Origin of the sequence: Nonomuraea sp. NPDC050394 (assembly GCF_044459065.1) — a bacterium.
Taxonomy (GTDB): domain Bacteria; phylum Actinomycetota; class Actinomycetes; order Streptosporangiales; family Streptosporangiaceae; genus Nonomuraea.
Genome location: NZ_JBITIO010000005.1, coordinates 56,246 through 113,916 on the forward strand (window position 1 = coordinate 56,246; position 57,671 = coordinate 113,916).

Consider the following 57,671-nt stretch of genomic DNA (forward strand, 5'->3'; position numbering starts at 1 on the left):
CGAGCGAGTTGGAGAACAGGTACGGCCGCGACCGCTGCCGCAGAAGCTCGCAGATCTCCTTGCGGGCCGCGACGTAGCCGCCGCTGGCGCCGCCGAGCGCCTTGCCCAGCGTGCCGGTGATGATGTCGACCCGGTCGGTGACGCCGTGCAGCTCCGGCGTGCCGCGGCCGGTGGGGCCGACGAAGCCGACGGCGTGCGAGTCGTCGACCATGACCATCGCGTCATACCGGTCCGCCAGATCACAGATCTCCTGCAACGGCGCGAGATATCCGTCCATGGAGAACACGCCGTCGGTGACGATCAGCCGCCGCCGCGCGTCCGAGGCCTCCTTGAGCCGCGACTCCAGCTCGCCCATGTCCCGGTTGGCGTAGCGGAAGCGCCTGGCCTTCGACAGCCGGATGCCGTCGATGATGCTCGCGTGGTTCAGCGCGTCGGAGATCACCGCGTCCTGTGCGTCGAGCAGCGTCTCGAACACACCGCCGTTGGCGTCGAAACACGAGCTGTAGAGGACCGTGTCCTCCATGCCCAGGAAGTCCGACAGGCGGGCTTCCAGCTCCTTGTGCACCTCCTGCGTCCCGCAGATGAACCGCACCGACGCCATCCCGAACCCCCACCGCTCCAGCGCCTGCCGCGCGGCCGCGACGACCTCGGGGTTGTCGGCCAGGCCGAGGTAGTTGTTGGCACAGAAGTTCAGGACCTCGGCCTCGCCCACGCGTACGTGGGAGTTCTGCGGGGTGCTGATCACCCGCTCGGGCTTGTGCAGCCCGGCCTCGGTGATCTCGTCGAGCGTCTCACGCAACTGGTCGCGGACGGTGGAAAACATCAATCCTCCAAGATCTGGTACGGCGGGCGGCGTTCACTCCCAGTCGAGAATGACCTTGCCGGTACGGCCACTGGCCGCGGTGTCGAAGGCGGCGTCGAAGTCGCGGTAGCCGAAGCGGTCGGTGATCACGGGGGAGAGGTCGAGGCCCTTCTCCAGCAGGACCGACATGTTGTACCAGGTCTCGAACATCTCGCGGCCGTAGATGCCCTTGATGGTGATCATCGACGTCACCACCGTGGACCAGTCGATCGCGAACTCCTCCGCCGGAAGCCCCAGCATCGCGATCTTCCCGCCGTGGGTCATCGTGGCGATCATCTCCCGCATGGCCCGGGGGTTGCCGGACATCTCCAGCCCGACGTCGAACCCCTCCCGCATCCCCAGCTGCTTCATCCCGTCGGCGATGGGCGTTCGCGCGACGTTGAGCGCGAGCGTGACGCCGAGCTTCCCCGCCAGATCGAGCCGTTCCGGGCTCACGTCGGTGATCACGACGTTGCGCGCGCCGACGTGGGTGGCGACCGCGGCGGCCATGAGCCCGATGGGCCCGGCGCCGGTGATCAGCACGTCCTCGCCGACGAGCGGAAAGGACAGCGCCGTGTGTACGGCGTTGCCGAACGGATCGAAGATGGCCGCGATGTCGGGGTCGACCGGGACCCGGTGCACCCAGACGTTGGAGGCGGGGATCGACACGAACTCGGCGAAGGCGCCGTCGCGGTTGACCCCCAGCCCGATCGTGTTGCGGCACAGGTGGCGGCGCCCGGCCATGCAGTTGCGGCACTTCCCGCACACGAGGTGTCCCTCGCCGCTGACCAGGTCCCCGACCTTGATGTCCTCGACCCCGGCCGCGACCTCGACCACGGTCCCGCTGAACTCATGCCCCACGATCAGTGGCAGATCAAGGGTGTGCCTGGCCCAGTCATCATATTTCCGGATATGCAGGTCGGTGCCGCAGATGCCGGTACGCAGCACCTTGATCAGCACCTCACCCGGCCCCACCGTCGGCTCCGGCACGTCCCTCAGCCACAGCCCCTCTTCGGGCCGCTCCTTGACCAGCGCCTTCATGGCAACCAACCCCCTCGTCTGAACCTTACGCACTGTGCCCGGCGGGCTTCGGGCATGTCCATCGAGGTTTCCTTAACTCCCCCAACAGAGAACCTTCACGCCCCTGCCAGACCCCCATTCCCACAGCCCAGACCCTCAGCGATCCCTGGCGTGTCGTCCCTCCGGCGGGAAAGCCGTCACCCCCTGCCCACCCACCGTCCCGAGGACCTCCGAGCCGTCGGCCCCGTGTCACCCGCCTGGCGACGCCGGTTCCGGGCAAGGCGGCGTCTCTTCCGGTGCCGGACGCTCCGCGGTCCTCCCGCGCGGGCGGGTCGCGAGGGGAGCGGGGGATCGTGCGGGTGGTGTCCCAGCGCGTCGGGGACCGTGTGCGGGTCTTCCCGTGAGGTGGGGGAGCTCGGGCGGGGTGGTTGACGGCAAACGGTTGGGGTCGTGGGGCCTGGTAGTGATTACGTAACAAGGTTGGCTAAGTAGACTGTTCGTTCAACCAGAAGGGTGGAGGTCAGGTGGTACAGCAGAGCGGCGACGCCTCCCTTCTGCGCAGGCTCAACTCGGCGGCGATCCTGCGGATCCTGCGGGCCGGCGACGATGTCACGCTCACCGAGCTGGCCAAGGCGGCGAAGGTGTCCAGGCCGACGGCCGAGGCGATCGTGGAGGAACTCCTGGCCGAAGGCTGGGCGGAGGAGTGCGAGGAAGAGCTGGGCGACCGGCAGCGGGGGCGCCCGGCGCGGCGCTACCGGTTCCGGGCGGCGGCCAGGCATGTCGTGGGGATCGGGATCGGCGGCTCCACGATCCGGGCCATGACCGCCGACCTCAAGGGGAACGTGGTCGGTTCGCGCTCGGCCGGGGTGCCGCGCGAGGTGGACGCGGGCGAGCGCATGGCCGCCGTGGTCAAGCTCGTGGAGGAGAGCGCGGCCGATCTCGGGCTGACGGCCGGGGACCTGGCGGCGGTCGGGGTCGGGACCACGGGTGTGGTCGACGGCGAGGGCCGCGTGGTCAAGAGCGTCAGGCTGCGCGACTGGACGGGTCTGGAGCTGCAGGCGGAGCTGCGCAAGGCCCTGTCCGCGCCGCTGCTGGTGGAGAACGACATGCGCCTGGCCGTCCTGGCCGAGCACTGGCGGGGCGTGGCGCAGGAGTGCCGGGACGTGGTCTACCTGTTCACCGGCAACAGGCTGGCGCTCGGGCTGCTCATCGACGGTGTGCCGTACCGGGGCGCCCACGCGGCGTCGGGCGAGCTGGGCGAGCAGCCCAACGGCAACTGGTCGGCGTTCGGGAGCGTGATCGCCTACGCGATGGCCGCCGAGCCGGGCGAGCTGCGGGCGCCGAGTGACATGGCAGAGTTCGCCTTCGAGCGCGCCAGGTCGGGGGAGCCCGCCGCGGTGGAGGCGGTGGAGCAGTTCGCGCTGAAGCTGGGCGAGGGACTGGTCACGATCGTCAACCCGCTCGACCCCGAGATGGTGGTGATCGGCGGCGCGCTCGCGCGGGGCCGTGAGCTGCTGGTCGGCCCGATCCAGGCCTATCTCGACCGGGTCTGCCTCTACCCGCCCAAGGTGGTCGCCTCCGAGCTGGGCCGCGAGTCGATCGTGGTGGGCGCGGTACGGCTGGCGCTCAACCACGCCGACAGAACCCTCTTCTCCGTAGGGCTTTAACGCTGCCGAGTTGCTTATCTCCAGGGTCGTTCACGGCCCTGGTGTCGCTTACGCCGGAATTTCTGCCTGATTTTCTATAGATTCTTTCATAAATCCTCGCTAACCTTCAGGACTGGTCAAGGAGCCTGAAGGGACGGCAAGTGGAAGATCTACGCATCGGGGTCATCGGCCTCGGGCTGCGGCTCAGCCTCGCGGTGGCCGCGCACCGGCCGGGCCGTGGTTCGGTGGTCGCCGCCCTCTGCGACTCCGACCCCGCCGCGCTGAAGAGGGCGGAGGAGCGGTTCGGCTCGCCGTACCTCACCGAGGACCATCGCGACCTGCTGGAACGCGACGACATCGACGCCGTCCTCGTCGTGACCCCGGACGACACGCACGAGCGGCTGGCCGTCGACTGCCTGGAGGCGGGCAAGGCCGTCTATCTCGAGAAGCCGATGCACATCACGGTCGAGGGCTGCGACAACATCCTGGAGACCGCGCGCAGGACCGGTACGCGCCTCTACATGGGCCACAACATGCGGCACATGGGCGTCGTGCGGCTGATGCGGGAGATCATCCAGAGGGGCGACATCGGCGCCCCCAAGACCGTCTGGGTGCGGCACTTCGTCTCCTACGGCGGCGACTACTTCTTCAAGGACTGGCACGCCGAGCGGGCCAGGACGACCGGCCTGCTGCTGCAGAAGGCCGCGCACGACCTGGACGTGATCCACTGGCTGGCCGGCGGCTACACGACCAGGGTCAACGCCTTCGGCGACCTCGTGGTCTACGGCGACCTGCCCCGCCGCGCCCCGGACCTGCCCAGGCCGGAGGGGTGGCTGAAGGAGTTCGACTGGCCGCCGGCCGCGCGCAGGGACCTCAACCCGGTCGTGGACGTCGAGGACCTCTCGGTCATGAACATGCGCCTGGACAACGGCGTCATCGCCGCCTACCAGCAATGTCACTTCACGCCCGACTACAACCGCAGCTACACGGTGATCGGCACCGAAGGCCGCCTGGAGAACGACGGCGGCCACGTCAAGGTGTGGAACCACGGTCCCACCGGGTATCGCGCCGAAGGTGACATCACGTACAAGGTGCCCGAGACCAAGGGCTCACATGGTGGTTCCGACGAGCGGATCGTTAGCGAGTTCTGCGGGTTCGTGCGGGAGGGCGGCGTGACCGACACCTCGCCGGTGGCCGCGCGGATGAGCGTGGCCGCGGGTTACATGGCCACGATGTCGCTGCGCGACGGCGGCGTGCCGTACGACATCCCGGCCCTGGACCCCGAGCTGGTGGCCTACTTCGACCGCGGCCAGGTGGAGCGGTGAACGTCCGGCGCTGGCTGGCGGGCGAGGGCGTCTGCCGGCCCGCGGAGATCCGCACGGAGCTCGTCCCTGGCCTGACCGACGACGAGGGCGGCCCGCGCTTCGCCGAGGAGGGCTACCGCCTCACGATCACGCGCGACGCCGCCGTCGTGGAGGCGCCCTCACCGACCGGTCTCCTGTACGGCTCCCGCACCGCCGAACAGGCCCTGGCCCGGGACGGCGCGCTGCCGGTGGGCGTGGCCGTGGACTGGCCCGGCTACGAGGTACGCGGCTTCATGCTCGACGTCGGCCGCCGCTTCTTCACCCCCGGCTACATCCGCGACCTGATCGCGCACATGGGCGAGCTCAGGCTCAACGAGCTGCAGCTCCACCTCAACGACAACGGCTTCAAGAGGGAAGGCGGCGGCTGGGACGGCGTCCAGGCCGCCTTCCGCCTGGCCAGCTCGCGCTTCCCCGGCCTGTCGGCGACCGACGGCGTGTACACGCGGGCCGACTGGGACTCCTTCGAGGACGTCGCCGCGGCCAACGGAGTCCGGCTGATCCCGGAGATCGACGGCCCCGCGCACTCGCTGGCCTTCACCCGCTTCCGCCCCGAACTGGGCGAAGGCGACCACCTGGACCTGTCCAGGCCGCAGACGACCGCCTTCATGATGGAGCTGTTCGACGAGTTCGTCCCGTGGTTCCGCGGTCCCGCGGTGCACTTCGGCGCCGACGAGTACTTCGCCGACCCCGGGCTGTTCCGCGACTACTTCAACGCCATGGCCGCACACATCAGGTCGCACGGCAAGCGGGCCCGCGCCTGGGGCAGCTTCACCCGGATGACCGGCGACGCCGAGGGCTACGACCGGGACGTGACGATCAACACCTGGGCCAACTCCTGGTACGACCCGGTCGAGGCGATCAGGGACGGCTACCCGTTCATCAACACCAACGACGAGACGCTCTACGTCGTCCCGAAGGCCGGTTACTACCACCCGGACGGGCTGGACGCGGAGTTCCTGGCCCGCGAGTGGCAGCCGCACGTCTTCCCGGGCGGCAAGTCCGTCGAACCCCGGCATCCGCTGCTGCGCGGCGCCATGTCGGCGGTATGGAATGACATGACCGAGCTCGACTACACCGAGCAGGACGTGGACCGGCTGATCCGGCCCACGTTCGCCATCCTCGCCAGCAAGATGTGGAACGGCTCGCCGTACCCGCGAGAAGGGATCTAAGTGGAAGACCTGCGCATCGGAGCCGTTGGTCTCGGTCTCCGGACGAGTCTGCACCTGGCCGCGCACCGGCCGGGCAAGGGGTCGGTGGTGAGCGCGCTGTGCGACATCGACCCGGCCGTCCTCAAGCGCCAGTCGAAGCGGTTCGAGGCCGACTTCATGGCCGAGGACTACCGCGACCTGCTGGAACGCGACGACATCGACGCGATCATCCTGGCGACCCCGGACGACACGCACGAGCGGCTGGCCGTCGACTGCCTGGAGGCGGGCAAGGCCGTCTATCTCGAGAAGCCGATGCACATCACGGTCGAGGGCTGCGACAACATCCTGGAGACCGCGCGCAGGACCGGTACGCGGCTGTACGTCGGGCACAACATGCGGCACATGGGCGTGGTCCGGCTGATGCGGGAGATCATCCAGAAGGGCGTGATCGGCGAGCCGAAGGCCGTCTGGGTGCGGCACTTCGTCTCCTACGGCGGCGACTACTACTTCAAGGACTGGCACGCCGACCGCCGCAACACCACCGGCCTGCTGCTGCAGAAGGCCGCGCACGACCTGGACGTGATCCACTGGCTGGCCGGCGGCTACACCAGCCGCGTCAACGCCTTCGGCGACCTCATGGTCTACGGCGACCTGCCCCGCCGCGCCGCGGACACGCCCAGGCCGGAGGGGTGGCTGAAGGAGTTCGACTGGCCGCCCGCGACCCGCCGCGATCTCAACCACGTCGTCGACGTGGAAGATGTGTCCGTGATGAACATGCGCCTGGACAACGGCGTCATCGCCGCCTACCAGCAGTGCCACTTCTCGCCCGACTACGTCCGCAACTACACGGTGATCGGCACCGAGGGCCGCCTGGAGAACTTCGGCGACGGCCCCGGCGACGTGGTCAAGGTGTGGAACACCGGCCCGAGCGAGTACCGGGCCGACGCCGACATCACCTACAAGATCCCCGAGGCCAAGGGCTCGCACGGCGGCGCCGACCCGGGCATCATCGGCGAGTTCTGCAGGTTCGTGCGGGAGGGCGGCGTGACCGACACCTCGCCGGTGGCCGCGCGGATGAGCGTGGCCGCGGGTTACATGGCCACGATGTCGCTGCGCGACGGCGGCGTGCCGTACGACATCCCGGCGCTCGACCCCGGGCTGGTGGACTACTTCGACCGCGGGCAGTCATGACCTACCACCTCCGCTACCAGGTGCTGCCCGGCCGGGATCCGGCCAGGCTGGCGGCGTACTGCGCCGGGCACGGGATCGAGGAGGTCGTGCTCATCTACGGTTCGGAGGAACTGCACGCCGGCCACCCGGTCGGCGTCGGCGAGGACCTGTGGTTCGAGCACGTGTCCGAGGTGAAGGACGTGCTGGACGCGCACGGGATCGGCGCCAGCCTGAACCCGTGGGTCACCGTCGGCCACGCCGACCGCGGCCGCACGCAGGACCTCGGCTTCGCGCCCATGGTCTCCCCGCTGGGCGAGGCGGCCACGGCGACCGCCTCGTTCGCCTGCCCGGTCTGGCGGGACTGGCTGGCCGGGCACTACGGGCGGTTCTCCCGGCTGGGCTTCCGCGTGCTCTGGCTGGAGGACGACTTCCGCTTCCACAACCACGCCCCGCTCACCTGGGGCGGCGGCTTCGAGCCCGAGATGCTGGAGCGCTTCGCACTCCTCGCGGGCGACAAGCCCACCCGCGAGGAGCTGGTCGCCGCGATCACCGCCACCGGCCCGCCGCACCCCTGGCGGGCACTGCTGCAGCGCACCTGGCGCGAGGTGCAGCTGGAGGTCCTCGATCTGGTACGGCAGGCCGTGGCCGGCCGGGCCAAGCTCGGGCTGATGAGCTCAGGGCTGGGCGTGGCCTCGGTCGAGGGCCGGGACTGGGCGGCGTTCTTCGACCGGGTCGAGGTGCACCGGCCGCACTTCGCGCCCTACGGGGACGCGCCGGGGCGGCGGCTGTCGTACTCGATCGCGATGCTGGAACTGCAGCGGGGGCTGCGTCCCGCCGGGGTGGAGGTGGCGCCGGAGATCGAGAACTGGCCGCACACCGAGTGGACCAAGTCCGACACCCAGACGTGGTCGGAGATGGTGACGGCCCGGCTGTCCGGCGCGGGCGGGTTGCTGCTGGACGTGCATCCGTTCGTGACCGGTGACCCGCAGCGCTATCCGAGAGTGGGCCGGATGCTGGCGCGGTCGCGCCCGGCCGTGGACCGGGCGTTCAGTCCGGATATCTCGGTTCATGGGGTGGGGGTGCCGTGGTGGCCCGACACCGCCGCCCACGTGTGGGGCGACGGCGGCCTCGACGGCCTGCGGGCCGACCCGCTGCGGGCGGCCGAGTACCTGCTGCCCTACGGGGTGCCCGTCCAGGCCGGGGTGGGCGCGGTCAACGCCGTGTTCGGCAAGGTCGCCTGGGGTGTGCCCGACGGCGAGGTGGAGAGGTTGCTGTCCGGCGGGCTGCTGCTCGACGGGCACGCGGCGCTCGTGCTGGCCGAGCGCGGGTTCGGGGAACTGCTCGGGGTGCGCGTGGAGGAGGTGGCCGAGCGCGACGCGCCGGCGCGGCAGCCGTACAGCATGGAGCGGGTTCTGGACGGCGGGCAGTTGCTCAGCGTGAACGTACAGCCGGCCGTCGCGCGGCTCGCGGCCCTGCCCGGAGCCGAGACCTGGACCGAGATCCTCACCCCGCGCGGCGAACACTGGGGCGACGGCCGCGTCGCCTTCACCAACCGCCTGGGCGGCCGCGTCGTCACCCTGGCCGCCTGTACGCCCGAGTCGCTCGGCCGCTGCGACGACGGACAGTCCCTCGCCCACCGCTCCCTCCACTACCTGAACGCGGAGCTTCCCCTGGTCACCGGCGGCCCGCACCTGCTGCCGCACCTGGCCAGAACCGCCGCGGGCTGGCGCCTGGCGATCGCCAACGGCTCGGCCGACCCCGCCCGCCCCGTCGCCGACCTCGACCGGGACGTCACCGCGACGCTCCTGGCCCCGCTCGCCGAACCCGCGTCCGTCCCCGTGCGGCGCGCCGAGGGCCGCGTCCACGTCGAAGCCGACGTCCCGCACCGGGGATATGTGCTGCTGGAGTGGCGTTGAGGGTCCTGTCGTGGAACATTTGGGACGGCGGCCGCGCCGACCTGCCCCTCATCGTGGAGCAGGTCGCCGCCGTCGCCCCTGACGTCTTCTGCTCCATCGAGACGTACGGCGCCGCCGAGACGATCCTCCAGGGTCTGCCCGGCTACACGGGAACCCGGATCACCGCCGGGGACCGCGACAACCTCTGGATCTTCAGCCGGCTGCCGGTGACGCACGTGTTCCCGCCGTCGTTCGACGACTTCCGCTTCGGCGGCATCCGCGTCACCTCGCCCGGCACCCCCGGCTTGTCCGGCACCCCCGGCACCCCCGGCACCCCCGGCACCCCCGGCACCCCCGGCACCCCCGGCACCCCCGGCTTGTCCGGCACCCCCGGCCATCCCGGTTTGTCCGGCTCCTTGGGTCGTCACGGTTTGCCCGGCGGGACCGAGGTCAATGTCTTCGTCGCCTGGCTCAACTTCTCCGAACCCTGGCTGGGTGACGTGATCGCCTCCGGCGCTTCTCCCGAGGCGATCCGGCAGGCCGAGCGGGTCCAGCTGTCCGAGCTCACCCGGATCGCCGGCGAGGAACTGCCCCGCCTGCTGGCCGGCGACCCGTCACCGGTGGTGCTGGCCGGCGACCTCAACGTCCTGCCCGCCTCCGACTGGCCCCACCTGCGCACCACCCAGATCCTGGTCGACGCCGGCTTCACCGACACCTTCCGCGCCGTCTCACAGGACCCCGGCCACACCTGGAGCACCCAGCCCGACCGCGCCCACGTACGCATCCCCGAGCGCATCGACTACATCTTCGCCAAGGGCCTCAAGGCCGCGGACTCCAGAATCATCACCGAACGCCTGCCCCACCACCCACCGGGCCCGTTCTACTCCGACCACGCCGCCCTGGTCACCGACTTCCACCTCTAAGACCCCGGAACCCCCGGGCGTCCGCGGACAGTACAGGGTGTGGATGTGACGACGCGTGCCCGGATCCGGGACGGAGACCGGCAGGCCTTCGGCGACCTGTTCGACGAGTTCGCCAAGGCCGTCTACAACCACGCCTACCGGCTGACCGGCGACTGGTCGGCCGCCGAGGACGTGGTGTCGCTGACGTTCCTGGAAGCCTGGCGGCTGCGGGAGCGGATCGAACCGGAAGGCGGTTCCCTGCGCCCCTGGCTCCTGGGCGTGGCCACCAACGTGGCCCGCAACCTGCGGCGTTCCGCCCGAAGACACCGGGACGCGATGGCCAGAATGCCCAGACCGGAGGCCGTCCCCGACTTCGCCGACGAGCTGATCGACCGCGTGGCCGACACCCAGCGCCTGGACGACGTGCGCGAAGCCTTCGTACGGCTGCGCGAACACGAGCAGGACGTCCTCGCCCTGTGCGTGGGCGCGGGCCTCGACTACGCGGAGGCGGCCGAGGCGCTCGGCGTCCCCGTCGGCACGGTCCGCTCCCGCCTGTCCCGGGCCCGCAAGAAACTGGAACTCGCCGCCACCCGCCGACAGGTAAGAGGTGACCGCGGCACCGCGGTCCGGCCCGTCAAGGAGAGCACCCCATGAACGTCTTCCCGGAGGAGCGCGACCTTCCCGGCGGCCGTCACCGTGACCTGAAGGAGTTCGTGATGGCGGAGATCCAGACCCGGCCGCGCCGCAACCTGTTCCGTCCGATGGTCCTGGCCCCGGTGCTGGGCGTGGCCGCCGCGGCGGCCGTGGCCCTTCCGCTGGTCCTGGGCGGCGGCACCCCCGCCCACGCCGTGGAGAAGAACCCCGACGGCACCCTCACCGTCACGATCCATGAGGCCAAGGACCCCAAGGGCCTGGAGGCCAACCTCAGGGGCATGGGCTACAACGTGGTGGTCGACTTCGTCCCGCAGGGCAAGCAGTGCGCCCCGAAGAAGCGCAGCGAAAGCTGGGTGCCGCGGGAGCAGTCCAAGCTCACCGTCTTCCCGCCCACCGTGGACATGAGCGACGCCCCCGGCTACCAGCTCGACCTCACCAAGATCGGCCCTGGCCAGACCGGCGTGCTGATGTTCGCCGTGGGCAGGGACGAGCGGCACGTGGTGGCCGGCATCTGGGCCGGCATCTCCAACGGCCCCGTGGCCACCTGCGAACTGGTCGACAGCGACGGCGCCCCCCTCGACGTCGACTGACGCCATCCCGCAAGCACGCCCCAGGCCCGCCGGCCCGGCACCCTCACCCGCTTCCGAGACGCGGCCGCTCGGAACCTGGCGCCGGGACCGGGCCTGGGGAGTGATGTTCCTCACCTGAACGATGTTCAGGATTGAACGGTGTTCAGGTTCCGTGTCACACTCGCCGCATGCAACTGAAGCGTGCGGACGTCGTGACCGGGGCTTTGGCCCTGCTCGACACCGACGGCCTGGACGGGCTGACCATGCGCAAGCTGGGCGCGCGGCTGGGAGTCCAGGCCGGCGGCATCTACTGGCACTTCAAGAACAAAGAGGCCCTGCTCGGCGCCATGGCCGACCGGATCATCGGCACGGTGACCGAGACCCCGCTCACCCCCGGCCCCTGGGACGCCCAACTGGCGGAGATCGCCCACCGCCTGCGCCGCGCCATGCTCGCCCACCGCGACGGCGCCCGCGTGGTCGCGGGTACGTACGTGACCGAGCCGAACACCGTGCGGGGCGGTCATCAGGCCCTGCGCATCCTCACCGACGCCGGTTTCCCGCTCGACCGGGCCGGATGGGTGATCTTCACCGCCATGTACTACGTGCTCGGCCACACCATCGAAGAGCAGGCCCAGCGTGAGGCCGGCGACTGGGAGCGGCGCGGAAGCGAACTGGCCGACACCGAACTGCGCCGCGCCGTCGAAGGCATGATCACCGCCGACCCCGGAGAACGTTTCGCGTACGGCCTGGAGCTCTTCCTCGACGGTGTCCGCCTCCGCATCGCCGAGGCCCGTCAATGATCCCCAAGGTCAAGCGCGCCAGAGGACGGCGCACCATGCCCCTGGAAGTCCGCGCCAACATCCGGCTGAGCCCGTCGTTCAACCGCCTGACCCTCGGCGGCCCGGCCCTCGCCGGCTTCACCAGCCCCGGCCGCGACCACGGCGTACGCCTCTTCTTCCCGCGCGAAGGCCAGGACAGCCTGTGGCTGCCCAGCTTCAAGAACGACGCCTGGATGCCGGAAACACTGCTGCAACCCACCTCCCGCCGCCCGTGGGTACGCAACTACACCGTCCGCGACCACCGCCCGGACCAGCAGGAACTGGACATAGAGTTCGCCCTGCACGGCGACGAAGGCCCCGCCTCCGCCTGGGCCGCCCGCGCCCGCCCCGGCGACCCGGCCGGCATCCTCGACGAGGGCTACACCTATCTCCCACCCGACGGCGCCGACAGGCAACTGCTGGTGGGCGACGAGAGCGCCCTGCCCGCGATCCTCTCCATCCTGAGTACGGCTCCCGCCGACCTCACCGGGCACGTCTACCTGGAGGTCCCGCAAGCCGCCGACATCCGTGGCACGATCGTGTGCCCGGCGGGCGTACACGTGACCTGGCTGTCCCGCGACGGCGCCACCACAGTCCCCGGAACCCTGGCCCTGGAGGCCATCAAGGATTCCCCCGAGCTGGGCAAGCCCTCCTACGCCTGGATCGCCGGCGAGTCGAAACTGGCCACCGGCGTACGCCGCCACCTGGTCAGCGAACGCCACATCGAAAAGAGGGACATCGCCTTCATCGGCTACTGGCGCCACGGCCGCCCAAGCCCCGGCTGACCCCTGCGCACCCCTCTCATCCTCGATCCGAACGGCAACCCACGAAGATCGAGCACGACACCTACCTCTGGGAGGTGGCCTCGATGAGCTCGATCCCGATGGCCAGGACACCGAGGGCTTCCTTCTCGGGACCATAGATGCGGCGGATGTTGGCCAGTTGCTGCTCGCGCGGGCTGGTCGGGTTCACCCGCTCAGGGCCTTCGGCGTCCAGCATCTCCTCGAAGCTGGTGTAACGGGCAATACGTGTGACGCGGGTGAGGGCGTCGTCGTGGCCGCACACGAATCGGATATGGTCTCCGGCCTTGAGGGTGCGCAGGTTGGGGTACCGCACCCGCACTTCGACGGTCTTGGAGCCATCGGCGACCAGGTCGAAGTAGCGGCGATAGAGGTTCATCTCGCGGGCGCGCACGCCCGTCTTCGCCGCGGGGGGTGCAGTCATGATCCTGTCCAGTTCGACGGCGGTGTAGGAGGGCCCCACCTGGCAACCACCTAGCTGGGCAAGGGGTGGGGCCTTGGGCAGGCTGCCCGAGCGGAGCGAGGCCCGACAGGGGTCGGGCCCCTGGCCCGACTGGAAGCACGCGCGGAGCGAAGCGGAGCTCCATGCGTGTTGGGTGGGCTCCAACCGCCCGACCACCCAGCCGGGCAAGGGGTGGGACCTCAGGTAAGACAGCCCGAGCGAAGCGAGGTCCGAGCTTTAGGTGTTGCGTTCCGCTTGCTGGGGGTCCTTTTCGAGGTCGGGGAAGGGGGATGGTTCCGGTACGGCCGCGCCCAGCTGCCGGGGCAGGCCAGGCTTTTCCGCTTCCTGGGCGGAGGCCACCGCTTCGGCTGCCGCCTCCGAGGCCTTGGCCACCTCCTCATCAGCCGCCGACGCGTCCGCGATCTCGTCCCGGGTGGCGGACGAGCGGGGCAGGGCTTCGGTGAACGCCTTGGACACGCCCTGCAGCGCGGAGGTCACCTCGCTGGGGATGACCCAGAACGTGTTGCCCTCGCCCTGCGCGAGCTGCGGCAGCACCTGGAGGTACTGGTAGGCGAGCAGCTTGGGGTCGGGGTCGTTGCGGTGGACGGCCTGGAAGACCTGGTCGATGGCGCGGGACTGGCCTTCGGCTTCGAGGATGGCGGCGGTGCGCTGGCCTTCGGCGCGCAGGATGCGGCCCTGCTTGTCGCCTTCCGCGGTGAGGATCTGGGATTGGCGCTGGCCTTCCGCGGTGAGGATGGCGGCCCGCTTGTCGCGTTCGGCCCGCATCTGCTTCTCCATCGCGTCCTTGATGGTCTTGGGCGGGTCGATCGCCTTGATCTCGACCCGGTTGACGCGCAGGCCCCATTTGCCGGTGGCCTCGTCGAGGACGCCGCGTAGCTGGCTGTTGATGGTGTCGCGGGAGGTGAGGGTCTTCTCCAGGTCCATGGAGCCGACGACGTTGCGCAGGGTGGTGACGGTGAGCTGTTCGACGGCCTGGATGTAGTTGGCGATCTCGTAGGCCGCCGCGCGTGGGTCGGTGACCTGGAAGTAGAGGACGGTGTCGATCTCGACGACGAGGTTGTCCTCGGTGATGACCGGCTGGGGCCGGAACGAGACGACCTGTTCGCGCAGGTCGATCATCGGGTAGACGCGGTCGACGTAGGGGATGACGAAGTTGAGTCCGGGTTTGAGTGTGCGGTGGTACCGGCCGAGCCGCTCGACGTTGCGGGCCCTCGCCTGCGGCACGATGCGTACCGCTTTGAGTACCGTGATCACCGCGAAGAGGGCGATGACCAAGCCGACGATCAGCAGCTCCATATGATCACTCCCGGGGATAGACGAGGGCGGTGGCGCCCTCGATCTCGATGACGTCGACGGTCGCCCCGGTGGGGATGACCAGCGTTTCGTCATAGGCGCGTGCGGACCATTCCTCGCCACCGATGCGTACTCTGCCGTCGCGGCCGGTGACCTCGGAGATCACGTACGCGTGCTTGCCGACCAGCGCCTCCACGCCGAAGCGCTTGAGCTGGGGCTGGCGGATGTGCCGCATGGCGATGGGCCGGACCGTGAACAGCCCGGCCGCCGACGACAGCGTGAAGACGAGTAGTTGAAGCGGAATGGGCAGGCCTAGTGCCGCGGTGGCGGCGGTCAAGAGAGATGCGACGCCGAGGATGCCCAGAGCGGCCGTAAGGGTGAAGATTTCCGCCACACCGAGCACGACGGCGAGGATTATCCAGATGACCCAATCTTCCATGCGTTGGCCCTCCTGACAGGTGAACGGGCCTAGGTCTGCTTGGTGTTCCCTCTCCTACGTTAAACCTGGAGCGGGCGCTTGTTGCACCCATCCGCCGCTGGATGCCGGATCGTGAAGTGCGCTGCCCAGCTGCCATTTCTCCCAGGAAATCTGCCAGAAGCCCCAGCCGTTGTTCCATTCGAGCGGGCGGTCGGTTCCGGTGATGCTGACGGGGTCGCCGCGCAGGGAGTTGGCGAAGAACCAGGCTGCCTGGTCAGGGCGGGAATTGATGCAGCCGTGGCTGACGTTGGCCCGGCCCTGGGCCCAGACGTTGTTCTTCGCGTGCACGTATTCGCCGGAATTCGAGATGCGTACGGCGTGGTCGATCATCAGGTCGTAAAAACCCGGGTCGCCTTTTTTCCGTCCCGGGGACACCATGCGCACCGGGTTTCCCTTGTCCATCGTGAGATGGACTCCGCTGGTGGTGGTGTATTCGCGGGTGGTGGCCATGCCGGCGCTGATGGCCATGTTCTGGACGACCTGGCCGTCGCGCCTGACGACCATCTGGTGGGTGCGGGTGTCGACGGTGCTGGTCTGCTTGCGGCCCACGGTGAAGGAGAGCGTGTGGTCGTCGGTGCCGAAGACGCCGGGGGACGGGCGTACGCCGGTCAGGTGGGCGGTGAAGGTGACCTTCTGCCGGGCCGGCCAGAAGCGGCTGGTGCGGTAGACGACCTGGGTGTCGCCGGTCCAGCGCCAGGCGCCCTCGACCGGCTTGGCCGCGGTGACCTCCAGCGCGCGCTCCACGGCGGCCTTGTCGCGGACGGGGCCGTCGAAGGTGACGATGATCGGCATGCCGACGCCGACCTCCTCGCCGGGCAGCGGGGAGACGGAGGAGACGTTGAAAGCACGGCCGGCGGCGCGGGTGCGGAAGCGGCCCATGGAGATGGACGAAGGACCGCCGGCGGTGGCGGCGGTCGCGGTCACCGCGTACTCGGTGTCGGGCTCCAGCGCCCAGCTTGAACGCCAGGTGGTGCCCCCCGGGTCGAGGGCACCGGGCACCGGGCGGCCCGCGGCGTACGCGAGGACCTGGCGCAACGTGCCGCCGCCGGCCTTGACCACGAGACCGCGGTCCGGCCGGGCGCGGTCGGAGTCGAAGGCCGGGAAGGTGGTGATGACCGGGGGCGCGGCCGTGGGGGACTCGGCCGTGACCGAGGAGCACCCCACGATCGCGAGCAGGACGACGAGACAGAACGCCGCGGCACGCCGCATCTCACTCCTGGATTCCTGGGGGCGGGGAGCTCCTAGGGTAGCGGTGAGTCACGGCTTGAGCACATCGAGTCACCTGCCGATGGTTCCGGAGACCTCCCCCAGGCCGAGCCCGCCGGCGGTGGCGGTGATGGTCACCGTGTCGCCGTCCTCCAGGAACGTGCGGACGGACCCGTCGGGCAGCTTGATCGGCTCGGTGCCGTTCCAGCTCAGCTCCATGAGCGAGCCGCGCTGGCCGGGCTCGGGCCCGGAGATGGTGCCGCTGCCGTAGAGGTCGCCGGTCCGCAGCGACGCGCCGTTCACGGTCATGTGGGCGAGCATCTGATCCGGCGTCCAGTACATGCTCCGGTACGGCGGCCGCGACACCACGACCCCGTTGAGCAGGACTTCCAGCTCGATGTCCAGCCCCCAGTCACCCTGCCTGCGCAGATAGTCAAGCGGCGCCGGATCCTGCGCACGCCCCGGCACCCGCGGCAGTGCCTCCAGCGGCGTCACCCACGGCGAGATCGAGGTCGCGAACGACTTGCCGAGGAAGGGCCCGAGCGGCTGCGCCTCCCAGCCCTGGATGTCGCGGGCGCTCCAGTCGTTGAGCAGCGTCACCCCGAACACGTGGTCATCGAACGCCCCGGCGGGAGCCCCGATCGCGGACGGCATGCCGACCACGAAGCCCAGCTCGGCCTCGATGTCGAGCTTGGCGCACGGCCCGAACACCCCGGCACGCAACTGCCCGCTGGGCCGCGTGACCGGCGTGCCCGAGACCACCACGGTCCCCGAGCGACCGTGGTAGCCGACGGGCAGGTGGCGCCAGTTGGGCAGCAGCGCCTCCGCGTTCGGCCGGAACATCTTGCCCATGTTGGTGGCGTGGTCGACCGAGGCGTAGAAGTCGACGTAGTCGGCGACCTCGACGGGCAGGTGGAGCGTGACCTGGTCGAGCGGGATCAGGTGCGGCTCGGCCAGCGAGAGGTCGTCGGTCAGCTTGGTCTGGATGAGCGCGCGGGTGTCGTGCCAGGCGTGCCGCCCGCGGGCCATGAAGGCGTTGAGGCTGCCGGTGGCGAACACCTCGTCGTGCAGAAAGGCGGACAGGTCCAGGACGCGGTCCTCGAAGCGCACGCCCACGCGCGGGGCCTCGCCCCGGCGGGAGAACACCCCATAGGGCAGGTTCTCCACGCCCCACCTACGCTCCGTCACTGATCACTCCTAGTGTCTTGAGGTCGTCGATGGGCGTGCCGGTGCTGCACGAGCCGTAGCTGACCAGCAGTTCACGGGCGCGCTTCGCGCTCTCCTCCGGTACGGCCAGCGCGAGCCGTACCAGGTGGCCGACGTCGGTCGTGCGCAGGACGGGCACCGGATCGCGGTGCTCCACGGCCTCGCAGACGGCGAGCACGAGGTTGAGGAAGCCGTGCCGGTCGACGCCGAGCGCGGGGTCGAAGTGGCGTACGGCGTGGTGCAGCCCGGCCGTGGCCTTGAACGGGATGTCGTTGGCCACGCAGTGGGCGATGAAGGCGCCCAGGTGCTCGGCGGGCGGGAAGGCGTCGGCGGTCATCCCGCCGCAGCGCACCTTGAGCCCGGCCCCCTCGGGCAGCGCGGTGACCTGGGATCGGGCCGGTACCTCGATGAACAGGCGGACGCCGTCGGGCAGGTCCAGGCGGCCGGCCTCCTCGGGCGGCAGCCGTACCTCCACGAAGTCGACGGGGAGGTCGGCGAAGGCGGGCAGTTCGCCGGTGTCGAGGATCAGGCCCATGCGGGTGGGGCGGGGCTCGGCGCGGCGCAGCGTGTCGAGGCGGGAGGCCGGGCACAGGAAGCGGTGGGTGAGCAGGGGGCTGGCCGCTTCGAGGTCGCGCTGGTGGCGGGCGAGGGCCTCGTCCATGTGCAGCGAGGTCGGCGGGAACAGGCCGGCGTCGTCGACGAGGGCGGTGAACAGGGTGTTCATCGTGCCCAGGTCCAGGCGTAGCCGGGGTCCTCGCATGACAGCGCGCCCTGGCCGAGGTCGAGCGGGCGGAAGGTGTCGACCATGACGGCCATCTCGCTGGTGTGGGTGGCGCCGGCCTCGATGACCGCTTCTACCGCTCCCGGCTGCGGGCCGTGGGTGAAGCCGGCCGGGTGCAGGGAGATGGAGCCGACGTCGATGCCGGAGCCCGCGCGGGCGGAGTAGTCGCCGCCGACGTAGAACATGAACTCGTCGGAGTCCACGTTGTGGTGGTTGTAGGGGATCGGCACGGCGTCGGGGTGGAAGTCCAGCGGTCTCGGCATGAACGAGCAGACCACGAAGCCGGGGCCCTCGAACGTCTGGTGCACGGGCGGCGGCGCGTGCGTCTTCTTCACGATCGGCTCGAAGTCGTTGATGTTGAAGGCGTAGGGGTAGAGGTAGCCGTCCCAGCCGACCACGTCGAACGGGTGGTTGCGGTAGACGAGCCTGGTCAGCCCGCCGCGGGTGCGGACGAGGACCGGAACCTCCTCGCCCTCTGCGGTGAAGGGCTCCTGCGGGGTGCGCAGGTCGCGCTCGCAGTAGGGGGCGTGCTCCAGGAACTGGCCGTAATGCGACAGGTAGCGCTTGGGCGGCCTGATGTGCCCGGAGGCCTCGATGGCCAGCACGTTCACGGTGCCGGACGGCACCCACCGGTGGATGGTGCCGGTGGGGATGACGACGTAGTCGCCCTCTCCGGCCTCGATGACGCCGTAGGTGGACTCGAAGCGTACGTTGCCGCGCTGGATGTAGACGCACTCGTCGCCCATGGAGTTGCGGTAGAGCTCGCTGGGGCGGTCGCTGGTGGCGTACGACAATCGGACGTCGCCGTTGGCGGACAGCAGCATCCTGCCGGTCACCAGGTCGCCGGCGGAGGCGAGGTCCTGGGTGCGGAAGTGGCGCGGGGAGAGCGGCAGGTTCGCGCTGGTCGTGGTGGGCAGGAGCGGTTCGACCGCCTCGGCCTTGACGATCGCGGTGGGGAGGTGGCGGTGGTAGAGCAGGGAGGAGTCGGATGAGAAGCCCTCTTCGCCCATGAGCTCCTCGGCGTACAGGCCGCCGTCCGGGCGCCGGAACTGCACGTGGCGCTTCCTGGGTACCTCGCCTACGAGCCGGTAGTACGGCATCTCTCTCAACTCCGTCCGGTTATCGGACACTTATGTCCTCTATGTGTAACTACCGTCCTTCATCGCGGGCCGTACTGTCAACCAAGCGCGGCGGCGAGTTCGCCGGCCGCCACCACGACGCGGGGACCGGTGCCCTCGGCGAGTCCGCCGAAGCTCACCACCCCCACGGACGCCTCCAGCCACGGCAGTCCCGTGACCGGTGCGGCGATCCCGCGGGCACCCTCCTGGAGCTGGCCCTCCGTCACCTGATACCCGGTGTTGCCGCCGCGCATCGCGAGGATGGCCTGGCCCGCCGCGCCCTTGGCCAGCGGGTGCCGCGAGCCCTCGCGGTAGGCCACGTGCAGGTCGGTCCAGGACGGCTCGACGACCGCGACCGCGAGCCCGTCGTCGCCCTCGGCCACGGTCAGGTGCGCGGTGGCGCCCACCTCCTCGGCCAGGCGCCGCAGCGTCGGCAGCGCCGCCGCCCGCAGAAGCGGCTGTACGGCCTGCGCCAGCACCAGCACCCCGAACCCGAGATGCACCCGCCCCTCGGCGTCCCTGCGCGCGAACCCCTCGTTCATCAGCGTCGTGACCAGCCGGTACACCACCGGCCTGCTCAGCTCCAGCGAGGCGGCCAGTTCGGTGGGCGTGCGGCCCCCGTGCCCGTCGGCGAGCAGCCGGAGCAGGCGGAGCCCGCGCTCCAGGGTCTGGGCGGATTCTGCGGCCATGCTGTTGATTATGCGTGGTGCTGGTGTGACGCTCCGCACTGAAGCGGGTAAGTACCCGGTTAGTCGGACCGGGGGGTAAATATGCGGCAAATGTGGCTTGTCCTGATCGGCGGGCTGGCTATCTGTGCGTTGATCCCCGCTCTGCCTTCGGTCGGGGAGCGGGCGTCCTCCCTGATCCGCAGTAATGGAATGGGCCCGCCCCGGACGTCCAAGCCCGGCCTGCTGGTCGAGACCACGTTCTACGCCACCCTGGGCATCGAGGTCGGCGAGCGGGTCCTGCCCTTCGACGAGCAGGCCCAGATCCGGCCCAAAGAGGTGGCGCCGGGCGTCCGGGTGGACGAGAGCGGCAGCCTGCAGGGCAAGCCGCTGAGGCCCGGCACCTTCTCCTCGCCGATCGAGCTCTGCCGCGGGCGCACCTGCGCCGAGGACACGATCACGCTCATCGTCTATCGGAACGTTCCATGGGAGCCGCGCAACCTCACCTTCCCCGGCAGGGTCGGGGAGCCGATCAACGGGGAGATCTCGATCAACGGGGGCCCGGCCGGCGTCCTGCCCACGTTCACCGTGACCGACTACGACAAGCTGCCGGAGGGCGTGAGCATCGGCCCCGACGGCCATGTCGGCGGAGTCCCGGCCGTGAGCGGCCACTTCGAGATCCCCGTACGCATCTGCGTGGCGGGAAACTGCGCGGGCGTCGTGGTGAAGATGATCGTGGTCTGAGGGCCTTGCGGCGGGTGGCGTAGAGCGGCCACGGTGGTGGCATGAAATCGGTCATCGTGGTCGGAGCGGGTATTTGGGGTGCGTCGCTGGCATTGCGGCTGGCCGAAACAGGCTGGCAGGTGACGCTGATCGAACAGCACAAACCCGGGCACGTACGGCAGGCCAGCGCGGGCGAGACCCGGCTGCTGCGCGCCGCGCACGGAGACGGCGAATGGTACGCCCGGTCCTTCTGGCAGGCGCTCGACGGATGGCGCCGCCTGGAGGAACGGGCCGGTGAGCAGCTCTACCACGAGGCCGGGATGATGTGGCTGGCCCAGGATCCCGACGGGTGGGAGCACGCCAGCGCCCGGGTGCTGAAGAACCTGGACATCCCCTGCGAGGTGCTGGAGCCGTCGGACGGGGGCAGGTTCTTCCCCGAGTTCCGGCCCGACGGGCTCAGCTTTCTGCTCTGGGAGCCGAAGGCCGGGGTGATCAGGGCGCGGCGGGCCACGCAGGTGACGGCGGCGCTGGCCGTACGGGCCGGGGCGCAGCTCGTCAGGGCGCGGGCGCTGCCCGTGGACGGCGGGGTGGTGGCCGACGGGCGGAGGCTCACCGCGGATCGGGTGGTCTGGGCGACGGGGGCGTGGATGCCGGAGTTGTTCGACGCACCGCTGACCGTCACCAAGCAGGACACGCTGCACTTCGCGGTGCCGGCCGCGTGGACCGTGCCGGGGATGCCCGCCTTCGTGGATCACAGCGCCTCGTTCTACGGGCACGGCGACGTGGACGGAGTCGGGATGAAGGCCACCTCCGACGTGGAGGGCCAGCCGTACGAGCCGGAGCACGGCCCGCGCACCGTGGACGCCGCCGGCGTCGAGCGGGCCAGGACGTATCTGGCGCGCAGGTTTCCTTCGCTGGCCGGCGCGCCGGTGCTGTTCAGCCAGGTCTGCCAGTACGCGCTGACGCCCGACGCGGAGTGGATCATCGCCGAGACCGCGCCGGGCGTGTGGCTGCTGGGCGGGGACTCCGGGCACGGATTCAAGCACGCGCCCTCGCTGGCCGCGTACATGGCCGGAGTCCTGGACGGAGAGCACGCCCCGGACGCCCGCTTCGGGCTGGGCGAGCGGGTGCCGACCAGAGGCCTGCGGACCAGCGGAGAGTCCAGGTAAGGCCAGCCCTACCCGCACTTCGGGGGAGTGCGGGGCAGATCGGGACGGTGATCGCGGCGGACACTTCGGGAAGGAACTCGGGAAGGAACGAAGATGTCTGCTCCGCACTCCGTCCGCACCGCCGCGGGCCTGTGGCTTCTCGCGGTCGCGCTCGGCGCCGCCGAGACCGCGATCGCCGTCAGCGGCCTGCTGATCAGTGGCGAGGCGAGCGTGGGCGAGCTCGCCGGGGGCCTCGGCCTGCGCCTGGCGATCTACGCCGCCGCCATCTACCTCGCCCTCGCGCTGCGAAGGGGCAAGAACTGGGCCAGGCTCACGCTGACCGCGACCCTGGGTGTGTTCGGCACGATCTCGCTGGTCATCGAGCCGATCCGGTACTTCATGGCCGGCGGCGGCCTCTCGGAGGCCCTGACCTCGGCCGGCGCGGCCGACCTCGCCATGGGCGCGAGCCGGGTGCTCCACCTGACCGCGGTGCTGGGGGCGGTGGCGCTGATGTTCCAGCCGAGCGCCAACGACTACTTCTCGGGGAACTCCGGCGCCCGCAGGTTGCGTACACCCGGTGAGAGAAGGGCCGCGGCCGTCGCCACCGCGACCACGCCCGCGCAGACCAGCATGGCCGACCTCGCGTCGACCATGACCGCCAGGCGGCCCGCCAGCAACAAGCCGAGCGGCCCGAACATCAACGACCCCAGCGCGTCGTAGGCGCTCACCCGCGACAGCGCCTCGGGCGGCACCTCCCGCTGCAACGTGGTCTGCCACAACACGCCGAACACGTCGAAGCAGACCCCGAGCAGGAAGGCCCCCGCCACCACCACCCACAGCGGCGCGTCCACCCCCAGCAGGAGGTACGGCAGCGCCGACGGGAAGCACAGCAGCGTGGCGACCAGGATGGGCCGCCTGGGCCGCAGCCGCAACGCCACCACGACACCGACCAGCGTGCCCACGGCCTCCCCCGCGAGCACGGCCGACCAGGCGCCCGCGCCCCCGAGATGCTCCTTGGCCAGCAGCGGCCCCAGCACGCCGTGGGCCGCCTGCAGGGCCATGACCATGATGGAGAACTGGGCCACCACCACCCACAGCCACTGCCGGGAGCTGAACTCCTTCCACCCGTCCTTCAGGTCGCGCAGCACCGAGTGCCGGGCATCGCCGGTCCGGACGTGCGGCGGCAGGCGGAGGAACTGGATCAGCAGCCCGGAGACGCCGAACATCAGCCCGCTCACCGCCAGCGCCCAGGCGCCGCCGACCAGCGTCACGGTGATGCCGCTGAGCACCGCCCCGGCCACACGGGAGGTGTTGGCGCCCAGGCCGAGCAGCGCGTTGCCGGTCTGCAGCCGGTCGGCGGGCACGACCTCGGGGATGATGCCGGTGAGGGCCGGGAAGAGCACGGCCATCGCGATGCCGCCGAGGGCGGCGGCGGTGGCCAGCGCGGGCAGCGGGGTCCATCCGGTGAACAGCATCAAGGCCAGCGCGGAGTAGGCGGCGCAGTTGACCCACTCGCCGGTCATCATGACGAGCTGCCGGGGGAAACGATCCGCGACCACCCCGCCGACCAGCATGAACAGCACCATCGGCAGCGACTGGGCGGTCAGCACCACCGACAGCGTGGACGCGTTCGCCCCCGGCAGCCCGAGCACGCCGAACGCCAGCGCCACCGGCGCGAAGGCACTGCCAAGGACCGAGATGGTCCTGGCCGACAGCAGGAGGGCGAAACGGTGATCCCGGAGAAGCCCGAGATCCTGGCGAAAGCTCTGCACTCGCGTCATTGTTCCGCCTGCCTGCGACATTTCTGTCGGCGGGTAACAAGACCGGCTGTGGAATGTGCAGGCGATTGGCAAGAAACGCGGTGCTATCTGCCGTAATTTGCTGGATCGTGAGCGTGCTGATACGGCGAGTCGCCCGATGGGCCAGGGAGATTCCCGACGCCCCCGCCTACACCTTCGTGGACTATCTGGGCGACGGGGCGTGGCACACGCTCACCTGGCGGCAGGTGGACCGCAGGGCCCGCGCGCTGGCCGTACGCGTGCGGGAGCTGACCGGGCCCGGTGACCGGGTGGCCATCCTCGCCCCCCAGGGGCTCGACTACGTCGTCGCCATGATCGGGACCCTGTACGCCGGGGTCGTCGCGGTGCCGCTGTTCGCGCCCGGCCTGCCCGGCCACGCCGAGAGGCTGGCCCGCGCCTACACCGACGCCGAGCCCGCCCTCGTGCTCACGACCACACCGGCGCTGCCCGATGTGCGGGCCTTCGTGGACGGCGGGGCCGTACTCGCCGTGGACACCGTCTCCGACCTGCTCGCCGAGGAGTGGGAAGAGGTGGCGCTCGGGGCGGACGACCTCGCCTACCTGCAGTACACCTCCGGCTCCACCCGGCAGCCCACGGGCGTGGAGATCACCCACGGCAACGTGGAGGCCAACGCCCTGCAGCTCTGGGAGGCCTTCGACGCCAAGCCGCGCTCCTCCGTCGCCGCGCTCTGGCTGCCGCTCTTCCACGACATGGGGCTGATCGCCACCATCGCGCTGCCCATCGTCGGGGGCAACCAGGTGGCGTTCATGGACCCGGTCGCCTTCGTCATGCACCCGGTGCGCTGGCTGCGGTTGCTCAGCGAGTTCGACGACGTCTACACCGGCGGGCCCAACTTCGCCTACGAATACACCGCCGCGCGGGTGAGCGAGGCCGACAAGGACGGGCTGGACCTGTCCGGCGTGCGGGTCATGCTCAACGGCGCCGAACCGGTCAGGCCCGGCACCGGAGCCGCCTTCCACGCCGCGTTCGCGCGCTGCGGGCTGCGGCCGCAGGCCCACACTCCCGCGTACGGCCTGGCCGAGGCCACCGTGTTCGTCTCGGCCGCCGGCTGTGACGAGGTCGCCAAGGTCACCGAGTTCGACCGGGAGGCGCTCGGGGAGGGGCGGGCGGTGGCGTACACGTCGGGTGCCAAGAGCACGCTCGTCTCCTGCGGGCGGCCGACCGGGCAGCGGGTCCGCGTCGACGCACCGGACGGGCACGTCGGCGAGATCCGTGTCCAGGGGCCGAACGTCGCCCGCGCCTACTGGCGCGACCCCGGGCGCAGCGCCGAGGTGTTCGGGTCGGGCTGGCTGCGCACCGGCGACCTCGGGGTCATCCACGAGGGCGAGCTCTACGTGACCGGGCGGATCAAGGACCTGATCATCGTCGACGGGCGCAACCACTACCCGCAGGACATCGAGGCCACCGTTCAGGAGGCGTGCGAGGCGGTGCGGCGCGATCACGTGGCGGCCTTCGCGGTGCCGGGTGAGCAGGGCGAACGGGTGGTCGTGGTGGCCGAGCGCTCCCGGCGCGGGCTGGAGACGGAGCCGGCCGAGGTGACCAGGCTCGTACGGGCGGCCGTGGCCAGGAAGCACGATCTGGCCGTGCATGACGTGGTGCTGGCCGCGGCGGGAGCCGTACCGAGGACGTCCAGCGGGAAGATCGCGCGGCGGGCCTGCCTTCAGGCCTACCTGGAGGACGCCTTTGTTTGAGTCGGCCGGGCGGATCGTCTATCGCGGCAGGTGGACGCTGCTGGTGCTGAGCCTCGCCCTGGCGGTGCTGGCCGCGCCGTTCGGCATGGAGTTGTTCGGGCGGATGGTGGACGGCGGGTTCGAGGACCCCAAGGCCGACTCGACCACGGCCGCGCGCTGGAACGACGCCTGGTACAGCGGCAACTCGCCCGACGTGGTCGTCCTCTACCGGCATCCGCAGGTCAAGGTCGCCGACCCGCGGTTCAAGAAGGCCGTGCACGACTCGCTGCGCCGCCTGCCCGCCGCGCACGTGCGCAGGCTCGCCACCTACTGGACCACCGCCTCCTCCCGGATGGTCTCCAAGGACGAGCACTCCACCTACGCGCTGATCACCCTGCGCGGCGGCCCGCAGACCAAGCAGCGCGCCTACGCCGAGATCAAGGACCGCCTCGCCGTCGAGAACCTCCAGGTCAAGGTGGGCGGTTCGGTGCCCCTGGTCAAGGAGCTCAACGACCAGACCGGCCGCGACCTGGCCAGGGCCGAGGCCATCTCGATGCCGGTGCTGCTCGTGCTGCTGGTGATCGTCTTCGGCAGCCTGGTCGCCGCGGGGCTGCCGCTGCTGGTCGGGCTGCTGTCCGTGCTCGGCGCGCTGGTCCTGCTGCGGCTGCTGACCGAGGTGACCGAGGTCTCCGTCTTCTCGCTCAACGTCGTCACCATGCTCGGGCTGGGGCTGGCGATCGACTACTCGCTGTTCGTGCTGAGCGCCTTCAGGGAGGAGGTACGGCGGGGCGCCACCAACGAGCAGGCCGTCGTACGCACGATGGCCACCGCCGGGCGGACCGTGGCGTTCTCCGGGCTCACCGTGGCCACCGCTCTGCTGGGGCTGCTGCTGTTCCCGCAGATGTTCCTGCGCTCGATCGGGCTCGGGGCGGCGGCGGTGGTGCTCGTGGCCATGGTGTCGGCGCTCGTGGTGCTGCCCGCGGTGCTGGGAGTGCTGGGGCGGCGGGTGGACGCGGTGCGGGTGGTCCCGGTCTTCACGGGGAACGGCATCTTCTGGCGAGGCATCGCCGCCAGCGTCATGAAAAAGCCCGTCATTTACCTTGTTGGGGTGATGGCGGTGCTGGTGGCGCTGGCGCTGCCGTTCGCCCACGTGAAGTTCGGCAACGTCGACCACCGCGTCCTGCCCGCCGCCGCCGAGTCCCGCCAGGTCGCCGAGGCCGTCGACCGCGACTTCGCGCGCAACTCCATGGCCGCCATCGACGTGCACGTCCTCATCGAACGCCACTTCGCGGGCAAGCCCGTCGCACCCGGGCCGGTGGGTCAGGGATACACGCCCGTCTCCGCCGTCACCCCGGTCAGCCCGCTGGACGCGAAGCCGTTCGCCGACCGCATCGACGCCCTCGACGGCGTCACCGGCGTCGACCTGGCCGGAGTCTCCCAGGCCAACGGCGCCGTCCGCCTGTCGGTCCGCTACGACGCCGACCCCATGTCCGCCCGCGCCCAGCGGATCGTCACCCTGATCAGGTCCATGGCCCCCGAGCCCAACACGCGGGCCGTCATCGTGGGCGGATCCACCGCGGCCCAGATGGACCTGATGGCCAGCCTCGCCGCCGTCCTGCCGTGGATGGCGCTGGTCGTGGGCGGGGTGACGTTCGTGTTGTTGTTCGTGGCGTTCGGCTCGGTGGTGCTGCCGCTGAAGGCCCTGCTCATGAACGTCCTGTCCATCGGCGCCTCCTTCGGCGTCATCGTCTGGGCCTTCCAGGACGGGCACCTGGCCTCCACGCTCGGCTTCACCCCGACCGGGACCATCGAGGCGACCGTGACCGTGCTGATCCTGGCGGTGGTGTTCGGGCTGTCGATGGATTACGAGGTGTTCCTGCTGTCCCGGGTGCGTACCGAGTGGCTGCGCACCAGAGACAACGCCGCCGCTGTGGCGATGGGGCTGGAGAAGACCGGTGGAGTCATCACCAGTGCCGCCTTGCTGCTTCTTGTGGTGATCGGGGCGTTCTCCACGGCGGGAATCACGATCGTGAAGCTGCTGGGTGTGGGGATGTTCGTGGCCATCGTGGTGGACGCCACGTTGGTACGGGCGTTGCTGGTGCCCGCGACGATGCGCCTCATGGGCGGGGCCAACTGGTGGCTGCCCGGCTGGCTCCGATCCCTCCACACCCACCTTCCCCGAGGTGGATCTGCCGGTGGGGTACGGGGGGTGGCGTCTGCCGGTGGCGTGTCGGGCGGTGGGGCGGGTGGTTTGGCCGAGGCCGGCCGTGGTGTGGCGGCGGGGGCTGGCCGTGGTGTGGTGGCGGGGGTTGAGGGTGGGCGACCCCGCGCTCTTGGCGCCGGGTCGGCGGGTCGGGACGGCGGTGGAACTCGGCGCTCTGGTACGGCGGGTGCCGCAGGTGATGCGGGTGATGCGGGTGATGTGGCACCGGCTCGGGTCATCCGGCCGAACCCCGACGGGCCCGGGTGGCACTGGGAGAGCGCGGACGAGCCTGCGGCGGACGAGCCTGCGGTGGATGCGCGGGCGAGTGGCCGGGAGCACGCCCCGGGTAGCCGGGCTCTGGGTGACCGGGGTCCCGACGGCGGGGTGAGTGGGCGGGTGGTGTTCGGGGCCGACACCGACCCCGAACCCGTGGCGGCCGAGCACGAGCCGGAACCTCGGGTGACTGGGCGTGAAGTGGAGCCCCGAGTGGCCGGGCGCGGAGCGGAACCCCGAGTGGCCGGGCGCGGAGCGGAGCCTCGGGTGACTGGGCGTGAAGTGGAGCCTCGGGTGAGCGGGCGTGATGCGGAGGCGTTGGGCGGGCGGGTGCCGGAGTCTCGGGTGGGCGGGCCCTTGCGGAAGTTGCCCTACTCGCGGAGCGAGGTTTCGGTGCCGGTCGACGATGTGGAGGTTGGGTGGGTCAAGGTTACGGCCGGCCGTACCAGGGTGGTCAGGGCTGTGCCGGGTGGGTGGGTTTGGGTGGAGGTTGAGTCGTGACGGTCGCCGCCACCCGGGTGGAGGGGGCTTGGGCCGGGTTGTTCGGGGTGGTGGGGCTGGCGGGGTTCGTGACGACGCTGGACAACACGGTCGTGACGGTCGCGGTGCCCACGATGCGGCGGGAACTGGGGGCGCGGCTGGCGGCCATGGAGTGGGTGGGCACGGGGTATGTGATCACGTTTGCCGGCTGATGCTCGCCGGGGGACGGTTGGCCGACCTTTGGGGGCGGCGGCGGGTGCTGGTGGCGGGGATGGCGGTGTTCAGCGCTGCTTCGCTGGTCGCGGGGATGGCCGGGGCCGTGGAGGTGCTGGTGGCGGCACGGGTGGTGCAGGGGATGGGGGCGGCGATGGTGTTGCCTGCCACGTTGGCCGTGCTGGCGGGTGCCGGGGAGCGGCGGCGGTCGGCGGGGATCGCGGTGTGGATGGCCTCCGGTGCGGCGGCGTTGGCGCTCGGGCCGGTGGTTGGCGGGTACTTGAGCGAGCACGCGCACTGGGGGTGGGTGTTCCTGATCAACGTGCCGCTGGGGGCGGCGGTGATCGGCCTGGCCCTCGTCGCCCTGCCCCCAGACCCTCAACCCAGCTCTAGGCCCAGCCCTAGTTCTAGCCCTGGCTCTAGCTCTAGCTCTGGTTCTAGCCTCCGCTCCAGCCCCAGTTCTAGCCCTGGCTCTAGCTCTAGCTCTGGTTCTAGCCTCCGCTCCAGCTCCAGCTCTAGCCCTGGCTCTAGCTCTGGTTCCCGCTCCACGACCAGCTCTGGTTCCTGCTCCACGACCGAGGCTGGTTCCCGATCCAGGGCCGACGCTGGTTCCGGGTTGGGGGATGGCTCCGGTTCTCGCTTTGGGTTTGGGGTTGGGGGGCGGGTTTGGGTGGGGGTGGATGTGCCGGGGGTGGTGTGTTCGGGGGCGTTTCTGGGGGCGGGGACCTTTGTGCTCATCCACGGGGCTGAGTACGGCTGGGCCCGGCCGCCCATCGTCCTGGGTGTGGTGGTGAGCCTGGTGGCGGGGGTGGCGTTCGTGGTCGTGGAGCGGCGGGCGGCGCGGCCGATGGTGGATCTGGCGCTGTTCCGGGTTCGCAGCTTCAGCGGCGGTGTGGTGGCGCAGGTGCTCTGGGGGCTCGGGGTGAACGGGGTGTTCTTCTACACCGCGATCTTTCTGCAGGACGTGCTCGGGTTCACGCCGTCGGCCTCTGGGCTGGCGTTCGTGCCGCTGGCCCTGCTGGTGGTGGCGACCGCGCCGCTGGTGCCGTGGGTGGAGCGGTGGGCGGGAGCGGGGCGTACCGTCGCGGCGGGTCTCTTGCTGGTGGCGGGCGGGATGGTGGTGGCGGCGTTTCTGCGGCCGGGGGACGGGTGGGGAGATCTGCTGCCCGCTGTCTGCGCGATCGGGGTGGGGTCGGCGTTGACGATGCCGCTGGGTTCGGCGGTGCTCGGTGCGGTGCCGGAGGAGCGGGCCGGGGTGGCGGGCGGGGTGTTCAGCGTGAGCCGGGAGATCTCCGGGCTGTTCGGGATCGCGGGGGTGGGCGGGGTGGTGCACGCCGTGGGGACGTTCGCCGCCGGGTACACAGTCGGGCTGCTCGCCGCCGCCGCGCTCGTGCTTGCCGGGGCGCTGGTCAGCTTGTCGAGCCTGCCGTGAGGGTCCGGAGCAGGGCGGGTGTGAGGGTCCGGACCTGGCCTGGTGTGAGGGTCCGGAGTACGTCTGGGGTGAGGGTTCGGACTTGGTCTGGGGTGAGGGTTCGGACCTGGCCTGGTGTGAGGGTCCGGACTCGGTCTGGTGTGAGGGTCTGGAGTCGGCTTGGTGTGCGGGGTGGTGGGACGTGAGGGTGGCTGTGCTGGCTCTGGGGTCGCGGGGGGACACGCAGCCCTGCGTGGCGCTGGCCCACGGGCTGGCCCGGCGCGGGCATGACGTGGTGGTCGTGGCGGCTCGGCGGTACGCGCCGCTGGTCGGGGAGGGGGTGGGGTTCGCGGGGCTCAGTGTGGATCCGGTGGCGGTGGCCGGGAGTGCCGAGGGGCGGGCGTGGCTGGAGAGCGGGCCGCTGGGGTTCGTGCGGGGGTTCAGGGCCGTGGTCGAGCCGCTCGCCGAGACGTTGGTGGGCGAGGTGGACGCGGCCTGCCGGAAGGCCGATCTGGTGCTCGCTCCCGCTCTCGGCGCCTTCGGCAGGCATCTGCGCGACCGGTACGGCATGCCGTACCGCATCCTGCACTTCCAGCCCGGCCACCCCACGACGGCCTTCCCGAACCCGCTGATCCCCGCGCGGACCCTGGGCCGCCTCGGGAACAGGGCCAGCTACGCCCTGGTCGAGCGGCTCGGCTGGCTGATGCTCGGCCGGATGGTCAACCGGCTGCGGGCGCGGACGCTCGGGCTGGGCAGGTTGCGGGGGAGTCCGTTCGCGGCCGATCGGCGGGATCGGGTGCCGGTCTTGTGTGGGTTTAGTGGGCATGTGGTGCCGCGCCCGGCGGACTGGCCCGGCCATGTGCGGCAGACCGGGTACTGGACGTCGGACGCGAAAGAGCTTGGGGACGAACTGACCGCGTTCCTGGAGGCGGGGCCGCGTCCGGTCTACGTGGGGTTCGGGAGCATGGTGCCGGATGATCCGGCGCGGACGGCCGAGCAGGTTTCGGCCGCGCTCCGGCTGGCCGGGGTGCGGGCCGTGGTCCAGGGGCTGCCGGTGGAGCGGTCGGAGGCGGTGCTGCCGGTGGGGGAGGTGGCGCACGAGGCGTTGTTCGCGCGGGTCCGGGCCGTGGTGCACCACGGTGGCGCGGGGACCACGGGCGCGGCGCTGCGGGCGGGGGTGCCGGGCGTGGTGTGCCCGTTCTTCTCCGATCAGCCGTTCTGGGGGCTGCGGGTGGCGGCGCTGGGTGCGGGGCCGCCGCCGTTGCCGATCTCGCGGTTGGTGGCGGGAGAACTGGCTGCGCGGCTGCGGGCCGTACCGCAATATGAGGAAAAATCGCAGCACATCGGGCGGTTACTGCGCGCTGAAGACGGAGTGAAGAACGCTGTGGATCTCATTGAAGAGAGCTGATCGTCCCAGTAGTGTGCTTCATGCCCCCTTGATCCTCCCAGAGTAGGTGCCATGCGACTTCGTCCGCTCATCGTCACCGGACTCGCACTGTCGATGCTGGGCATCGGGATTCCCGCCTGGTCGGCGGACGACCCCCGCAGCTGCAACGACCTCATGTCGAGCGACACGCCCGCCTATGTCATGTGCACATGGCTGGCCACGCCCGAGGAGGCCGCCGACATCGCGAGGTTCTGGCTGGACAACGACGGCGAGAACATGAAGAACGCCGGGCCCAACAGCGAGGTCGGCGTCGACTGCAGCGAGGCCGAGAACGCCTGCGACCCCAACCTCGAAGGCGACGGCGAGATGCACGACGTCGGCTCGCCCGACGTGGAGGGGTCCGAGGACGGCGGTACGCCCGACGCCTGCCCCGACGGCACCAAGTGCCACATCGACCCCGACGAGGTCTCCGCGACCGAGGCCGCCGCCGCCGAGAAGACCGCGGCCGGGCAGAGCGCCAAGACCGCGCGCACCGACGGCATGCGGGTGTGGATCGACGCCGAGCTCGCAGACGACTGGAAGGCCGGCAAGCTGGCCGAGGCCGCCAAGAAGGTCGCCGCCCTGGCCGCCCAGCCGGGTGTGGTGGGCGTGCGGTTCAGCTCGCAGGTCGGCTACAACAAGACGCTGCAGACCGCCGAGGAACTGGACACGTTCATCACCGAGGCCGCTCACGCGCTGCGCCAGGCCGTGCCCGGCAAGAAGCTGGCCATCCACACCGTCGTCCCGGCCCTGGGCTGCGGCGCGAACGAGGCCTGCAGGACGGAGATCGGCAAGAAGTACCCGCTGCTCGACCCCGACAAGGTCGGCGCCTGGCTGAAGGCGGGCCTGGTCGACCAGCTCGCCCTGGACAACGGCCACCTGTCCACCGAGTACGCCACCTGGCGGATCGACGCCGCCGAGGCCCAGCGCAACCAGTGGATCCAGGTACGGGCCCGCGCCTGGGACTCCTGGGCGCACATCGCCGCCGAGGACGCCGTCTTCACCGGTCCCGGCGCCTCCCAGCTGACGACCGAGCAGGCCACGAAGACCATCACCGACCGCGTCGCCACCCCGCTGCAGGCCGACGCCGTCGAGACCGTCATCCTCTGGACCCGCTGGCAGGACGCCAAGGGCTCGGTCAACCGGGTGCTGGGCGACAAGCTCGCCGATAACGCCACGTGGGAGCAGCTCAAGAAGCTCGACGCGGTCAAGGCGAGGCTGGCCACGATCTACGACCCGGCAACGCCCGAGGTCGACCAGGCCGCCGATCTGAAGAAGCTCTCCGAGGTCTTCTCCACGGTGTACGTACGCGCCGCCTGAACCGCATCAGAATGAGCCCGCGCCCGGCGCGGGCTTTTTCTTTTTCTTTTCGGTGGCAAAGAGCGGACAATGGCCTTGCCTTCCTCGATTTCCTGACAGAAAGTCAGGGCGTCAAATGCACGGCCCGCGACCGAGGAGGTACCCCAATGGTCCGACGCTGGTTATCCGTCGCCTTCGCGATCTGCGCGACGGCGATTCTCGTGGCCCCGCCCGCCACGGCGCTGGTACTGCCCACCCCGCGGGCCTTCGTCTCCAACCTGGATCTGGACTGCTTCAAAACAAACCCATATCAGCCGCCCGCAACCACCCTTACGCTCAGGCACCTCAATCCGCAACTAGGTGACCTGCCCATTCAGACGGTCACGCTCGGCGCCCGCGAACAATTATGTGTTCCGGTCGCGAAGAACAATGTGATTCCGCCGCCCGGCGTCCTCGACTTCGTCAGATTCGTCGACCTGTCCTGCTACCGGATCACCGGCCCGTCGATCAACAGGACCATCGTCCTCCACCACCTCAACCCGGTCCTGCAGGACCAGCCGCGCAAGCAGGTCGTGCTGAACCAGCCGCAGCAACTCTGCGTGCCCGTGGCCAAGAACGGCGTGCTCCCGTCCGCCGAGGTCCTTTCGGTGATCCGCCACATCGACCTCGAGTGCTACGGCTTCACACCCAACCCGGTCATGAACAAGACGCTGAACCTCAGGCAGCTCAACCCGGTGCTGAGCAACATCCCGCCGGCCAACGTGCAGGTCCTCGCCGCCCGCCAGCTCTGTGCGCCCGTGCAGAAGCGCGGCGACAACATCCCCGCCGCGACGCTGAACATCGTGCGCTGGCTGGACCTGGAGAAGTACGACGTCAACGCCGCCACCACCGCGCCGGTGACGCTGAACCTGCGCCACCTCAACCCCGTACTCGGGCAGTTGCCCGGCGAGACGGCGACGCTCACCGGCCGCTCCCAGCTGGCCGTGCCGGTGGCCAAGAACGGCATGGTCCCGCCCGGGTGATCTCCGAAGGGGGATGACGCCGTACGGCAGCGGCCCGGAGCCGGGCGGCGTCGGGCGGGGTCAACGACCGCTGGAGAGCTGCCAGCCGTCCCTGACCCCGCCCTTACCAATGCCCAGCGCGGCCAGGATCATCGGGAACGACGCCTTGAACTCCCTCGTCCAGTACGGCCACGTGTGCGTCCCGTTGGCGTACAGGTTGAGCGTGTGCCGGATGCCGAGCCCGTTCAGCCGCCGCGAGAGCGCCTTCGCCGTGTACGCCGAGATCGGCTCGCCCAGGTGGGCCGGATGCCAGGGCGAGCCGGGCGGGTCCAGCGGGCCGAGGAAGCTCGTGGTGCCGCTGGAGATGTACAGGCTCGTGCCCTTCAGGCCGGGCGCCAGCGCCATCGGGTCGTTCATCGCCCAGACTTTCTTGTCCTTGACCGGGTCGCCCCACAGGGCCTTCGGGTTCTGCTTCTCGCTGGCCTGCGCGTTCATGATGACCTCGGGGATGCCGGGGAGCCCGGTGGCCAGGATGCCGCTGTAGGAGCCGGCGAAGCGGAACATTCCGGGGTAGCGGGCCGCGTACTTCATCGCGCCGTAGGCGCCCATGGACAGGCCGGCGATGGCGCGCCGCGTGCCGCCCCGGTAGCCGATCTCCACCAGGCGGCGTACCTCGTAGGTGTGGAAGGTGGCCCATTTCGGGGTGCCGCCGCGGCCGCCGTTGTACCAGTCCGAGTAATTTCCCGCCCGTCCCGCCTCGGGCATGACCACGATCGTGTCCACGTTCTCGGTGAACGCCGCGACGTCGGTCATCCGGGTCCAGGAGGTGTAGTCGTCGGCGCCGCCGTGCAGCAGGTACAGCACCGGCCAGGTCCGCTTCGCCGACTTCGACCAGCCTTTGGGCAGCAGCAGGCGTACCGGCATCATCCGCCCGATCGACGGCGAGGAGATGAGGATGTCCAGCGTGCGCGGCCCGAGCCACCGCTCGCGCACCACCCGGGCGCTGCCGGGTAGCGCCTTCTGCCAGGGCGCGCTCCGCCGGGTGCCTTCCGGTACGGCCGGCGCCTTCGTCGGCCCGCCCTCCGGCACGATCGACCAGTCGGGATCGGCCACCGCGGGCGTGGCGCCGGCGGCGAGGATGAACGTGATGGCCAGGGCCGTCAGGGCGCGCGATCGCATGGTGGGTTCCTCCGCCGGTGAGGCTAGGGCTCCGCGCGGGGGCGGGCTATGAACCCGCGGCAACGAATCGGCCCGCCAGTTGTCACCCGCGTGACAAATCGCTCCGGAGGAATGTTCGGCACGGGCCTGCCCCCGGCCCCGGCCTCCTGGGTAGGTTGGCCGATCACCCCGGCAGCATGGGAGCGCACGTGGACGTCCGTGGCTTTCTCCTTGAACGGCTCGCGGCCCGGCTGGCCGGCGAGGACGTCGATCCGGACCGGCCGCTGGAGGAGTACGGGCTGTCGTCCAGGGACGCCGTGGCGGTCGCGGGAGAGCTGTCGGAGCTGCTCGGCCGGGACCTGAGCCCCACCCTCGTCTGGGCGAGCCCGACCGTGAACCAGCTGGTCCGCGCCCTGTCCGAACCGCCGGTGACCTTGCGACGGCAGCACGCCCGCGCGGAGGACGAGCCGATCGCGGTGATCGGAGCCGGGTGCCGGGTGCCGGGCGCGCACGGGCCGGAGGAGTTCTGGCGGCTGCTCATGGACGGTCGGGACGCGGTCGGGACCGTGCCCGGCTCTCGCTGGGCGCCCTTCGACGACGGCTCCGCCTCGGCCGGGGAGGCGCTGGCCAGGACGACGCGGCACGGCGGGTTCCTGGCGGACGTGGCCGGGTTCGACGCCGAGTTCTTCGGCATCGCGCCCGGTGAGGCGGCGGTCATGGATCCGCAGCACCGGTTGCTGCTGGAGACCGCTTGGGAGGCGCTGGAGCACGCCGGCATCGCGCCGCGGGGTTTGCGCGGGAGCCGTACCGGGACATTTGTTGGTATTTCCGGAAATGAGTATGCCTACCTGACCACCGCCGACCCGGCCAAGGTCGACGCCTGGACGGCGACCGGGGCGGCGTTGAGCATCGCCGCGAACCGCCTGTCCTACCTGCTCGACCTGCGCGGGCCCTCCCTGGCCGTGGACACCGCCTGCTCGTCCTCGCTGGTGGCCGCCCACCTGGCGGTACGCAGCCTGCGCGCCGGCGAGAGCGACCTGGCGCTGGCGGCGGGCGTCAACCTGCTGCTGTCACCGATCATCACCATGGCCTTCGACCAGGGCGGCGGCACCTCGCCCACCGGCCGATGCCGCGCCTTCGACGCCTCGGCCGACGGCATGGTACGCGCGGAAGGCTGCGGCGTCGTGGTGCTCAAACGGCTCCCCGACGCGCTGCGCGACGGCGACCGCGTGCTGGCCATGATCACCGGCACCGGCGTCAACCAGGACGGCCGCTCCAACGGCCTGGTCGCCCCCAACCCGCAGGCGCAGGAGTCGCTGCTGAGACAGGTACACGCCGGCCTCCCCGACCCCGCCTACATCGAGGCCCACGGAACCGGCACGTACCTGGGCGACCCGATCGAGGCCGCGGCCGTGGCCGCCGCGTTCCCCGGCGGGCGGGTGCTGCTGGGCTCGGCCAAGTCGAACCTCGGCCACCTGGAGGCGGCGGCGGGCGTGACCGGCCTCATCAAGACCGTCCTGGCGCTGCACCATGGCGTCATCCCACCCAGCATCCACTTCACGACCCCCAACCCGCACATCCCATGGGAGCGCCTGTCCGTGGTCACCGAGCCCACCCCCTGGCCACGGCCCCGCGCGGGTGTGTCGTCGTTCGGCTTCGGCGGCACCAACGCCCACGTCGCCCTCACCGCCGCCCCTCCCGCCACCGTCCTCGTGCCCGACACGGCCAAGCACGTGTTCACCATCAGTGACGTCGGCGCGGACCGGGTGCGGGCCCACGCCGGGCTACTGGCGGAGTGGGTCACCGGCCGGGACCGGGCGTTGGAGGACGTGGCCCACACGCTGGCCAGGCGGGCCGGACGGGGACGGTTCGCCGCCGCCGTCGTGGCCGCCACCTCCGGCGAACTCGCCGAAAGCCTGCGCACCGCACGCCCGTTCGCCCTCCCACCCGTCTGCGCGGGTCCCGTGTGGGTCTTCAGCGGGTACGGCGGGCAGTGGCGCGACATGGGCCGCCACCTCTACGAGACGGAACCCGCCTACCGGGCCGCCCTCGACGACCTGGCCCCGCTCCTGAGAGCCGAAGCGGGCATCGACCTCTGGACCACCCCCGAGGGCGTCGCCCGGGCCCAGCCCCTGATCTTCGCCACCCAGATCGCCCTGGCCAGGCTCTGGCAGGCGTACGGCATCCGCCCAGCCGCCGTGATCGGCCACTCGATGGGCGAGGTGGCCGCCGCGGTGGTGGCCGGTGGGCTGAACCCGCGTGACGCGGTCCGGGTGATCTGCCGCCGCGCCCGGCTCCTGGGCACACTCGGCGGCGGAGGCGCGATGGCGATCGTCGAGGCGGCGGCGGACGAGATCCCGGACACCCTCCACGTCGCCGTCCACACCTCACCCCGCCAGACCGTGATCACCGGTGACCCTGGCCTGGTGGCGGAGTTCGCCGGGAGGATCGCCGCCTCCGGCCGGCTGGCCAGGACGCTGACGGCCGAAGGCGCCGGCCATTCGCCGCAGGTCAAGCCGTTGCTCCCGCTGATCAGGGAGGAACTGGCCGGCATCGATCCGGGTAAACCGGCTCTGCCGTACTACTCGACGGTCCTGGATGACCCGCGAGAGGTGCCGGTCTTCGAGGCCGCGTACTGGGCGGCCGGAGTACGGCGCCCGGTGCGCCTGGCCCAGGCGGTACGCGCCGCCGCCGAAGACGGATTCACCGTCTTCACCGAAATCGGCCCGCACCCCCTCCTCACCTCCGCCCTCCGCGACACGCTCACGGGCGGCGGCGGGGCGCTCGTCACCCACTCGCTACGCCGCGAGGACGACGGGGAGTTCTACGCGCAGGCGGCGACGGTGGCCGCCGCCATCCCGCCGAGGACGGCAGGGCGGATCGTGGACGTCCCGCACGCGCCCTGGCGGCACGAGCGCCACTGGGTTCCGCCGCACCGCCGCGCCGGGACACCGGCCGATGGCGTGCACCGCTTGCTGGGGTCACACGTGGAGACCCCCGACGGCCACGTGTGGAGCACCACCCTGGACGACCTGTCCGACGCCCCATGGCGCCTCGGCCCCGCCACCTGGCACCGCCACGGCCGCCCGGTACTGCCGGTCACCGTGGTCGCCCGCCTCGCCCACGCGGCCGCCCGCGAGGTTCACGGCGCGATGCCGCTGCACGACGTGGTGCTGCACGCTCTCCTGCCGCTGCCCGCGCGCGTCACGGTGACGCTGTCCGGCGGGGTCGTCAGCGTCGGTGCCAAGGACGCCGCCGGGATCTGGAAGGTGTACGGCACCGCCGCGCTCACCCCCGGCCCGGCGGCGGAGGGCGTGGAGAGGGTGGGCCGGGTGCGGGCGGACGGGACGTTGGAGGGGGTGGAGATCCGGGATGTTCCGCCGCACGAGGTTCCGGCCCCGCTGGAGGACAAGCTGGTCGAGCGGGTCTGGGCCGAGGCGCCTCCCGGAAAGGAGGGTTCGGGGCCCCGGCCGGTGGTCGTGGTGCCGCGGGGGCTGGACCCGGCCGGGACGCAGGAGCTGATCCTGCGCATCGCCCGCGAGGCGTCCACGGGCGAACGGCTGACGATCGTGACCCGGCGGGCGCAGGCCGTTCTCGAAGGCGAGAAGCCCGATCCCGGTCCCGCGTCGTTGCGGGGGCTGGTCAGGGTGCTGGCCCTGGAACGTCCGGAACTGCGGGCCGTGCTGGTGGACGTGGACGACCTTGCCGTCCTGGACCGGGAACGGGTCTGCGACGACGCCGAGGACGAGGTGGCCTGGCGGGACGGCACCCGCTACGCCGCCCGGCTCAGGCGCATGGTCCTGCCGCCCGCCGCCCCTGCCCGGCCCGGGCGCGGGGATCCGGTGGTGGGGCCGGGGGCGTACGTGGTGACGGGTGGGTTCGGGCGGCTCGGGCAGGCGGTGGCGCGGTGGCTGGCTGATCGGGGAGCCACGCGGATCGTGTTGAACGGCCGCTCGGCGCCTGAGGACCACACCGGGCTGCCGTCTGGTGCGGTGGTGGTCGCGGGGGATCTGGCGGAGGCCGGTACGGCGGAGCGGCTGGCTGGGGCGGCCACCGAGGGCGGGATGCGGCTGCGTGGGGTGGTGCACGCGGCCGGGGTGCTCGACGACCGGCTGATGGCCGATCTCGATGCGGACAGTCTCCGCAGGGTGTGGAACGGGAAGGTCGCCGGTGGGCTCCGGCTGCATGAGGCCACCCGGGAGGCGGACTGGTGGGTGGCGTTCTCCTCGGCGGCCGCGTTGCTGGGTTCACCCGGACAGGGTGCCTACGCCGCCGCCAACGCCTGGCTGGACGCGCTCTGCCAGGTGCGCCGGTCGGAGGGGTCGGTGGCCGTCTCCGTCAACTGGGGGACCTGGGTGGGGGCTTCAGCTCTGCCCGCTGTGGAGGCGATCACCTTGGACGAAGGGATCGAGGCGCTGGAGGCGCTTCTGCTGCGGGGATGTTCGGCTGGAGTGGTCAAGCTCGACGCCGGAGCGGCGGTGGCGGCGTTTCCCGGGGTTGGGCGCATGCCGTACTTCTCGGAGGTGGTGGAAGGGGAGGCGGACGCGGGCGGGGACGTGTCCGCGCGGGTCCGGGGGCGGGTGGCGGCGGTGCTGGGGGTTGACCCGGGGCGGCTCGATGACGGGAGCGTGCTCACCGAGCTGGGGCTGGACTCGCTGGCGGCCACGCGGTTGCGTGGGCTGATCGAGTACGACTTCGGGGTGGTGGTGCCGGTGGCGCCGCTGCTCAACGGGGGGACGCTCGGGGAACTGGTCGCGGCGGTGACCGGGGTGCCCGCCCGGGTGATCGGGCCCAGGGACGCGGCCGAGCGGCAGGTGGTGCGGGTGCTGGCCGCGTTGATGGGGTACGAGCCTTCGGTCACCGACACCGTGCCGCCCGAGGTGGTGCCGGTGGCGCTGGACGTGCTGGGGCGTGAGGTGGGCAGCCGCGTCGTCACCGCCGGGACACCCGAGGCTCGGATCTGCGACCTGGCCGACGCCATCAGGGCGGTGGACGAGGTGGAGGCGGAACGCGGGCTCCTCCGCCCTCTCAACCACCACGCCAGAACCCACCCGGCAACCTCAGAGCGCCTCGGGCCGGCCGGGCCGGAGGGGCTGATCCGGGCAAACGCCGGGCCGGTGGGGGAGGCGGCCGGGGGGAGCGTCGGGCAGGGCGGGGTGGTCCGGGGGGCGTTGTTCTTGGGGCATCCGGCCGGGGGGACGACCGGGGTCTACACCTTGCTGGCCTCCCGGCTGGCTCTGCCGGTCTTCGGGCTGGAGCGGATCGACGATCCTGAGCTGGGCATCCCTGAGCGTGCGGCCCTCTACGCCGAGCAGATCCGGCGCACCGGGCCGGGGCCGTACCGGCTGGGAGGGTGGTCGTTCGGGGGGATTCTGGCGTTTGAGACGGGGCGGTTGCTGGGCGCCGAGTGTGAGGTCGTGGTGATGATCGACTCCGGGCTGCCCGAGGTGGTGCCGGAGGAGGACCGGCTGTTGCTTCATGCCCAGAGATATGCGGACTTCGCGGGATATCTCGGGAAAACGTATGGGGTGCGGGTGCGGCTTGAGCGGGACGAGCTGGCCTCGCTGGACGAGCAGGGCCAGTTGGATCTGGCGGAGGCCCGCATCGCCGAGTCGGGCGTCCTGGGCATGCTCAGCCCGGCCATCCTCCGCCACCAGATCACCTCCCACGAGGACACCCGCGCCATAGAGCGCTACCGCCCGGGAGTCCACACCGGCCGCGTGCTCCTGTACCGCAGCACGGAATCCACTCCCTGGGCCGTGGAGGACACGCGCTACCTGCACCACGACGACCCTGCCAGAGGCTTCGCCCCGTTCAGCCCCGCCCTGGAGATCGTCGAGGTGCCGGGCTCGCACCACCTCAACCTTCTGGACCCGCCCCACGTCGAGTTCGTCGCCGCCCACCTGGAGGACCTGCTATGAACCTGGCACAGGCCGTTGCCGCCGGCGCGCCGCCCGAGGAGCTGGCCCGTCTGGACGTGCCCTCCACCTACCGCGCCGCCTACATCCACCGCGACGAGATCGGCATGTTCAAGGCGGCCCCTCACACCGGCACCGACAAGGACGTACGGCTGTCGCTGCACGTGGGCCAGGTGCCGATGCCGGAGCTGGCTCCCGACGAGGTGCTGGTCGCGGTCATGGCCGGCGCGATCAACTACAACACGGTGTGGTCGGCGATGTTCGAGCCGATCCCGACCTTCGCCTTCCTGGAACGGCTGGGCCGCACCGACCCGCGCCACGACCTGTCCACGCACGTCCTCGGCTCCGACGCCGCGGGTGTGGTCGTGCGCACGGGCGCGGCCGTACGCCGGTGGAAGGTCGGCGATCGGGTGGTGGCCGGGCCCGCGTACGTGGACGGCGAGGACCCGATCGCCCAGCACGACGGGATGCTGGCCGCGGACCTTCGGGCGTGGGGGTTCGAGACCAATTTCGGCGGGCTGGCGGACTTCGCGGTGGTCAAGGCCACCCAGTTGCTGGCCAAGCCGCGGCATCTGAGCTGGGAAGAAGCGGCCTGCAACCTGCTGTGCGCCGCGACCGCGTACCGGATGCTGGTGGGGGAGCGCGGCGCGCGGATGCGGCAGGGCGACGTCGTGCTGTTGTGGGGGGCGACGGGCGGCCTCGGCGGGTACGGCGTGCAGCTCGTGAAGAACGGGGGCGGCATTCCGGTCGGGGTGGTGAGTTCGCCGGAGAAGGGCGAGTTGCTGCGCGCCATGGGGTGTGAGCATGTGATCGACCGGTCGGGGTTCGAGGATCTGGCCGACGAGAAGGACTGGCGGCGGCTCGGGGCCGAGGTGCGCAGGCTGGTGGGGGAGGATCCGGGGATCGTGTTCGAGCACACGGGCCGGGAGACGTTCGGCGCCTCGGTCTACGTGGCCAGGCGCGGCGGCGCGGTGGTGACGTGCGGGTCGTCGAGCGGCTACGACCACACCTACGACAACCGGCACCTGTGGATGAAGCTCAAGCGGATCATCGGCTCCCACGGGGCGAACTACCAGGAGTGCCACGAGGTCAACCGGCTGATCTCGCTGGGGATGGTGCATCCGACGCTGTCGCGGGTCTATCCGCTGGAGCGGGCGGGGGAGGCGGCGCGGGCCGTACAGACGAACCGGCATGTCGGGAAGGTCGGGGTGCTCGCGCTCGCGCCCGGGGAGGACCTCGGGGTCGAGGACCACGCGCTGCGGGAGCGGATCGGGGAGGAACGGCTCAGGTTGTTCCGCCGAGCGCCTGCCGCGCCCTGAGCACGATCTCCAGCTCGAAGCGGATGTCGGGGTCGGCGAGCTGGTCGCCGTAGAGCTCCTCCAGCTGGCGCAGCCGGTAGCGGACGGTCTGCGGGTGTACGTGCAGCCGCGCGGCCACCTCCCCGGCGCCCCTGCCGTGGCGCAACCAGGCCAGCAACGTCTCCGCGAGCCGGTCCTGCTGGGTGGGCCGCAGGTGCGCCAGCGGCGCGAGCCGCGTCTCGGCCAGCGCGTCGACCAGCTCCTCGTCCTTGAACACGACCAGCGTCGCCATGTGGTCGGCGCACCTCAGGAGCCCGCGCGGCAGCACGCCGCGCGTGGACAACTCCAGCGCCTCGCTGGCCCACCGTAGCGACGTCGAAGCCGAAGCAAGGGGTACGGCGGGCCCGATCGCCGCCTTCAGCCCCCGCAGCGCGACGTCCATCGCCTGGCCCTGTCCGCGTGGATCGGGCACGAGCAGGCACGGATGGGCGCGCTCAAGACCGGTGAGCACGTCGGGCGGCAGCGCGGGCCGGCGGTAGGCGCCGTGCTGGTCGCCCAGCGCCACGCAGGCCACGGTCTTGGGCAGCCGCCAGCCGGCCGCCTTGGCCAGATCGGCGATGGCCTCCTGGCCGGCGGGCGGCCGGCTGAGCAGCAGGTCGAGCAGGCGGGTGCGGCGGCGTTCGATCTCTCCGGCGGCGTGCGCCTTCGCCTCGTCGAAGCCTTCCGCGGCGGCGTCGGCGAGCTGGTCGAGGTAGACGAAGATGGCCTCGCCCAGGTCGTAGAGCGACTGGGGGGACAGGCCGAGTGGCTCGGCGATCTCGGTGAGCCGCCGCCAGCCCACCCGGGCGCCGAGGCGCAGCGCGGTCTGCAGGGGTTCGAGGTTACGGCCTTCGGCGGCCTCGCCCCGGCCGATCATGCGGAACGGCTCGGGGTCCCAGGCGGCGTCAGGGTTCTCGATGCGGTCGAGGAAGCCGTAGATGGCCTGCTCCACGGCCATCCGGATGACCTTGATGTACGCCTCGTCCGAGGGGCGGGCGTACTCGGGGATGCGGGCCTGGATCTCCTCGATCACCTCGGTGGAGACCCGGCCGATGCCCTGCCGGAGTGTCGTCACGACGTCCGCGGGCGTCCGGGTGTCGCTCCTGATGGCCATGGTCCCTCCCGACGCCATTGTGACTTATGCGTCAGAAGAGTGGGTAGCAAGTGCTTGTTTTTGTCACCGTTCGAGGAAGGTGCCGAGCTCCCGCACGTTGATCAGCCCGTCGCCGTCGAGGTCGAGCTGCTTGACTGCCTCTTCGGCGCGCTCAAGCGTGACCGGCTGGCCCATGATCTCCATCAGCCGCACGAACTCCTCGGGCGAGATGAGCCCGTCGTTGTCGGCGTCGATCAGCTTGAAGGTCGCCTCGTAGTCGTTCATTGATGTTCCTCCTGTGTCGGGTCAGACCTTAGTGGCGAATCGGCGGAGCGAGTCGATAAATGCCACGACTTGCAGGCGTTTGTCGAGGGGCCACGCCTACCCCACCGATCCCCCCTTCGAACACGCCGTCATGAACACGATCGAGGGGACCGGCACGTGCGCCCATGCCGAGCCCCCGGATCCCACCGGACGCCCGCCGCCGCAGAAACCTCGTCCTCTCCCGCGCCTCGGCATGCCCCGCACCTCGGTTTCCCTCGCGCCTTGGTGGTCGGCTCCAGGGGGCTGAACTGCTCCCAAGCTTGATGTGTCCGCCTGGAAGTCGCAGGCGCAGGTCGGAAATATCCGGCTAAGGTCAGATCTCATGGGGGAAAATCTCGTCATCCATTCCGCGCCCAACCTGCGCGACGTCGGCGGCCAGGCCACCAGGGACGGCAGGAAGGTCCGCACCGGCCTGGCCTTCCGGGCCGGTGCCCTCGACCGGCTCGACGAGCAGGACCAGCGCCGCCTGCACGACGCCGGCGTGCGGCTGGTGTGCGACTTGCGTACCTCCACCGAACGCTCCGAGCAGCCCGACCGCCTGGCCGACGGCGTCACGTACCTCGTGCTTGACGTGCAGCGCGGGGGCGGTCACGGGGCCGACATCGCCTCCCTGTTCACCTCTCCCGGCCAGGCGGAGGCGCTGCGCTCACCGCGGGACGCGGAGAAGTTCATCGTCGAGGTCTACCGCTCCTTCATCACCACTCAGGAGGCCCACGAGGCCTACGCCGACCTCCTGCGCGCCCTCGCGAAGCCCGGCACCCTCTTCCACTGCACCGCCGGCAAGGACCGCACCGGCTGGGCCGCCGCCCTGCTCCTCACCCTGCTGGGTGTGGACCGCGAGACCGTCATGGCCGACTACCTGGCCAGCAACGCCCACCTGGAAGCCCTGGCCGTGGGCGTCTACGCCCTGGCGGCCCAGCACGGCATCGACAGCGAGCTGGTCCGCCCGCTGCTGGAGGTCCGCGAGGACTACCTCAATGCGGCTTTCGACCAGATCGAAGCCACATACGGCGATATTTCGGGCTATGTACGGCAAGGCCTTGGCCTGACCGACATCGACCTCCAAGCCCTCCGCGACCTCTACCTCCACTGACGACAGGCCGTAGCGAAGACGCGGTTGGCCGTCCGCGATCTGGATGGCCATGCCCTCGGGCTCGCGGTGGTCGAGTGACTTGGCAGCCGCGGTGAAGCGCCGTTCGACCTGCCGGCCGGTGACCAGGCTGACGCTGGTCAGGTGATCGACGTCCCTCGGATCCGCGCGATCGGGGTCGTCGCCTACAATCTCTCCGCTTTGGACTGAACTTTCAATAAGTATTGAAAGTTCAGTCCACTGGGGTCTATCTTCGGCCGTATGGAGAGGACAGCGCTGCACGACTACGCCGACGAGATCGGCGCGTGGATAGAGGATCTCGGGCTCCCGCGCATGGCCGGGCGCGTCCTGGGCTGGCTGATGGTCTGTGAGCCTCCTCATCAGTCCGCCGACGAGCTGGCCGAGGCGCTGCAGGCCAGCCGCGGCGCCATCAGCATGTCGGTGCGGATGCTGATGGGCGGCGGCTCGGTGGAGCGCCACCCGGTGCCCGGGTCGCGCCGTACCTACTACCGGATCCGGCCGGGGTTCTGGCTGCGTGAGGCCGAGGACAAGGCCCGGATCGCGCGCGAGTGGCGCAAGACCACCGAACGGGGACTGGCGCTGCTGGGCGACCGTAGCGAGGAAAGCCGGCGGCGCATGCAGGAGGCGCACGACATGTACGCCTTTCTGGAGCTGGAGTACGGCCGCATCAAGGATCGATGGCTGGAACATCAAGCGAAGAAGGAAGAATGACCGTTGTCGAGGTCAACGAGCTGACCTTCACCTACCCGAAGTCGGCCGAGCCCGCGGTGAAAGGCATGAGCTTCGCCGTCGAGCAGGGCGAGGTCTTCGGCTTCCTCGGGCCCAGCGGCGCCGGGAAGTCGACCACGCAGAAGATCCTCACCGGGCTGCTCGCCGGTCATGGCGGACAGGCCACGGTCTGGGGGAAGGAACCCGCCGCCTGGGGCAGCGACTACTACCAGCGCGTCGGCGTCTCCTTCGAACTGCCCAACCACTACCACAAGCTCACCGCGCTGGAGAACCTGCGGTTCTTCGCCTCCCTCTACCGCGGGCCGACCGAGGACCCCATGGAGTTACTGGAACGCGTCGGCTTGGCCGAGCACGCCCACGTCAGAACCGGGGCCTACTCCAAGGGCATGGCCATGCGGCTCGTCTTCGTCCGGGCCCTGCTGCACCGGCCGGAACTGCTCTTCCTGGACGAGCCGACCTCCGGCATGGACCCGGTCAACGCCCGCCGGGTCAAGGACGTCATCCGCGAGATCAGCGCCGAAGGCCGCACCGTTTTCCTCACCACCCACGACATGGCCACCGCCGACCAGCTGTGCGACCGGGTGGCGTTCGTCAACGAGGGCATGATCGCCGCCCTCGACACCCCCGCGGAGCACAAGGTCAGCCGCAGCCGGCGCCTGGTGCGTGTCACCTACCGTGACGGCGACCAGCTGACCGACAAGGACTTCCCGCTGGACGGCTTCGCCGACGACCCGGCCTTCCGCGCGCTGACCGCCGGCCACCACGTCGAAGCGCTGCACAGCCAGGAGGCCAGCCTCGAAGATGTCTTCATCGACGTCACCGGAAGGGCCCTGGCATGAGGGCCGCGCTGCTCCTCGACTTCCGGCTGCAGCGCCGTTACGGATTCTGGCACGCCACGGCGTTCGTCATCCTCATCTGGATCGGTGTGCTGTGGATGGTGCCGGACAACCTGCTCGGGGCGGCCATGCCGTACCTGCTGATGGCCGACCTGGAGTTCTTCATGTTCTTCACGGCCGGAGCGCTGTTCTTCGAGAAAGGCGAGCGGACGCTGTTCGCGCTGCTGATCACCCCGCTGCGGTTCGGCGAATACCTGGCGGCCAAGCTGCTGTCCATGGCCGCCCTCGCCTTCCTCACCTGCGCCGTCGTGGTGCTGGCCGACTACGGGCCGGGCTTCGACCCGCTGGCCCTGCTGGCCGGGGTGACGGCGATGACGCTGCTGATGGCGCTCGCGGGCTTCGTCACCGCACCGCTGTTCCCGTCGGTCAGCGAGTGGCTGATGCCCTCCACCATCGTGATCGCCCTGGCCAACCTGCCGTTGCTGGACTACTCGGGGCTGGTGCCGCACTGGGCGTTCTACCTGAGCCCGACCGAAGGCGTGGCCCTGCTGCTCGGGTCGGCCTTCCACCAGGTGTCGCTCACCGGCTGGCAGGTGGCCTACGCCGTGTTGTATCCCGCCCTGTGGATCGTGCTGCTGTGCCGTACCGCCCGATGGGTCTTCGACCGGCACGTCGTGACCAGGGAGGGCGGGCGATGAGGCACATGATCGCGGCCTTCTGCCGCAACGACGTGCGGACCGTCCGCCGCGACTCCCTGCTGGTCGGGGTGCTGCTCGGACCCTTCCTGTACGCGGCCTTCCTGTGGTTCCTGCCCGCGGCCACCGCCTTCGCCGACCGGCAATGGGCGTTCGACCTGAACCCCTACCGGTCCCTGATCGTCGGCGCGTTCTGCGTGATGGGCCCGCCACTCCTGCTCAGCGCGGTCATGGCGCTGCAACTGCTGGACGAACGCGACCAGCGCACACTGTCCGCGCTGCGCGTCACCCCCATCCCGCCGGGACTCTATCCCCTCTACCGGGCGGCCATCACCGGTACGGTCACAGCGCTCATGATCGTCGCCTCACTGGCCGTCTCGGGGACGCTGACCGCTCAGCAACTGGGGCGGAGCATCCCGGTGGCCATCGTCGCCGGGCTGCTGGCTCCGGTCATCGGCTTCCTGATGGCCTCCCTCGCACGTAACAAGGTGGAAGGACTGGCGGTGATGCGCGTGCTCGGGCTGACGGTGTTCACCATCCCGTTCATCCCGTTCTTCTTCCTGCACCAGCCGTGGCACCTCGCCTTCGGAATCCTGCCGCCGTACTGGCCGCTGCGCGCGTTCTGGGCGCTCATGGACGGCGGCGCCTACTGGCCGTATCTGCCGGCCGGGCTCATCTACAACACCCTGCTCTGCCTGCTCCTGCTCAAAACGCTGACCCGGCGCATGGCCAGATAGGAAGCGCGACCCTGCTTCCAGCAGGAGGAACACGCGCCCCTCGCGTGAGACCGTCGCCCGGTTCGCTCTTGTCCACCTGCGACGACAATCCGGACTGACCGCACTCCGAAGCTGCTGTTCGCCCCGCCGGCCATGCGGACCGCACGCCGTACAGCCAGCAAAGGATCGCATACAGCCGGCGACGCCTCCTCCGCCTCCGCTACCGGCTCATCCTGGCGGCCAGCGCCGCCCCCACCCGCTGCACGTGCGCGTCCCCGGCCGGATCCAGCCCGGTCAGCGCCGCCACCCGGCGCAGCCGGTAGTCCACGGTGTTGGGATGCAGGTGCAGCGCCTCGGCCGTGGCCCGGCGGGACCGCCCGTGGCGCAGATGCACCTCAAGCGTGCGCAGCAACTCCGGGTACGCGTCCAGCGGATCGAGCAGCGCGGCCAGTTCGCGGGAGGCGGCGGTGGGCCGGGTGAGCTGGTACTCCAGGAGCACGTCCGTCAGCCGGTAGAGTCCGGGCCCGCGGCCGAACCAGCCCACGACGTCCAGCACCTCCCGCGTCTGCCGCATCTGCTCGGGCACCTCCGGGGGCGTGGCGTGGGCCGCCGCGGCGGTCACCGGCCCGCGGCCCGCCTCCGCCAGCCGTCCCACCAGGAGTTCCAGCCGCTCCCATGGCCCCGACCAGGGCAGCAGCGCGGCGCCCGCGGGCCGGTCGAAGAGCGTGCCGGGCGCGAACGCCTCCAGCTCGCGCTCGATCCGGTGCAGCTTGCGCCGCGTGGCCACCGCGCCGCCTTCCCCGGCCGACAGGGACAGGACGGTGTAGGCGGGGGCCAGGCCGTCCACGTGCTCGCCGTTGATAAGGGCCGACAGCAGGCGGTGCCGTTCGTCGCGCTCCTCGGCCGACAGGCGGCTGCGCTCGTCGAAGTAGGCCGAGGTGACCACCTCGGTGACCCGCCGCGTGTAGGCGAGGATCAGCTCGGTACAGGCCAGTACGTCGGCCAGGTCGCCGGGTTCGGCCCGAGCGGTCAGCACCCGCCAGGTCTCGGCGAAGGCCAGGTGGTAGGCCTCGATGAGCGCGCCGGGCGGCATGCCCTGCTCGGCGCCCCTGATCGCGGTCTCGGCGACCCGGCCGCCCGGCTCGGCGGGCACCGTACGCTCGCGCAGCGCCCGCGAAAGCGCCAGGAGGTTCTCCTCGACGAGCGTGACGATGTCGTGGGCCACTTCCCCCGCGGGCAGGTCGCGGTAGTGCTGGACGTCGGCCAGCATCCGCGCCACGAGCACGCGGGCCAGCCGGGCCCGCTCGTGCGCCAGCCAGCGGTGCACGCTCACGCCGCCGATCGTCAGCTCTTTGTCATCGGTCACAATGAACTCTGCGAGCTGCTCCAATGGATTCCGCCATTCCGCCATTCAACTATGTAACGCATGACAACGCCCAGGGTTGGCCTCGCGGAGAAGGCCGGCTTCTTCGCCGGCAACGTGGGCAACATCGTGTTCAGCACGACGATCAACTCGTTCCTGCTGATCTACCTGACCGACGAGATCGGGCTGGCCGCCGCCGCGGTCGGCACGTTGTTCCTCGTCGCGCGCATCGTCGACGGCGTCAGCGATCCGGTGATGGGTTACGTCGTCGACCATCTGCCGGTCACCCGGTGGGGCAGGTTCCGCACCTACCTGCTGGTCGGTGGGGCGGTCGCCGCCTTCAGCTTCGTCGCGCTGTTCCTGGCTCCTGCGCTGGCCCCGGCGCCGCTGGTGGCGATCTGGGTGGCGTACCTGCTGTGGGGGTTCGCCTTCGACCTCATGGACATCCCGCTCAACTCGCTGATCCCTGCCATGGCCACGCATCCCGGTGACCGCCGCCAGCTCTCGGGCATCAAGGCGTTCTCCTACCTGTTCGGCGGCGCGGTGGTGACCGCCGCCGCGCTGCCCCTGGCCGACCGGATCGGCTGGCCGGCGTTCGTGATCGGCCTGGCCGTGGTCTCGCTCCTGCTCACCTCGCTCGCCGCGACCAGGGTGCGCGAGCGGGTCACACCGGTCCGCCAGGACAGGTACGGCTGGCGCGACCTGGCCAGAATGCTGCTGGCCAGCAAGGCGGTGATCATTCTGCTCGGCACGGTCATCGCCCTGACCGCGGCCGGCGGGGCACGCAGCGCCGGGATGGCCTACTACTTCACCTACTTCGTCGGCGACCGCGCCCTGATCGCCGTGGCCGCGCTGGCCACGGTCGTCCCGACGGCCCTCGGCACGATCGTCTTCCCCTGGCTGGCGCGCTTCGTCGGCTACAAGGCCACCTTCGTCGGCGCCCTGGTGCTGGAGGCGGTCGCGATCGGCGCCCTGCTGGTCGTACCCGCCACGGGCTGGCCGCTGGCCCTGGTCGCGCTCGGCGTGACCGCGTTCGGCGGCGGCGGCGCGCTCACCATGATCTACGTGATCGTCGCCGAGCTCGTGGACTACGTCGAATGGCGGCACGGCTACCGCGTCGAGGGCGCGATGGCCTCGCTCGGCTCGTTCGCGGCCAAGGCGGGCGGCGGAATCGGCGCGGCGCTGACCGGCTACACGCTCGCGGTGACCGGCTACCTGGCCGGGCAGGAGCAGACCGCCGAGGGGCTGCGCGGCATCGTGCTGGCCCAGTCGCTGCTGCCCGGCGGCCTGGCCCTGCTGGGCGCCGTGCTGTTCGCGCTCTACCCCATCTCCCGGCAACTGGCCACGCGCGTGGCCGGTGAGCTGGCCCAGCGGAGGGAGTCCGATGCGGTTTCCGCCCGGTAGGTGGCGTGGCCAGTGGATCTGGTCGCCGCGCCCCACGATCCGCCCCGCCGCGCGCGGTTCGCTGCTGCCGGAGGCGTACGACCGGCGGGTGCTGTTCCGGCGCGTGTTCACGCTGGACGAAGTCCCGGAAACCGCGCCCTTCCGGGTGACGGCCGACTCCCGGTACGTGCTCTATGTCAACGGGACGGAACTGGCCCGCGGGCCGGTCCGGCACGGCCCGCGCACACTGCACTACGACACCGGCGACGCCGCGCCCGCGCTGCGCGAGGGCCGCAACGCCGTCGCCGTCCTGGCCCGCTTCTACGGCCACGCCACACCCTGGTGGGAACCGTCGCCGCCGACCTTCACCCTCGGCGGCGGCTGCCTGGTCGCCGAGCTGCGGCTGGGCGAGGAGTGGCTGGTCACCGACGAGACCTGGACGTGCCACGAGCCCACCGCCTGGACGCCCGCCGAGCCCAGACACCACCTGCTCTCGCAACTGCCCGAGATCTTCGACGCCAGGAAACTCGACCCCGGCTGGACACTGCCCGACCACGACGACGGGCCGCTGAACGACGGCCCGCTGCGCGACGGGCCGCTGCGCGATGGCCCGCTGCGCGTCGGGCCGCTACGCGATGGCCCGCTGCGCGACGGGCCGCCGCCCGACGGCTTCTGGCGGCCCGTTCGGGTCATCGAGGCGCGGGCGGTCGTCGGTGGCAACCCTGACGCCCATCCGCCCTCCGACCCGTTCGGCGCGCTGCACCCACGGCCGATCCCGCCGCTCACCTCCTCGGTACGGCAGGCCGAACTGGGCCCCGACCTGGTGGCCGACTTCGGGCAGGTGGTCAGCGGGACGCTGCGGCTGGCCGTACGCGGGAGGGCGGGGTCGACGGTCAGCGGCGCGGTCGCCGAGGTCGTGACCCCGGCCGGGCTGGAGATCGCCAACCGGTTCGCCTACACGCTGCGCGGCCACGACGACGTCTTCGAGATGACCGACCCGGTCGGCGGCCGCTACGCGGTGCTGGAGGTCACCGGCGGGGCAGAGGTGGCCTCGGTCGAGGTGGTCGAGCGGCTGCGCCCGCGCCCGGCCGGGCCGTACTTCGCCTGCTCCGACCCCGAGCTCGACGCCGTTTTCCTGGCGGCGCTGCGTACCGTGGACCTGACCTCCCACGACGCCTACATCGACTGCCCCACCCGCGAGCAGCGGGCCTGGACCGGCGACTCGGTCGTGCACCAGTCCGTGGACCTGGTCGCCAACCCCGACTGGAGCCTCGCCCGCCACCATCCCGCGCTGGCCGCGCAGCCTCGCCCCGACGGGATGCTGCCGATGGTGGTCGCCGGCGACTTCGCGGCCCAGGATCTGCCGACGATTCCCGACTGGTCGCTGCACTGGATCAGGTCCGTGCACAACCTCTACCGCTACACCGGTGACCGCTCGCTCGTCGCCGGACTGCTGGCGAGCGCGGAAGGCGTGCTGCGCTGGTTCCTGCCCTTCCGCGGCGATGACGGGCTGCTGCACGACGTCACCGGCTGGGTGCTGATCGACTGGTCGCCCGTCCAGGTGCGCGGGACCAGCGCCGCGCTGAACGCCCTGTGGGGCCGGGCGCTGGCCGACTTCGCGGAGATGGCCGAGTGGCTCGGCGACCTCGGCCGCGCGTGGTGGGCGCGCGACCTGCACGCCGCGCTGGCCCGCGGCTTCGAGGTCTTCTGGGACGTACGGCGCGGCGCCTACCGCGACCATCTGCTCAGCGGGTCGGTCAGCGAGCACACGGCCGCCGCGGCGGTGTGCGCCGGGCTCGTGCCCGCCTCCCGGCACCCGGCGGTCCGCGAACTGCTCCTGGACCGGGCGGCCATGTTCACCCGCAGCCCGATGGGCGCACGCGGCGCCGACCGAGACGGCCCGATCTCCACCGACCCGGTCAGCCTGCGCCCCGCCCCCGACTGGGACGTGGACCAGTGGGTCGTGGGGGCGCAGCCGTTCTTCCGCTACGTCGTGCACGACGCGCTGGCCCTGCTGGGCGCCGCCGGCCGGATCGCCGGGCTCTGCCGGGACTGGACTGCTTTGACCGAGGCAGGGACGTTCCGGGAGTGCTGGGACGGCGGCTCCTACTGCCACGGCTGGTCCGCCACGCCCGCGCGCGACCTGCTTGTCCACACCCTGGGGATCACGCCGGCCGAACCCGGCTACACCAGGGTGCGGGTGGCGCCCAGGCTGGGCGAGCTGGCCTGGGCGCGCGGGGCCGTACCCTCGCCGCACGGTCTGATCGAGGTGGAGGTCCACGGCACGGAGATCAAGGTGGACGCCCCCGTGCCGGTGGAGATCGTGCGGCCCTAGACCACCGCGCCCGAGCCCTCGCGGGTGCCGCGGGAGCGGGGCTTCGGCGGCTGCGGTGGCGGCTGCTTGCTGCGGCGCTCCAGCGCGATGGCCGTCGGCCCGGCCACGAACGACGACGACAGCGTGCCCACCACGATGCCGATGAGCAGCGCGATCGCGAAGTCGCGCAGCGAGTCGCCGCCGAACACGGCCAGGGCCGCGAGGATGAACAAGGCCCCGAGCCCGGTGTTCACGGTGCGTGGCACGGTCTGCAGGATCGCGCCGTTCACCACGGTGGCGAAGGAGGTCTTCGGCTGGGCGGTCCATATCTCCCTGACCCGGTCGAAGACCACCACCTTGTCGTTGACCGAGTACCCGACGATCGTGAGCATCGCCGCCAGGAACACCCCGTCGATCGGCTTGCCCAGCCAGGCGAAGGCGCCCAGCACCAGGACGGCGTCCACGAACAGCGCGCTCACCGCGGCCGCCCCGAACGTCCAGCGGAAGCGCACCGCCAGGTAGACGAGCTGCGCGGCCAGTGCCACGCCGAGCGCGATCAGCGCGTTGCGCCGCAACTCCTCGCCGAGCGAGGGCCCGATCAGCTCGTCCCGCTGCTTGGTGACCTCGCCCAGCGCCCCCTGGATCTTCGCCACCTCATCGGCGGAGATCTGTCCGGTACGCACGGAGATGGCGTCGTTCGAGGACTGTACGACCGCGTTGGGGAAGCCCGCGTCGGCGACGAGCTTCCTGGCGGCGTCCGCGCCGACCGGCTTGCTCGTGGCGAACTCCATGATCCGCCCGCCGGTGAACTCCACGCCGAAGTTCAGCCCGCGCAGCGCCAACCCGGCGAACGCCAGCACCAGCAGCCCGCCCGCGACCGCCACCCAGAGCTTGCGCCGGCCCATCAGGTCGGGGTCGCGCGCGGTGAGCCACAGCCGGATCCGGCCGACCGAGCCGAGCCCGGAGACCTTGGGCGGCACCCGGTTGATGATCCACTGGGCGAGCACGCGGGTGATCAGCATGGCGGAGATCAGCGAGGCGACCACGCCGATCGACAGCGTCACGCCGAACCCCTTCACCGGGCCCGAGGCCAGCCAGAACAGCAGACCGGCGGCGAGCAGGGTGGTGACGTTGGAGTCGGCGATGGCGCTCCAGGCGTTCTTGAAGCCCCGGTTGAGCGCCTGGCCCAGGCCGCCGGCCCTGGGGCCCTTGACGCGGGTCGCGCCGGCGGCGCCGTACTCTTCTCTGGCCCTTTCGAAGACCAGCACGTTGGCGTCGACGGCCATGCCGATCGCCAGCACGAACCCGGCGAGGCCGGGCAGCGTGAGAGTCGCGCCGAGCGCGACGAGGGCCGCGTAGGAGATCAGCGCGTAGGTGGCCAGGGCGAGCGCCGCCAGCAGGCCGACCAGGCGGTAGATGACGATGATGAACAGCGCGGTCAGCGCCACGCCGACCACGGCCGCCTTGGCGCTGGCCGCGATGGCGTCGGCGCCCAGCGTCGGGCCGACCGTCCGCTGCTCGACGATCTCCAGCGGCACCGGCAGCGAGCCGCCCTTGATCAGAACGGACAGGTCGGTGGCCTCCTGGGCGGCGAAGTTGCCGGTGATCGAGGTACGCCCGCCGGGCATGCCGGCCCGGCACGGCGTCTCCTGGACCACCTCCGGCGAAGAGATGATCTTGTTGTCGAGCACGATCGCGACCCGGCGTTTGGGGTCGCCCATGGGCTCGCAGGCGGCGGCCCCGGTGAGCTTCTGCCAGGGCCCCGGCTCCCGGAAGTCGACCGTGACGAACCAGCCCGGCCCCTGCTGCGGATCGGTGCGGGCTCCGGCGTCCGTCACCCCCTCACCGGTGATGACCGCGGGCCCGAGCGTGAGTTTCTGCCCCGACTCGTCCGGCAGCCCCTTGCCGGAGGAGTCGAGCCCCCGCACCGCGTGGAAGGACAGCTGCGCGGTCCGCCCGATCACGTCGGCGGCCTTGCGGGGGTCGAGCACGCCGGGCAGCTCGACGATGATCCGCTTCTCACCGGAGCGGACCAGCGTCGGATCGACCACGCCGAGCGCGTCGGCACGACGTTGCAACACCTGCAACGTCCGGTCGGTGGCGGCGGCGTCCGCCTTGACGGTCGGCGAGTCCCTCGCCTCGAACACGAGCTGGGTGCCGCCGCGCAGGTCGAGCCCGAGCCGCGGCGACATGGTGAACGCCAGGAACAAAGAGGTCGCGATGACGGCCAGCGCCGCCACCGCGCGCCACAAGGGCGCACGTGACATGGGAGCCTCCACAGGCTTGACGCCGAGGCGGCACTACGGGCCCCTCGGCCGGGAAAGGGAAAGGTCAGGCGCTGTGGAGTGGCGGGGCGCGGGCGGGATGGGCGCGCGGGCGCTCGGCCGCGGGCACGTGGCGGTCGCCGCCGGCGCGGGCGAGGGCGCGCGCGAGCCGTACCTCATGCGCTCTCGGCGGAGGTACGGCCAGCCCGCCGAACCCATGATGCGAACCGGTGTCGGCGGTGGCCTTCGGCTTGCCCGGCTGCGGTGCCGCCTGCCGGTGGCCGCCCTGGTCGGCCGGGGCGGCGGTGACCTGGGCGGAGATCGCCATCGCGTGCTGCGCAGGCAGGCCGCCACCGAGGAAGAGCGTGGACAGCACAAGGAGGACGGCGGCGGACAACCGGCTCCTCATGCGTTCACCGTACCCCGGACCGGGTAGCGGGGATCCCGTGAGACTGACCTACACGAGTGACCTCTGGTGGAAGAATGCCGTCATCTACTGTCTCGACGTGGAGACGTTCAAGGACGGCAACGACGACGGCGTGGGCGACTTCCGCGGGCTCACCCAGCAGATCGACTACCTGGCCGGGCTCGGGGTGACGTGCCTGTGGCTGATGCCGTTCTTCCCGACGCCGAACCGGGACGACGGCTACGACGTGACCGACTTCTACACCGTGGACCCCCGGCTGGGGACGCTCGGGGACTTCGTGGAGTTCATGCGCACGGCCAAGGACCGCGGCCTGCGGGTCATCGCCGACCTCGTGATCAACCACACCTCGGACCGGCATCCGTGGTTCGCCGACTCGCGCTCCGGCCGGGACGCGCGCCTGCGCGACTGGTACGTCTGGTCGGACGAGCCCGAGCCCGACGACCCGAAGCAGATCGTCTTCCCCGACAAGGAGGACAGCCTCTGGGAGTGGGACGAGGGTTCCGGGCAGTACTACCTGCACAGCTTCTACCGCCACCAGCCGGACCTGAACGTGGCCAATCCCGAGGTGCGCGACGAGATCGTGCGGGTGCTCGGCTTCTGGATGGAGCTCGGGCTGTCGGGGTTCCGGGTGGACGCGGTGCCGTTCGTCATCGAGAACGTCTCACCCAAGCTGGCCGACCCGCACGACTTCCTGGCCGACCTGCGGGCCTTCATGAGCCGCAGGGAGGGCGGCTCGATCCTGCTCGGCGAGGTCAACGTGCCCTACCCAGAGCTCCTGCCCTACTTCGGGTCGGGCCTGGGCGACCAGCTGACGATGTGCTTCGACTTCATCGGCATGCAGCGGACCTGGCTGGCGCTGGCCAGATCCGAGGCCGCGCCGATCGCCGAGGCGTTGCGCGAGCGGCCCAGACCGCCCAAGGACTGCCAGTGGTCGGTGTTCCTGCGCAACCACGACGAACTGACCCTCGACAAGCTGACCGAGGACGAGCGGCAGGAGGTCTTCGCGGCGTTCGGGCCCGAGAAGGACATGCAGATCTTCGGCCGCGGCCTGCGGCGGCGGCTGCCTGCCATGCTCGGCGGCGACCTGCGCCGGATCAAGATGGCCTACAGCCTGATGTTCTCCCTGCCCGGCACGCCGGTGCTCTTCTACGGCGAGGAGATCGGCATGGGGGAGGACCTCGCGGCCGAGGGCAGGATGGCGGTGCGCACCCCGATGCAGTGGTCGGCCGACGGCGGCTTCTCGCCCGCCGAGCCGGTACGCGAGATCCCCGAGGGCGCCTTCCGGCCGGAGCGCGTCAACGTGGCCGACCAGAAGCGCGACACCGGGTCGCTGCTGCGCTGGATCCAGCTGCTCATCGAGCGCTACCGGGAATGCCCGGAACTGGCCTGGGGCGAGTGCACGGTGCTGGACTCCGGGCACCCGTCCGTCTTCGCGCACCGCTGCGACGCCGACGACGCCACGGTCGTGGTGGCACACAACCTCTGCGACAGCGCCACCGACATCCGGCTCCAGCTCGACGGACGGGAGAACTACCTGCTCACCGACCTGCTGACGGACGGCACACTGGAGGTCTCCGGCGAGGGGCTGGCGGAGATCCCCATGGAGCCGCACGGGTGCCGGTGGTTCCGCGCGGCGCCGCGGGAGATCGCGCCGGAGGACGCCTCGGTCAAGGCGCGATGAGTAGGGGCTACTCATGCGGGGCTCCCGTTCTGGGCGCAAGCTCCTGCCATGGCAAAGATGTCCGTGAGCAAGGAATTCCTGCGCCTTCTGCGCCGGCGCGACGACTACGCGCCCGCACGAAAGATGTTCGCCGAGGCCTATGGCCCCGACCCGAGCCCCACCCTGGCGAAGATGGTCACCGAGGCCAACGCGGCCTACATCCTCAACCGGGTCATGTTCGCCGAGGACCGCAAAGAGGCGGTCGCCGAGGTGTCCGGCTACCTGACGGAGATCGTCGACGACTGGTGCGGCACCCCGCCGAAGATCAAGTTCCCGCCGATCCCGTGGCCGATCTCCGGTCTGCCCTCGCTCTCCCGGCCGACGCTCGTCGAGATACGGAAGATGCGGCTGGAGCCGGCCGACTACGTGGAGGCCGCCATCGTGTACCAGGCGGTCAGCGACGACCTGGCGGGTGAGGCTCCCGAGCTCGCCGACCAGGTGTCGGCGATGGCCCGGGAGATGGCCGCCTTCGGCACGTCGCACATCGACATCTGCGTGCACGTGGTGGTCTGACCGGCCCGCGGTACGACCGGGCGGCGGAGGAGGGGGCCGCCCGGCCGTACCGGCTAGGAGAGTTCT

48 protein-coding genes (2 of these 48 running past the window's edge) are annotated in these 57,671 nt (G+C 71.0%); 30 read left to right on the top strand and 18 right to left on the bottom strand.

The features are described 5' to 3' along the window. Positions 1–823, bottom strand: the 5' portion of a protein-coding gene (locus ACIBKY_RS21170) for a glycine C-acetyltransferase (protein ID WP_397098528.1). The gene continues 350 nt to the left of window position 1, outside the view; only the first 823 of its 1,173 coding nucleotides appear in the window; the start codon lies at positions 821–823; its stop codon lies off the left edge, out of view. A 33-nt stretch (positions 824–856) separates the two neighbouring features. Continuing rightward, positions 857–1,882: an L-threonine 3-dehydrogenase gene (gene tdh, locus ACIBKY_RS21175; protein ID WP_397098530.1), complete on the bottom strand. Its 1,026-nt coding sequence runs from the start codon at positions 1,880–1,882 to the stop codon at positions 857–859. Positions 1,883–2,385: 503 nt separating this feature from the next. Between tdh and ACIBKY_RS21180 the strand changes: the two genes are divergently transcribed. The 10 genes from ACIBKY_RS21180 (at position 2,386) to ACIBKY_RS21225 (ending at position 12,812) form a co-directional block, all read left to right on the top strand. Further along, on the top strand, positions 2,386–3,528 hold the full coding sequence (locus tag ACIBKY_RS21180) for an ROK family transcriptional regulator (protein WP_379618330.1): 1,143 nt from the start codon (positions 2,386–2,388) through the stop codon (positions 3,526–3,528). Positions 3,529–3,668: 140 nt separating this feature from the next. After that, on the top strand, positions 3,669–4,832 hold the full coding sequence (locus tag ACIBKY_RS21185; RefSeq protein ID WP_397098532.1) for a Gfo/Idh/MocA family protein: 1,164 nt from the start codon (positions 3,669–3,671) through the stop codon (positions 4,830–4,832). Further along, positions 4,829–6,040: a glycoside hydrolase family 20 protein gene (locus tag ACIBKY_RS21190; protein WP_397098534.1), complete on the top strand. Its 1,212-nt coding sequence runs from the start codon at positions 4,829–4,831 to the stop codon at positions 6,038–6,040. Before ACIBKY_RS21185 ends, ACIBKY_RS21190 begins: the two co-directional genes overlap by 4 nt. Then, positions 6,041–7,210 (top strand): Gfo/Idh/MocA family protein, encoded by a 1,170-nt coding sequence (locus ACIBKY_RS21195; protein ID WP_397098536.1) that lies wholly within the window; start codon positions 6,041–6,043, stop codon positions 7,208–7,210. Next, positions 7,207–9,105, top strand: coding sequence for a hypothetical protein (locus ACIBKY_RS21200; RefSeq protein WP_397098538.1), 1,899 nt, complete (start codon positions 7,207–7,209; stop codon positions 9,103–9,105). The genes ACIBKY_RS21195 and ACIBKY_RS21200 overlap by 4 nt, the downstream gene beginning before the upstream one ends. Next, a complete protein-coding gene (locus ACIBKY_RS21205) occupies positions 9,096–10,007 on the top strand; it encodes an endonuclease/exonuclease/phosphatase family protein (RefSeq protein WP_397098540.1) in 912 nt (303 codons plus the stop codon). Before ACIBKY_RS21200 ends, ACIBKY_RS21205 begins: the two co-directional genes overlap by 10 nt. Before the next feature lie 45 nt (positions 10,008–10,052). Next, positions 10,053–10,640, top strand: coding sequence for an RNA polymerase sigma factor (locus tag ACIBKY_RS21210; protein WP_397098542.1), 588 nt, complete (start codon positions 10,053–10,055; stop codon positions 10,638–10,640). Next, positions 10,637–11,230 carry a hypothetical protein gene (locus ACIBKY_RS21215; protein ID WP_397098544.1) on the top strand — a complete coding sequence of 198 codons (594 nt, stop codon included), beginning with the start codon at positions 10,637–10,639 and terminating at the stop codon, positions 11,228–11,230. Before ACIBKY_RS21210 ends, ACIBKY_RS21215 begins: the two co-directional genes overlap by 4 nt. A 167-nt stretch (positions 11,231–11,397) precedes the next feature. Next, complete coding sequence (locus ACIBKY_RS21220) at positions 11,398–12,009, top strand: TetR/AcrR family transcriptional regulator C-terminal domain-containing protein (RefSeq protein WP_397098546.1); 612 nt, start codon at positions 11,398–11,400, stop codon at positions 12,007–12,009. Positions 12,010–12,044: 35 nt separating this feature from the next. Beyond that, positions 12,045–12,812: a siderophore-interacting protein gene (locus ACIBKY_RS21225; RefSeq protein WP_397098548.1), complete on the top strand. Its 768-nt coding sequence runs from the start codon at positions 12,045–12,047 to the stop codon at positions 12,810–12,812. 61 nt (positions 12,813–12,873) lie between these two features. Here the strand turns inward: ACIBKY_RS21225 and ACIBKY_RS21230 are convergent, their stop codons facing one another. The 8 genes from ACIBKY_RS21230 to ACIBKY_RS21265 form a co-directional block, all read right to left on the bottom strand. After that, entirely contained in the window at positions 12,874–13,251 is a 378-nt protein-coding gene (locus ACIBKY_RS21230; RefSeq protein ID WP_397098550.1) for an ASCH domain-containing protein, read from the bottom strand. 255 nt (positions 13,252–13,506) lie between these two features. Then, entirely contained in the window at positions 13,507–14,586 is a 1,080-nt protein-coding gene (locus ACIBKY_RS21235) for an SPFH domain-containing protein (RefSeq protein WP_397098552.1), read from the bottom strand. Positions 14,587–14,590: 4 nt separating this feature from the next. Then, on the bottom strand, positions 14,591–15,022 hold the full coding sequence (locus ACIBKY_RS21240; RefSeq protein WP_397098553.1) for an NfeD family protein: 432 nt from the start codon (positions 15,020–15,022) through the stop codon (positions 14,591–14,593). A 54-nt stretch (positions 15,023–15,076) separates the two neighbouring features. Then, positions 15,077–16,270, bottom strand: coding sequence for an Ig-like domain-containing protein (locus ACIBKY_RS21245; RefSeq protein ID WP_397098555.1), 1,194 nt, complete (start codon positions 16,268–16,270; stop codon positions 15,077–15,079). 69 nt (positions 16,271–16,339) lie between these two features. Continuing rightward, on the bottom strand, positions 16,340–17,455 hold the full coding sequence (gene fahA / locus ACIBKY_RS21250; protein WP_397098557.1) for a fumarylacetoacetase: 1,116 nt from the start codon (positions 17,453–17,455) through the stop codon (positions 16,340–16,342). Further along, positions 17,442–18,233, bottom strand: a complete 792-nt coding sequence (locus ACIBKY_RS21255) for a hypothetical protein (RefSeq protein ID WP_397098559.1) — start codon at positions 18,231–18,233, stop codon at positions 17,442–17,444. Before ACIBKY_RS21255 ends, fahA begins: the two co-directional genes overlap by 14 nt. After that, positions 18,194–19,354: a homogentisate 1,2-dioxygenase gene (locus ACIBKY_RS21260; protein WP_397098561.1), complete on the bottom strand. Its 1,161-nt coding sequence runs from the start codon at positions 19,352–19,354 to the stop codon at positions 18,194–18,196. The genes ACIBKY_RS21255 and ACIBKY_RS21260 overlap by 40 nt, the downstream gene beginning before the upstream one ends. Positions 19,355–19,431: 77 nt before the next feature. Next, on the bottom strand, positions 19,432–20,061 hold the full coding sequence (locus ACIBKY_RS21265) for an IclR family transcriptional regulator (protein ID WP_379618362.1): 630 nt from the start codon (positions 20,059–20,061) through the stop codon (positions 19,432–19,434). Positions 20,062–20,151: 90 nt separating this feature from the next. Here ACIBKY_RS21265 and ACIBKY_RS21270 point away from each other — a divergent pair, with 90 nt between their 5' ends. Beyond that, positions 20,152–20,781 (top strand): hypothetical protein, encoded by a 630-nt coding sequence (locus ACIBKY_RS21270; protein WP_397098563.1) that lies wholly within the window; start codon positions 20,152–20,154, stop codon positions 20,779–20,781. 41 nt (positions 20,782–20,822) lie between these two features. After that, positions 20,823–21,929, top strand: a complete 1,107-nt coding sequence (locus ACIBKY_RS21275) for an NAD(P)/FAD-dependent oxidoreductase (RefSeq protein WP_397098565.1) — start codon at positions 20,823–20,825, stop codon at positions 21,927–21,929. Between the two features lie 512 nt (positions 21,930–22,441). Here the strand turns inward: ACIBKY_RS21275 and ACIBKY_RS21280 are convergent. Beyond that, complete coding sequence (locus ACIBKY_RS21280; RefSeq protein WP_397098567.1) at positions 22,442–23,689, bottom strand: MFS transporter; 1,248 nt, start codon at positions 23,687–23,689, stop codon at positions 22,442–22,444. A gap of 107 nt (positions 23,690–23,796) precedes the next feature. On the opposite strand from ACIBKY_RS21280, the gene ACIBKY_RS21285 reads away from it, so the two are divergent. The 7 genes from ACIBKY_RS21285 to ACIBKY_RS21315 all read left to right on the top strand — a co-directional run bounded on the left by ACIBKY_RS21285 (position 23,797) and on the right by ACIBKY_RS21315 (position 33,725). Further along, the gene (locus tag ACIBKY_RS21285; protein WP_397098569.1) at positions 23,797–25,419 is read left to right on the top strand and encodes a fatty acyl-AMP ligase; all 1,623 of its coding nucleotides are present in this window, start codon (positions 23,797–23,799) and stop codon (positions 25,417–25,419) included. Further along, positions 25,412–28,375 carry an MMPL family transporter gene (locus ACIBKY_RS21290; RefSeq protein WP_397098571.1) on the top strand — a complete coding sequence of 988 codons (2,964 nt, stop codon included), beginning with the start codon at positions 25,412–25,414 and terminating at the stop codon, positions 28,373–28,375. Before ACIBKY_RS21285 ends, ACIBKY_RS21290 begins: the two co-directional genes overlap by 8 nt. Continuing rightward, positions 28,372–28,566 carry a hypothetical protein gene (locus tag ACIBKY_RS21295; protein ID WP_397098573.1) on the top strand — a complete coding sequence of 65 codons (195 nt, stop codon included), beginning with the start codon at positions 28,372–28,374 and terminating at the stop codon, positions 28,564–28,566. Before ACIBKY_RS21290 ends, ACIBKY_RS21295 begins: the two co-directional genes overlap by 4 nt. 59 nt (positions 28,567–28,625) lie before the next feature. Beyond that, entirely contained in the window at positions 28,626–29,999 is a 1,374-nt protein-coding gene (locus ACIBKY_RS21300; protein ID WP_397099455.1) for an MFS transporter, read from the top strand. Positions 30,000–30,180: 181 nt separating this feature from the next. Continuing rightward, positions 30,181–31,386: a glycosyltransferase gene (locus tag ACIBKY_RS21305; protein ID WP_397098575.1), complete on the top strand. Its 1,206-nt coding sequence runs from the start codon at positions 30,181–30,183 to the stop codon at positions 31,384–31,386. Between the two features lie 51 nt (positions 31,387–31,437). After that, positions 31,438–32,724 carry a hypothetical protein gene (locus tag ACIBKY_RS21310; protein WP_397098577.1) on the top strand — a complete coding sequence of 429 codons (1,287 nt, stop codon included), beginning with the start codon at positions 31,438–31,440 and terminating at the stop codon, positions 32,722–32,724. Positions 32,725–32,870: 146 nt separating this feature from the next. Next, entirely contained in the window at positions 32,871–33,725 is an 855-nt protein-coding gene (locus tag ACIBKY_RS21315; RefSeq protein ID WP_397098579.1) for a hypothetical protein, read from the top strand. Between the two features lie 60 nt (positions 33,726–33,785). Here the strand turns inward: ACIBKY_RS21315 and ACIBKY_RS21320 are convergent, their stop codons facing one another. Further along, positions 33,786–34,883, bottom strand: a complete 1,098-nt coding sequence (locus ACIBKY_RS21320; protein ID WP_397098581.1) for an alpha/beta hydrolase — start codon at positions 34,881–34,883, stop codon at positions 33,786–33,788. 188 nt (positions 34,884–35,071) lie between these two features. Between ACIBKY_RS21320 and ACIBKY_RS21325 the strand changes: the two genes are divergently transcribed. Beyond that, the gene (locus ACIBKY_RS21325; protein WP_397098583.1) at positions 35,072–40,783 is read left to right on the top strand and encodes an SDR family NAD(P)-dependent oxidoreductase; all 5,712 of its coding nucleotides are present in this window, start codon (positions 35,072–35,074) and stop codon (positions 40,781–40,783) included. Then, complete coding sequence (gene ccrA / locus ACIBKY_RS21330) at positions 40,780–42,099, top strand: crotonyl-CoA carboxylase/reductase (protein WP_397098585.1); 1,320 nt, start codon at positions 40,780–40,782, stop codon at positions 42,097–42,099. Before ACIBKY_RS21325 ends, ccrA begins: the two co-directional genes overlap by 4 nt. Here ccrA and ACIBKY_RS21335 read toward each other — a convergent pair. Further along, on the bottom strand, positions 42,065–43,231 hold the full coding sequence (locus ACIBKY_RS21335; protein WP_397098587.1) for a helix-turn-helix domain-containing protein: 1,167 nt from the start codon (positions 43,229–43,231) through the stop codon (positions 42,065–42,067). The genes ccrA and ACIBKY_RS21335 overlap by 35 nt on opposite strands. Before the next feature lie 63 nt (positions 43,232–43,294). Continuing rightward, on the bottom strand, positions 43,295–43,495 hold the full coding sequence (locus tag ACIBKY_RS21340; RefSeq protein ID WP_379618390.1) for an EF-hand domain-containing protein: 201 nt from the start codon (positions 43,493–43,495) through the stop codon (positions 43,295–43,297). 361 nt (positions 43,496–43,856) lie between these two features. On the opposite strand from ACIBKY_RS21340, the gene ACIBKY_RS21345 reads away from it, so the two are divergent. The 5 genes from ACIBKY_RS21345 (at position 43,857) to ACIBKY_RS21365 (ending at position 47,642) form a co-directional block, all read left to right on the top strand. Beyond that, positions 43,857–44,627: a tyrosine-protein phosphatase gene (locus ACIBKY_RS21345; RefSeq protein ID WP_397098589.1), complete on the top strand. Its 771-nt coding sequence runs from the start codon at positions 43,857–43,859 to the stop codon at positions 44,625–44,627. A gap of 258 nt (positions 44,628–44,885) precedes the next feature. After that, positions 44,886–45,356, top strand: coding sequence for a GbsR/MarR family transcriptional regulator (locus ACIBKY_RS21350; protein ID WP_397098591.1), 471 nt, complete (start codon positions 44,886–44,888; stop codon positions 45,354–45,356). Further along, entirely contained in the window at positions 45,353–46,213 is an 861-nt protein-coding gene (locus ACIBKY_RS21355; RefSeq protein ID WP_397098593.1) for an ATP-binding cassette domain-containing protein, read from the top strand. The genes ACIBKY_RS21350 and ACIBKY_RS21355 overlap by 4 nt, the downstream gene beginning before the upstream one ends. Next, positions 46,210–46,908, top strand: coding sequence for a fluoroquinolone transporter permease (locus tag ACIBKY_RS21360; protein WP_397098595.1), 699 nt, complete (start codon positions 46,210–46,212; stop codon positions 46,906–46,908). The genes ACIBKY_RS21355 and ACIBKY_RS21360 overlap by 4 nt, the downstream gene beginning before the upstream one ends. Continuing rightward, a complete protein-coding gene (locus ACIBKY_RS21365; protein WP_397098597.1) occupies positions 46,905–47,642 on the top strand; it encodes an ABC transporter permease in 738 nt (245 codons plus the stop codon). The genes ACIBKY_RS21360 and ACIBKY_RS21365 overlap by 4 nt, the downstream gene beginning before the upstream one ends. 199 nt (positions 47,643–47,841) lie before the next feature. On the opposite strand, the gene ACIBKY_RS21370 is transcribed toward ACIBKY_RS21365, so the two are convergent. Continuing rightward, positions 47,842–48,987 carry a PucR family transcriptional regulator gene (locus ACIBKY_RS21370; protein ID WP_397098599.1) on the bottom strand — a complete coding sequence of 382 codons (1,146 nt, stop codon included), beginning with the start codon at positions 48,985–48,987 and terminating at the stop codon, positions 47,842–47,844. A 60-nt stretch (positions 48,988–49,047) separates the two neighbouring features. Between ACIBKY_RS21370 and ACIBKY_RS21375 the strand changes: the two genes are divergently transcribed. Both ACIBKY_RS21375 and ACIBKY_RS21380 read left to right on the top strand, forming a co-directional pair. Further along, positions 49,048–50,388: an MFS transporter gene (locus tag ACIBKY_RS21375; protein WP_397098601.1), complete on the top strand. Its 1,341-nt coding sequence runs from the start codon at positions 49,048–49,050 to the stop codon at positions 50,386–50,388. Continuing rightward, complete coding sequence (locus ACIBKY_RS21380) at positions 50,369–52,702, top strand: family 78 glycoside hydrolase catalytic domain (protein WP_397098603.1); 2,334 nt, start codon at positions 50,369–50,371, stop codon at positions 52,700–52,702. The genes ACIBKY_RS21375 and ACIBKY_RS21380 overlap by 20 nt, the downstream gene beginning before the upstream one ends. Here ACIBKY_RS21380 and secD read toward each other — a convergent pair. Together secD and ACIBKY_RS21390 are read right to left on the bottom strand one after the other, a co-directional pair. Continuing rightward, positions 52,699–54,948: a protein translocase subunit SecD gene (gene secD / locus ACIBKY_RS21385; protein ID WP_397098605.1), complete on the bottom strand. Its 2,250-nt coding sequence runs from the start codon at positions 54,946–54,948 to the stop codon at positions 52,699–52,701. The genes ACIBKY_RS21380 and secD overlap by 4 nt on opposite strands. A gap of 64 nt (positions 54,949–55,012) precedes the next feature. Continuing rightward, positions 55,013–55,354 (bottom strand): hypothetical protein, encoded by a 342-nt coding sequence (locus ACIBKY_RS21390; protein WP_397098607.1) that lies wholly within the window; start codon positions 55,352–55,354, stop codon positions 55,013–55,015. 37 nt (positions 55,355–55,391) lie between these two features. Here ACIBKY_RS21390 and ACIBKY_RS21395 point away from each other — a divergent pair, with 37 nt between their 5' ends. Beyond that, the gene (locus ACIBKY_RS21395) at positions 55,392–57,053 is read left to right on the top strand and encodes an alpha-amylase family protein (protein WP_397098609.1); all 1,662 of its coding nucleotides are present in this window, start codon (positions 55,392–55,394) and stop codon (positions 57,051–57,053) included. Positions 57,054–57,101: 48 nt separating this feature from the next. After that, positions 57,102–57,605 carry a hypothetical protein gene (locus tag ACIBKY_RS21400; protein WP_397098611.1) on the top strand — a complete coding sequence of 168 codons (504 nt, stop codon included), beginning with the start codon at positions 57,102–57,104 and terminating at the stop codon, positions 57,603–57,605. A 53-nt stretch (positions 57,606–57,658) separates the two neighbouring features. Here ACIBKY_RS21400 and ACIBKY_RS21405 read toward each other — a convergent pair whose 3' ends face one another. Continuing rightward, positions 57,659–57,671: the 3' end of a VOC family protein gene (locus ACIBKY_RS21405; protein ID WP_379618408.1), read on the bottom strand. The gene runs 377 nt beyond the window's last position; the window shows 13 of its 390 coding nt (coding positions 378–390); the start codon falls outside the window, past its right edge; it ends in the stop codon at positions 57,659–57,661.

What these genes read in the sequence shown, in the direction of transcription:
- tdh (WP_397098530.1), bottom strand. Translation starts at nt 1,882, where the DNA reads ATGAAGGCGCTGGTCAAGGAGCGGCCCGAAGAGGGGCTGTGGCTGAGG.
- ACIBKY_RS21200 (WP_397098538.1), top strand. Translation starts at nt 7,207, where the DNA reads ATGACCTACCACCTCCGCTACCAGGTGCTGCCCGGCCGGGATCCGGCC.
- ACIBKY_RS21215 (WP_397098544.1), top strand. Translation starts at nt 10,637, where the DNA reads ATGAACGTCTTCCCGGAGGAGCGCGACCTTCCCGGCGGCCGTCACCGT.
- ACIBKY_RS21220 (WP_397098546.1), top strand. Translation starts at nt 11,398, where the DNA reads ATGCAACTGAAGCGTGCGGACGTCGTGACCGGGGCTTTGGCCCTGCTC.
- ACIBKY_RS21225 (WP_397098548.1), top strand. Translation starts at nt 12,045, where the DNA reads ATGCCCCTGGAAGTCCGCGCCAACATCCGGCTGAGCCCGTCGTTCAAC.
- ACIBKY_RS21230 (WP_397098550.1), bottom strand. Translation starts at nt 13,251, where the DNA reads ATGACTGCACCCCCCGCGGCGAAGACGGGCGTGCGCGCCCGCGAGATG.
- ACIBKY_RS21235 (WP_397098552.1), bottom strand. Translation starts at nt 14,586, where the DNA reads ATGGAGCTGCTGATCGTCGGCTTGGTCATCGCCCTCTTCGCGGTGATC.
- ACIBKY_RS21240 (WP_397098553.1), bottom strand. Translation starts at nt 15,022, where the DNA reads ATGGAAGATTGGGTCATCTGGATAATCCTCGCCGTCGTGCTCGGTGTG.
- ACIBKY_RS21245 (WP_397098555.1), bottom strand. Translation starts at nt 16,270, where the DNA reads ATGCGGCGTGCCGCGGCGTTCTGTCTCGTCGTCCTGCTCGCGATCGTG.
- ACIBKY_RS21255 (WP_397098559.1), bottom strand. Translation starts at nt 18,233, where the DNA reads ATGCGAGGACCCCGGCTACGCCTGGACCTGGGCACGATGAACACCCTG.
- ACIBKY_RS21260 (WP_397098561.1), bottom strand. Translation starts at nt 19,354, where the DNA reads ATGCCGTACTACCGGCTCGTAGGCGAGGTACCCAGGAAGCGCCACGTG.
- ACIBKY_RS21265 (WP_379618362.1), bottom strand. Translation starts at nt 20,061, where the DNA reads ATGGCCGCAGAATCCGCCCAGACCCTGGAGCGCGGGCTCCGCCTGCTC.
- ACIBKY_RS21270 (WP_397098563.1), top strand. Translation starts at nt 20,152, where the DNA reads ATGTGGCTTGTCCTGATCGGCGGGCTGGCTATCTGTGCGTTGATCCCC.
- ACIBKY_RS21275 (WP_397098565.1), top strand. Translation starts at nt 20,823, where the DNA reads ATGAAATCGGTCATCGTGGTCGGAGCGGGTATTTGGGGTGCGTCGCTG.
- ACIBKY_RS21280 (WP_397098567.1), bottom strand. Translation starts at nt 23,689, where the DNA reads ATGACGCGAGTGCAGAGCTTTCGCCAGGATCTCGGGCTTCTCCGGGAT.
- ACIBKY_RS21300 (WP_397099455.1), top strand. Translation starts at nt 28,626, where the DNA reads ATGGCGGTGTTCAGCGCTGCTTCGCTGGTCGCGGGGATGGCCGGGGCC.
- ACIBKY_RS21310 (WP_397098577.1), top strand. Translation starts at nt 31,438, where the DNA reads ATGCGACTTCGTCCGCTCATCGTCACCGGACTCGCACTGTCGATGCTG.
- ACIBKY_RS21315 (WP_397098579.1), top strand. Translation starts at nt 32,871, where the DNA reads ATGGTCCGACGCTGGTTATCCGTCGCCTTCGCGATCTGCGCGACGGCG.
- ACIBKY_RS21320 (WP_397098581.1), bottom strand. Translation starts at nt 34,883, where the DNA reads ATGCGATCGCGCGCCCTGACGGCCCTGGCCATCACGTTCATCCTCGCC.
- ccrA (WP_397098585.1), top strand. Translation starts at nt 40,780, where the DNA reads ATGAACCTGGCACAGGCCGTTGCCGCCGGCGCGCCGCCCGAGGAGCTG.
- ACIBKY_RS21335 (WP_397098587.1), bottom strand. Translation starts at nt 43,231, where the DNA reads ATGGCCATCAGGAGCGACACCCGGACGCCCGCGGACGTCGTGACGACA.
- ACIBKY_RS21340 (WP_379618390.1), bottom strand. Translation starts at nt 43,495, where the DNA reads ATGAACGACTACGAGGCGACCTTCAAGCTGATCGACGCCGACAACGAC.
- ACIBKY_RS21345 (WP_397098589.1), top strand. Translation starts at nt 43,857, where the DNA reads ATGGGGGAAAATCTCGTCATCCATTCCGCGCCCAACCTGCGCGACGTC.
- ACIBKY_RS21350 (WP_397098591.1), top strand. Translation starts at nt 44,886, where the DNA reads ATGGAGAGGACAGCGCTGCACGACTACGCCGACGAGATCGGCGCGTGG.
- ACIBKY_RS21355 (WP_397098593.1), top strand. Translation starts at nt 45,353, where the DNA reads ATGACCGTTGTCGAGGTCAACGAGCTGACCTTCACCTACCCGAAGTCG.
- ACIBKY_RS21360 (WP_397098595.1), top strand. Translation starts at nt 46,210, where the DNA reads ATGAGGGCCGCGCTGCTCCTCGACTTCCGGCTGCAGCGCCGTTACGGA.
- ACIBKY_RS21365 (WP_397098597.1), top strand. Translation starts at nt 46,905, where the DNA reads ATGAGGCACATGATCGCGGCCTTCTGCCGCAACGACGTGCGGACCGTC.
- ACIBKY_RS21375 (WP_397098601.1), top strand. Translation starts at nt 49,048, where the DNA reads ATGACAACGCCCAGGGTTGGCCTCGCGGAGAAGGCCGGCTTCTTCGCC.
- ACIBKY_RS21380 (WP_397098603.1), top strand. Translation starts at nt 50,369, where the DNA reads ATGCGGTTTCCGCCCGGTAGGTGGCGTGGCCAGTGGATCTGGTCGCCG.
- secD (WP_397098605.1), bottom strand. Translation starts at nt 54,948, where the DNA reads ATGTCACGTGCGCCCTTGTGGCGCGCGGTGGCGGCGCTGGCCGTCATC.
- ACIBKY_RS21390 (WP_397098607.1), bottom strand. Translation starts at nt 55,354, where the DNA reads ATGAGGAGCCGGTTGTCCGCCGCCGTCCTCCTTGTGCTGTCCACGCTC.
- ACIBKY_RS21400 (WP_397098611.1), top strand. Translation starts at nt 57,102, where the DNA reads ATGGCAAAGATGTCCGTGAGCAAGGAATTCCTGCGCCTTCTGCGCCGG.